This is a genomic window from Pseudomonas sp. PF05 (assembly GCF_056521845.1).
Window position 1 is genome coordinate 514556 of record NZ_JBWLPW010000002.1, and the last position, 57671, is coordinate 572226.

A 57671-nucleotide genomic window follows, 5' to 3' on the forward strand; every position below is an offset into this window, starting at 1 on the left:
GCAGGCCCCGACCGTCAATCTCAAGGTAGCCTGATCAAGCTCGCTATTCTTTTCCGTCATAGTCACTGGATTATTCCAACATGAAAAGTTGTTTCAAACTTGAAACCCAAGGGGGCAGTTTAGGTTACGATTCGTGAACTGGAAGATCAGAAGGATCTGAAGCATGACGTGCAGAGTTATTGTGGCAGATGACCATCCCTTGTTTCGTGAAGGTATGTTGAGAACCATCGAACGGCTTCTGCCGAAGGCCACCATAGAACAAGCTGGCAACCTGGATGAAGTATTGGCGCTGGCACGTTCAGGGATGGAAGTGGACTCGCTGATACTCGACTTGCGCTTTCCCGGGATCAAATCGCTGCAAGTGATCGGCCAGTTGCGCAGTGAGTTCAAACGCACCTCGATCATCGTGGTTTCAATGATGGATGATGTCGATGTTATTTCCCAGGTGATGGCGCTGGGTGCCGACGGCTTCATCGGCAAGAATATCGACCCCGCCGGTATTGCCGAGGCCATCATGGCAATACGCGAAGGCGAAGTGGTGGTGAAGTATCAAGCCGAAAACGCGATCCTGGACGATGCACTTTCCCAACTGACCGCGCGCCAACGGCAAGTGCTTGGCTTGATCGCCGCCGGCAAGACCAACAAGGAGATAGCCAGGGACCTGGGCATTTCCCCGTTCACGGTGCGCATCCATGTCTCAAGCCTGCTCAAATCCCTGGGTGTGCCCACTCGCGCCGCGGCTGCGGCGCAGTTTTCCAACTTCCCAGGCAATGGTGGATGGCCGGGAAAACAAGACAGTTAAATGCACAACAGCCACGAATATTAATTGAGTATTACCCTCCCTGCCCGCTTGCGAAGCCATAGCACACTTGTACTATAGCTTCGCCCAGCACTCTCCCCCTAAGCTGTGGACGCTCCATAAAAAGGCTGTTCAAACAGCCAAACATAAAGAAAGCCAACATGCCGTGCGCCGTGCAGTATCACTGTGCCTATTGAAACGTTATGACATGCGAAGCCTATGAATTTAATAATCGATAGGCGGCGCAATGCTGGGTCAACTTCACCGTCTGCACGGTTGAAATGGAATGGTCCTGACACTAACTCAAGGGAAGTCATCATGTCCTTCAAATATGGAAAAACGCTTAGAAATGGATTAGCGCTGTGCGTGCTGGCGGGGGTACTGAACGGTTGTGCAAACACCGGCGACTTGGGTAACTTGATGAGCACCTTGAATCAGGGCACCAAAAAATACGACGTCTCTTACCTCAAGCAAACGATCATTCCAGGCAAGACGACAAAAGGCCAGATCACTCAAATGTTCGGCGCGCCGACGAATGAAGAACTCAATTCGACGAGCTCCAGCAACGAGTCGAACTGGACTTATGAAAAGACTGATGAGGGCCTGGATAAGTACATGAAACTGGCCCATAAGTACGTATCGACCGAAACGAGCCTGAAGATGTACGAAACCGCGGCACAACTGTCCAAGGCGCAAACCGTGGCCAATGACGTCAGCAGCGTGACCGGCACGAAAACGGGCCAAAGCCAGACGCAAGGTTCGGTATTGACCATCTATTTCGTCGATGACGTCGTGAAGTACTACAGGGTCTACTGACGCAATGGCATCGTCCGTTGGGGACAGCATCGAGCCTGTTCCCAACCTTCACCGAGGCTAGCCGCTACGCTTGGAGGCATCAGAGGTCATGCGGTGCCAAAACCAGTGGAAAAGAACAGTGAACTCGAGCAGGCCACATTACGCCTGACCGTCAGCGCCTGTGCGCTGGTGTATATCGTCATCCTGGCCGGACTCTATCCAGAGAACGCCGCGCGCTACGTGCCCATCATTATCTACATCAGCACGTTCATCTTCGTCTCGGTGTTCCTGCGCATGATCATCAAGCGCTGGCCAGGACACTTCTTCTGGCGGCGCCTTTTCACGATGCTGCATGACTATGCCGGCATCGCATTTGCCATGATCGTGGGTGGAGAAGGCACGCTACCGGTCTACGCTGCATTGCTCTGGGTCACGCTGGGCAATGGCATGCGCTTCGGCTCGCGCTACCTGGCGCTGGCGACCGTTATCGCGCTGTCGTCCCTGGTACTGGTTTTCTGGCTGACCCCGTTCTGGCGTACGCAGCCCTACATGTTCCTGATGTTGATCGTCACCACCATCGTGGTGCCCGCCTATGCGCACATTTTGCTCACGCGCACACGCATTGCCTCCGAAGAAGCCATTTCGGCCAATCAGGAGAAATCGCGATTCCTCGCCCAGGCCAGTCATGACCTGCGCCAGCCAATCCACTCCATCGGTCTGTTCACCGCCTGCCTGCGTGACGCCAGGCTGGGGCTGGAAGAATTGCGGCTGGTGGACAACATCGACCGTTCGCTGCACACCGTGTCGCAGCTATTCCGCTCGATCCTCGATATCTACACCCTCGATCACGGTCAACTGATGCCGAAGGCCGACACCGTACACCTGGGCCAATTGCTGCAGGACGTCGTCAAGCAGAACACCGAGGCGGCCCGTTGGGCCGGCGTCGAGCTGCGTCTGCGCGCATGTCCTTATTGGGTCAACGTCAATCCCGGCTTGCTGACCACGATGGTCCAGAACCTGCTGTCCAACGCCCTCAAATACGCACCCGGCCAACCTGTGCTGATCGGCGTGCGGCGCCAGGGCCAGCGCCTGGCCGTGGTGATCTACGACAAGGGGCGCGGCATCGCCGCCGAACATTTGCCCGAAGTGTTCAAGGAGTTCTACCGCGTTCGCCATGCGCGCGACAAGGATGTCGAGGGTCTCGGCCTCGGCCTGTCCATCGTCAAGCGCATCAGCCAGATGCTCGACGTCGATATACACATCCGTTCCAAGGTCGGACAAGGCACCCGGGTGGCGATCAGCGGCCTGGAGCCGGCGGCACCACGCCTCATGATGCCCAAGGTGGTGCCCGTCCAGAATCGCCTGGACGGGTTGCGGGTATGCCTGGTCGAAGACGACGCCAACGTGCTGATGGCGACCTCGGCGCTGCTGGAAAAATGGGGATGCGAGGTTGAGGCCCACAGCGACGGCGAAGGGCTGATCAGCGATTGCGACATCGTCATCGCCGATTTCGACCTGGGTACGAAAGTCTCGGGCGCCGAATGCATTGCCGCGCTACGCGAGCAGCGCGGCTGGCAAGTCCCGGCGCTGGTCATCACCGGGCATGAGATCGCGCGGATACGCCAATCGCTGCAAAGCCTGAATATCTCGGTGCTGGCCAAACCCGTGCGACCGCCAGAGCTGCGAGCGGTATTGCTTGAATTGGTCAAGCGCATGGATCGCAAGGGCGAGGACCCAGCTCACCTCAACCCACCCAGCCGATAGCCGTCTTGGGAATCACCTCGGACTCGTCGAGCTTGGACGCAAACATGCTCACCGCCTCGAGCGCATCCGTGGTTCCGTTCCTGATTTGCACGATGACCGAGCCGGCCTGGTCTGCCAGGGTTACACCGCGCAATGCGCCTTCATGAGTCACGTTCATGCTGGCGACGGCGTCGCGGGTTTCTGAGAGGATCATGCCGATCATTTCGGCAATCTCCGAGGTGGAGCGACTGGTGCGCCCGGCCAGTTGCCGGACCTCGTCGGCCACCACCGCGAAGCCCCTCCCCTGGTCCCCGGCCCGCGCGGCTTCAATGGCCGCGTTGAGGGCCAGCAGGTTGGTCTGGTCGGCAATGCCGCGAATGGTGTTGACGATGGCCGTGATCTCTTCCGAACGCGCGCCCAGCTGCCCAACCAGACGCGCGGAAGAGCCAATGTTGTCGGCGATCTCGCGCATCTCCTTGGCGGTCTGGTGGATCACCTGAGCGCCCTGTTCAGCCACGCGTTCGGTCTCGGCGGAGATATGGTACGCACGGGAAGCGCCGCGCGAATCCTCTTCGAATTTCTCCACCCGCTCGCTGATGTCACTGGCGAACTTCACAACCTTGCACAACTTGCCTTCGGCGTCGAAGACCGGGTTGTAGCTGGCTTCCAGCCAGACGACTTTGCCGTTTTTGCCGAGGCGCTTGAATTGGCCGCTGAAAAACTCGCCGGCGTTGAGACGGCGCCAGAAATCACTGTATTCGGAGCTGCCGACCAGGCTCGGTTCGCAGAACATCCGGTGATGCTTGCCCTTGATCTCCGCCAACGTGTAATTCATGACATTCATGAAGTTTTCGTTGGCGGTCAGGATGTTGCCGCCCAGGTCGAACTCGATCACTGCCATGGCCCGGTCAAGTGCCGCCAGCCGGGCACGTGTTTCTGCCTCGCTGGCGACCTTGGCGGTGACATCGAGTGCGTACTTGACCACCTTCACGACGCGGCCTTGCTCATCCACTACCGGGTTATAGCTGGCTTCCAGCCACACGTTCTGGCCTTGCGCGCTGCGGCGCTGAAACGTGCCGGAAACAAATTGACCGGCGCGCAACTGGTTCCAGAATTCACGGTATTCGGCGCTGCCCACCAGCGCTGGAGTGCAGAAGTCCCGATGGGACAGGCTGGCCAATTGATCCGCACGGTAGCCCATCGTGGCGAGAAAATTCTCGTTCGCCCGCAGGACCTTGCCATCGGGACTGAACTCGATAACAGCCATCGAGCGCTCCAGGGAGCCGACGAGTCCCTTGTATGTTGCCAATTCGGCCGTCCTAGCCGTCAGTTCATTTTTTAGTGTTGTATTAAACATGACGTACCCTCGATGAACCCTGAAAGCAAGCGGACCTCGTTCTTATATCGGCTCGCTGACTGACGGCTGAACGGCACGGTGTAATCATGTTTCGGCGCCAAACCCCGCCGAATCCATCAACCAGGTTCTAAAGGCCTGCACTTTTGGGGTGTCGGCTGTTTCATGCGGGCTCACGAAATAGAAGCCGAGTTCAGATTTCAATCGCAGATCGAAGGGGGCAACCAATCGCCCGGCCTTCAGGTCGTCCTCGACATAAGTTGAACGCCCGATGCAGACCCCCAGGCCGTCAACCGCAGCCTGAACAGCCATCATGGCAAGGTCGAATGTCAACCGGCTGCCTTCGGCCAGTTTTTTCGGTTGGCCGGCGGCACTCAACCAGGCACTCCAGTCATCGTGGGTCACCCCGCTGACCTGCAACAAAGTGTGTTGGGCCAGATCGTGCGGATTCTCCAAGGCTGTCGGACCTTGCAGCAGCCTGGGGCTGCACACCGGAAAGATTTCGTCGGCCATCAGCCAGTCAGCCCGCAACCCCTTCCAGTCGCCGGAACCGTAACGAATGGCAGCGTCGACGCCGCCTTTACGAAAGTCCACCCGTTCGGTGGATGCCGTAACGCGCACATCAATGTTGGGATACGCCTGCTGGAAAGACGCCAGTCGCGGCAACAACCATTTGGAGGCAAATGAAACCAGGGTACTGATCGTCAAGACGCTGTTATTGCGGCTCTCCAGCAACGTCTGCGTGCAATAGCGCAACTCATGGAATGCCGCACGAACGCCAGGAAAATAGTCATGGCCTTCATTTGTCAGCGCCAGGCCATCCTTGAGCCGCAGGAACAAGCGCACGCCCAGTTCCTCTTCGAGCCGGCGGATTTGATGGCTGATGGCGGTTTGTGTGACGTTCAGCTCTTCTGCGGCCTTGGTAAAGCTCATGTGCCTGGCGGCTGATTCGAATGCTTTCAGGCCATTGAGGGAGGGTATTCGGGTGGCCATGGAGGTCTGACTTACTCATGAGATTTTGTCATACGCTAGCACCGAAGATGTCCTTTGAAAATGCTCCAGCCCTCGTGGATTCTGGCGGCACGTCCCCCAAGCTTGAGGAAACCATGAAACTGTACTTCGCCCCCATGACCTGCTCATTGTCCCCGCACATCGTGCTGCGGGAATTGGGCCTGCCCTTTGAATTGATTCGGGTCGACAACAAGACCAAGCGAACCGCCGATGGGCTCGACTTCCTGACCATCAACCCCAAGGGCTACGTGGCAGCCTTGGTGCTGGATAATGGTGATGTCCTGACCGAGGGTGCCGCCATCGTCCAGTACCTGGCCGATCTGGTTCCTGCAAATGCACTTGCGCCGGCCAACGGCACCTGGGAGCGGGTCCGCCTGCAGGAGTGGTTGAACTTCATCACATCCGAGATCCACAGCGGATGTGCGCCGCTGTTCAACGCCGATATTGCAGAGCCGACCAAGGCCATCTTCAGGGCAAAACTGTTCAGGCGCCTGGATTACCTCAGCCAGGCCCTTGAACAACAGGATTACCTGATGGGCACCTTTGGCCTGGCCGACGGCTACTTGTTCACCGTCTTGAACTGGCTGCCGTTGTTCAATATCCAGATCAGCGACTGGCCGGCACTGGCGGCGTTCATGGCGCGAATCGCCGCACGCCCCAGCGTCCGGGCGGCCATGGCTGCGGAAGCGGCATCCACTCTCAGTGCGATCTGACCCACCGCTATCGCGAGCAGGCTCCCACAGTTTTGGTTCGGGTGTCAGCAGATCAGATACCCACCGCTCCCACAGTTCTGCTTCGGGTGTTCACACAATTGATGCCCAGCGCCAATCCCTGTGGGAGCGAGCCTGCTCGCGATAGCGGCGGCACAGTCACGCCAGGCCCCTCCCCCCCGCGCACTTGTGCTAAAAAGCACCGTTATCGTTCTGAGTTCCGGTCATGGCCCTTGCTTCACCTCCCGATCTGACGGACACGACGCATCTTGTTCAACCGCTTTCCCGCACCTACCCACCCGGGACGTTGATCGCGCCTCATCATCATGAATGGGGCCAGCTTCTCTATGCCCAAAGTGGCCTCATGTGGGTCGATACACCCGGTGCTGCGCTGCTGGTCCCGCCGCAGCGCGCGGTGTGGCTGCCGCCGCGGGTCACACACGGGATCCGCGTGGTTTCGCCCTTGGAGATGCGCAATCTCTATTTGCGCGTCGAACTGGCCATGAGCGTGGGGCTTGAGCTGCAAGTGCTCGAGGTCAGCAAGCTGCTGCGCGAGCTGATCATCCGTCGAGTGGCGCTGGGTAATCGCCCTGATCCTGCGTTGCGTGATGCCTTGGATAACCTGCTGGTGCTGGAACTTCGCCAACTGCGCTCGGCGGTGCTCAAGGTGCCCATGCCTGCCGGCGGGGATCGACGCTTGCGCAACTTGTGCGAGACGGTGCTCGAGGTCCCCGGACTGGCCATGTCCTTTGAGCAGCACGCCGAGTCGGTGGGGGCCAGCACCCGCACTCTGGCCCGGTTGTTCCATGCCGAGCTTGGCCTGACGTTCACCGAATGGCGACGCCAAGTGCAACTGGCCCACGCCGTCGCCGCACTCCTGGAAGGCGACTCGGTGGGGACGATAGCGACGCGGTTAGGCTATACGCTGAGCAGTTTCAGCGAGATGTTCCGCCGCTCCCTGGGCGTTGCACCGTCGGCGTATAAAAACGCGATGGCATCAAGGGGTTTTGTCCGATAGACGAAACTCTCTGGCGGGTTCGCTATCGGCCCGAACGCTATCCTCGATGCACATTTCGTCGAGGAGTATTGCAGCTTGAAAGCCCTACAGTTTTCCGCCACCGGCAGCTTGGACCACCTCTGCCTCGTTGACTTGCCGACACCCGTCCCGGGCCCCGACGAGGTCCTGATCCGGGTCAAGGCGGCCGGGCTCAACCCCAGCGATGTTAAAAATGTCGAGGGCCGCTTTCCCTACACCACCTTGCCCCGCGTGCCCGGCCGTGATTTCGCCGGGGTGGTTGAGCAAGGCCCGGCACATCTGCTCGGCAAAGCGGTCTGGGGAACCGGCAAGGGCCCAGGCTTCCTGCGTGACGGCTCCCATGCGCAATACCTCACGGTTCCGGCAAGTGGCGTGGCCCTGAAGCCTGAGCGTTTGTCCTTCGTCCAAGCAGCGGCTATCGGCGTGCCTTTTACCACCGCCTACGATGCCGTTGAACGATCCCACGTGCAGCGCGACACGACGTTTTTAGTGATTGGCGCCAATGGCGCGGTAGGCAGCGCAGCGCTGGCCCTGGCGAAGGCCCGCGGTGCACGCGTGCTTGCGGCGGTACGGCGACCGGAGCGGGTCGCCGAGCTGCAAGCCAAAGGCTACGACGTCATCGTGACCAGTGCGCCCGGCAGCCTGGCAGAGCAGGTCAACGCGGTGTTTCCGGGTGGAGCGCAGGTCATCTTCGACACCACTGGCTTCTGGCTGCAAGAGGCCGTATCGGCATTGGCCAACTTCGGTCGCATTGCGTTCATTGCAGCCCCGCCCGATGGGATGGTGCACTTCCCCGCCCTGGCGCTCTATCGCAAAGGCGGCATCTTGATCGGCGTGAATTCGCTGCTTTACGACAACACCGATTGCGCCCGGATGCTTGAAGAGTTTGGCCAACACTTCGAGGCAGGCGTCATCGACGCTCCCACGGATATCCTTGAAATCCCCCTGGTGGACGGCAAGGCCCAGTACGCGCTGATCGCCCAGGGCAGCAGCGCAAAAGCCGTACTGGTGCCCTGACCCAGAATGGCTCGGTTTATTCGCTCAAGGCCTGACTGAAGGACGTATCGATAATCCCGGAAGTGGCCAGCGGCGCCGGCAGCGCCTTGGCCTTGAACAGGAAGTCCGCCGTGCTTTATCGGCATCAGCCAATCAGATTCGCATACACCGGCTGGTCGATATTCCCACCGGACAGAATCACCGCTACCCGTTTGCCCCGCATCGTTTCACGCTCCTGCATGAGCGCTGCCAAGGCGGCGGCGCCGGCACCCTCGGCGAGGTTGTGGGTGTCGGTGTAATACGCCCGCATGGCTCCGGCAATTTCAGCGTCGCTGACCGCTACGATTCGCGCCGCCGCGGCCCCGTAGATGGCAAAGGCCTCGGGAATGGGTCTGCGCACGGCCAGACCGTCGGCAAAGGTATTGGCCGAATCGGTCTCGCAGAGGGTGCCCGTTTCAAACGACAACTTCGCTGCCACGGCCTCGGTGGACACCACGCCCACCACCTGGGTCTTCAAGCCCAAGGCATCGCGGGCGGCGATGACCGCGCAGATCCCCGAGCCACAGCCTATCGGCACATAGACGGTGTCCAGGTCCGGCACCGCGTTGAACAGCTCAAGCCCGTAGGTCGCCACGCCCTTGACCAACTCGGGATGGAACGGCGGCACCAGGTACAGGCCATGCACCTGGGCCAGGCGTGCAGCCTCTTCACGGGCCTCATCGAAATCGCGGCCATACTCGACCACCTCGCCACCAAAGCCACGCATGGCGTTGTTCTTCTCTACCGAGTTACCGTGCGGCACGACGATCAACGCTTTCAAACCCAATGCGCTGGCCGCCAGCGCCAGGCTCTGGCCATGGTTGCCGCGAGTCGCCGTGACGATGCCTTTTGCCTCTGGGTGCTCACGCTTGAGCCAATGCACGAAGGTCAGGCCGCCGCGCACCTTGAAGGCCCCCGTCGGGGTGTGATTCTCGTGCTTGACCCACACCGTGCAACCCAGCCGTTCAACCAGCAAGGGCCAGGCATACTGGGCGGTGGCGGGCATGACTTGGTAGAGGTGATGGGCAGCTTGCTCGATGTCGTCGCGGGTCAGTGTGTGCATGATGGGCCTCCGGGTTTTGCCCAGTCTAATCAGGGCACCACCGCCAGGCTTTCAGAAAACTGACCTGACTTTCAGGCCCTCTCTTCACTACTATGCTGTTCATGAACCCTCGAAACCGCCAACAGCCGCCCCAGTCCGAACCGGTCCGTCGCATCGAGGCAGGGCCCTGGGCGATCGAATTGCTGCCCGGCTGCGCCTACGCCACCCGCTATGTCGCCACCCAGTCGGCGATCGGCTTTGCCTTCGACAGCCAGCGCGGCGTGCACGCCATCGGTAGCGACCGCATGCAGCCCTTCGAGGCGATCCCCAACGGCCTGGCATTCGTCCCCGCCGAATGCGACGTGTTCTCCGAATCCCCCAGGGGCGGTGAATACCTGCGGGTCGTGCGCACCGACGGTATGGCATTGCCGGGAGAGCATGCGTTCAACAACCGCATTGACCCGCAGGCCATCACCCTCGCGCTGAGAATGCGCAGCGCACTGCTGCGGCCCACCGCAGAGGATGACTGGGAGGCCTGGACGCTCGGACTGGCTGAACGGCTGAAGGCCCCCAAGACATTTTCGGTACACCCCCACGGCTCCATCACGGGCGGGCGAATGCGCCTGCTCGACGAGTTCATCGACGCCGGTCTCGACGGTCCGCTGGGGGTCAAGGAAATGGCCGGGCTGCTTGGCTTGTCCGAAGGGTATTTCATGCGGGCATTCAAGGATGCCACCGGCAAAAGCCCACACAGCTACCTGATCGACCGACGCCTGGCCAAGGCACGGGCGCTGATGCGTGACTCAGCCGCCCGACTGACCGACATTGCGCACAGCTGCGGCTTCAACTCCCAGGCGCACATGACCACGCTGTTCAAGCAACGCCTTGGCGTCAGCCCGGCGCAGCTGCGCGGGTATTCGAGGCCCTGAACGAGCGGGGACAAGCCGCCGATACAGGTCACCTGAGACGCGAAGTGGCACCCCAGATCAAATTGCCATCAGATGGCCTTGCAAAAACACTCGGGCCGTCTAGATTCAAATCTGTTGCCAACCACATCATCAACCACACCTGAGAGCCCTTCGGGCGAGAGCATCTATTGGCCTAAAACACACACTTGGCGTTGCTTTCAATTACTGACACGGAATCAGTCAATAACAACAAGAGGGATGCTTGATGAAGCATGGCCGGGGGTATCGTTCGCTCTCGCAAAAAGGCGCAGCCGGACATTTCTGGCTGTCATTGGTTTGCTTTTCAGCCCTGGTGATCGCCAGCTTCTTGCTGTTCGAACAACAGATCCAGGACTTCCTGACCCATCTCAACCTGTACCTGCCCTCGACGCCCGCGCAGAAACTCAACCTGGCGTTGCTGCTGATCGCCCTGCTGGCGCTGGACGTGGTGCTGCCCGTGCCGTCGAGCATGGTCGCGCTGCTGGCTGTGGCCATGCTCGGCAGCGTAGGGGGTTACCTGGTGATTTTCGTGGGTCTGTGCCTGGGCGCCGGGCTGGGCTATGCACTGGGGGCCGGCTACTTGCGTCTGTTGTCCGGCCGCCTCGGCCTGCATCAACGCCAGCCGGGGCAACTGGCCTACCGATTGGGCACACTGTCGTTGATCTGCCTGCGCGGGGTCCCGGTATTGGCGGAAACCTCGGTCGTCGCCGCCGGTATGCAACGCTACCCACTGCGCGCGTTCATCCTGGTCACCACCCTGGCCAACGCCGGCCTCGCATTGGCCTACAGCGCCATTGGCACCTTTCTCGTCGAGCAGAACGCACTGTTGGTGACGCTGCTCGCCAGCATGGTATTGCCCGGGCTGTTCATCGCCGGGTACAGCCTGTTCAAGAGCCTTCGCCGGCACGACGCGGAACAACCGTTGCACGGGCGCTTCAAGGTCAGCTACGACTACCCGGTGGTGTTCACCGATCATGTGTTCGATCTGCTCAATCCCTGCCTGCACCGCCAACTCATGGCCGGCCACAGGAGCCCCGTCACGGTGTTGATTTTCGCCGATGAACAACTGCTTCGCAGCGCTCCGCACCTGCAGGAACAGATCAACGCCTACTTCGCCAGCCATTTCCCAGACCTGCATCTGCAGGCGCCGCCGATCGCGGTCCCGGCCGGCGAGTCGAGCAAGGAATCACAGGTGTTGCAGCGGCTGTACACCGACATGCTGAAACATGGCTTGGACCGGCACTGCCATGTGCTGGCCCTCGGTGGCGGCGCGGTGCTGGACGCGGTGGGCTACGCCTGTGCCACCTTCCACCGCGGCATTCGCCTGATTCGCATCCCAAGCACCGTGCTCGCCCAGAACGACGCCGGTATCGGTGTGAAAAACGGCATCAACGCCTTCGGCCAGAAGAACTTGCTGGGCGCCTTTTATCCCGCCACCGCGGTCATCAACGACTTTCAATTGCTGACCAGCCTGACCCGGCGCGACCAGATCGCCGGGCTGGCCGAGGCGGTCAAAGTGGCGCTGATCAAGGACCAGGCGTTTTTCCAGTGGATGGAGCAACAGGCCGACGCCCTCGCCCGCTTCGATCATGGGGCCAGTCGCTACGCGATCCGCCGCTGCGCCGAATTGCACCTGGCCCACATCACCGGTGCCGGCGACCCCTTCGAACGCGGTAACGGGCGGCCATTGGACTACGGACACTGGGCCGCCCATAAACTGGAAAACCTCAGTCACCACCGACTGCGCCATGGTGAAGCCGTCGCGGTGGGCATGGCCCTGGATGGACTCTATGCCAATGCCTTGGGGCTGTTGAGCGACAGCGACACCGAGCGGCTGCTGAACCTGCTGCTCAAGCTCGGCTTCTGCCTGAATCCGCCGGAGCTGACCTTGAAAGATGCACGGGGACGCTCGCAGGTTTTGCTGGGGCTGGAGGAGTTCCGCCAGCATTTGGGCGGGCAACTTTCCATCCCCATGCTCAGCCGGATCGGCGAGTCGGTGGACTTGCATGAAATCGATACCGCGCGAATGGAGCAGGCGTTGCAGCGGCTGTCCTCCCAGGTCGATCTTGCGCTCACCCTGAACCAGAGCTGTGCGCAATGAACCAGACGGCACCGAACCTCAAGGCCTGGCTGACGCTCGGCCGCGTGTCCAACCTGCCCACGGTGTGGACCAACACCTTGGCCGCCGCCCTGCTCGCCAGCAGCGCCGGGGCCCTGGCTCCGCCGTCGTCCCTGGTGTGGATCCTGCTGCTGGCGGCGCTGTCGCTGCTGTACCTGGCCGGCATGCTGTTGAACGACCTGTTGGACGCCGACTGGGACCAACAACACCATAATCCTCGCCCCATTACCCTGGGCCTGGTCAGCCGCCAGCACGTGCGGCTGGCCACTGCGTTGTTGCTGGTGCTGGCCGCGGCCTCGCTGCTGGGCCTGAGCCGGCTGATCGAGCAGCCGCACTGGCTGCTGGGCAGCGCCACCCTGTTGGTGGGCTGCATCCTCGGTTACAACCTGCTGCACAAGAAATACGCCCACAGCGTCTGGCTGATGGGTGCCTGCCGCTCGGCGCTTTACCTCACCGCAGCGGCCAGTCTGGCGGTGCCACCCGAACCGATCTGGCTCTGCGCCATTTTGCTGGGCGTCTACATCAGCGGCCTGACCTACCTGGCTCGCCAGGAACACCGCAACCAACTGATCAGCCGCCTCCCCCTGCTGCTGATGCTGAGCCCGCTGGCCTTGGCGATCTACGCAGGCAGCGCCTGGTTTTGGCCGGTGCTGCTGTTATGGCTTGGCTGGTTGGGCTGGCATTACTGGCGCAACCTGGCCACCCCTCGGCAACGGCAGGTCCGCGCCTTCATCGGCGCCGGCCTGGCAGCCCTGCCGCTGTTCGATGCCTTGGTGCTGGCCGTGGCTAACCAGCCCTTGGGCAGCCTGTTGTGTGTCCTGGTGTTTTTCCTGCTTCCTCACTTCCAGCGCTGGATCAAACCCACATGAACACGGACGTTACTGCACCGGCCTCGGCGGCTCTCGACATGCGCCACGACTGCCTGAACGAACAACGGCAAAACTTCATTCGTCAGTTCGAAGAAACCGAGCGGCAATGGTGGCGCCAGGCACAGGAGCAACTTGCCCGGCGCCCGGAAGCCAACACCGCGGCGTGCTTGAGCAGTCAGTGCAAGCGCCACCTCAAGGAGCGTGCACAGCCCGGCACCGACGGCTGGAGCAACGTCCAGCTGGCGCGGGCGTTGCTGCTGGCCCAGGTGCTGGAGCTGCAGCCCCCTACCGAGCAGGTCCCGCTGCTGCACCAGTTGTTCCTGTGGGGCGACGACCAGGAAAAAGTCGCCACCTTGAAGGCCCTCGACTGGCTCGATAGCCGCGGGGCGTGCGTGGAGCTTGCACGCCAGGCCGGGCGCACCAGCAACAGCCAGGTGTTCGCCGCCCTCGCCCTGGACACCGCCTATCCGTCGCGTCACTACAACGAACAGGCCTTCAACCAGCTGGTGTTGAAAGCGCTGGGCATGGGCCTCGATGTACGACGCCTGATCGGCCTGACACAACGACAAAGCGTCACCCTCAACCAGTTGGCCCTCGACCTGCTGGACGAACAACTCGCCGCCGAACGAACGGTGTCCGCCGGACTGCCTCACGTGATTGCCTTCGACTTGTTGAGCCCGGCGCAACGTCAGCGCCTGGCCGGCCTGGGCCAGCAACAACGCTTGCCGGCGCAATGGCGCGAGCCCCTGGGCGGCGTTTCGCCGAACTGATGCCCAACCGTCCCCTGCTTTTCTGACGAGGATTCACCATGCCCAAGTACTTCGACCCGCATATCCACATGGTCAGCCGCACCACTGACGACTACCAGAACATGGCGGCCGCCGGCATCACCGGGGTGATCGAGCCGGCCTTCTGGCAGGGCCAGGCCAGGACCAGCGTCGGCAGCTTCATCGACTACTTCGACACCTTGCTGGGCTGGGAGCGTTTTCGCGCCAGCATGTTTGGCATCCATCATTTCTGCACCATCGGCCTGAACCCCAAGGAGGCCAATGACCTGTCGGTGGCCAATGAGGTGCTGGAGATTCTGCCGCGCTACCTGGTGAAAGACGGCGTGGTGGCGGTGGGTGAAATCGGTTACGACGACATCACCCCGGAGGAGGATCGTTTTCTCGCTGCCCAATTGGAGCTGGCCAAGCAATTCAATCTGCCGGTACTGGTGCACACCCCGCACCGCGACAAGATAGGTGGCACCAAACGCACGCTCGCCGTCATTCGCGAGGTCGGGATCGCCGAGCATCTGGTGATCATCGACCACCTCAACGAACTGACCCTGCCCCTGGTGCTGGACAGCGACTGCTGGCGCGGCCATTCCATCTACCCCAACACCAAGATGTCGGAACAACGCATGGTTGCGCTGCTGCAGCAGTACGGCACGGAAAAAATGGTGGTCAACAGCGCCGCCGACTGGGGCATCAGCGACCCGCTCAAGGTGCCCAAGACCGGCCAGGCAATGTTGGCCGCAGGGTTCAGTGAAGCCCAGGTCGAACAAGTGCTGTTCCACAACCCGGTGGACTTTTTTGCCCAGAGCGGCCAGTTGGACAAAGCCCTGGTCAGCACGCCCCTGCCCATCGATCAGCGGCGGCAATGGCAGGACAACTCCGCCCTGCGGGGCCAGGAACCGGTGATCAAATGAGTGCCCGCACGGGTTGGACGGCCACGCAGATCGGCTATTGCAGCAACGTGCACCCGACCCATGACCTGGGCGGACTGCGCGCATCCATCGAACGGCATTTCCAGGCCGTACGCACACTGCGCGGGCTCGACACGCAGGACAGTGGATTGTGGATCAGCGCCCTCGCCGCCGCCGAACTTCAACAAGCACCGACCCGTGCGGATTTCCTCGACCTGCTGCAACGCAGCGGGCTACGCCTGACCTCGCTCAATGGGTTTCCCTACGGCCAATTTCACCAGGGCGCGGTAAAAGCCGACGTCTACCTGCCCAGTTGGGCCGATCCGCAGCGGCTGGCGTACAGCCTGGACCTGGCCCGGTTTCTCGCCCAGGCCCTGCCAGCGGACTGTGCCCAGGGGGTGATCTCCAGCCTGCCGCTGGGCTATGCCGCCCACTGGAGCCCGACGCTACAGCAACGTGCCGAGCAGCAACTGCGCGTGCTCACCGCCGCGCTGGCCCGGATGCAGCTAGAGACGGGCAAGAAGATCGTGGTCTGCCTGGAGATGGAGCCCGATTGCGTGCTGGAAAACACCGACCAGGCCATCGCCTTCTTTCGCCACTGGCAAGCCACGGACCCGCACCATGAACACCTGGCGCTGTGCTTTGACGTCTGCCACCAGGCCGTGATGTTCGAAGACTGCTATCAAGCACTGGACCGTTTGCGTCGCGCCCAGGTACCCATCGGCAAGATCCAGTTATCCAATGCACTGATTTGTCGGCTGCCTGAGGACGAGCATCGACGCGAACAGGTGCTCAAGACATTGAGCGGTTTTGCCGAGCCCACCTACCTGCATCAGGTGAAGGCCCGCGATGGGCAGGAGCGATTATCGGCCTGGGCGGACCTTCCCGCGGCCCTGGACGATTGTGAGCAGAACCGCGTCTCTCATCCCGAACTGAGGATTCACTTCCACATTCCGCTGTTCAGCGAGCAGTTGCTGTTGCCCGAACTCAGTGGCAGCCAGGTCGCCCTGGCGCAGACCTTTGACTTTCTGGCCGACCATGAGGATTGGCGCCCCGTACTGGAAGTGGAAACCTACAGCTGGGGCGTCCTGCCCAGCCAGCTACGGCCCACGACCGAGCACGCCCAACTCCAGGGCATCGCGGCGGAGTTGCATTGGGTCGAGGACCAGTTGCAGCAGCGCCGCTTGCTGCAACCCCAAGCGCTGGAGGCCCATGCCCATGCGCTCTGATCCTGTGCGTCAACCACTGCTGCTGATCAACGTGGTCGGCCTGACCCCGGCGTTGCTGGGTGCCGCGACGCCCTGCATCAATGCCCTGTTGAAAACGGCCAGGATGGCCACGCTGCAACCGGTGTTCCCGGCGGTCACCTCGACCGTGCAGGCCTCGATCCTCACGGGACAGCCACCGTCGGAACACGGCATCGTCGGCAACGGCTGGTATTTTCGCGACCAGGCCGAAGTGCGTTTCTGGCTGCAACCCAACGCCCTGATCCAGGGGGAAAAGGTCTGGCAGACACTCAAGCGCCAGTACCCAGGGTTTCGCTGCAGCCAGTTGTTCTGGTGGTACAACATGTATGCCGACGTGGACGCCGCCATTACCCCACGGCCCCACTACCCGGCCGATGGCCGCAAGATGTTCGGCCTGTATTCGGAGCCGGCCTCGTTGCATGAGCGTATCGAACAGCAGATCGGCGAGTTTCCCTTTCCGAGCTTCTGGGGCCCGGCGGCCGGCATCGCCTCGAGTCGCTGGATCGTCGATTGCGCCATCGCCGAATTCCAGCTCAACCGCCCCGACCTGCAGTTGATCTACCTGCCGCACCTCGACTACAGCCTGCAACGCCTGGGACCCGATCACCCGTCGATTGCCGACGAGGTACGCGCCATCGACAGCGAAGTCGGGCGGCTGCTGGACTTTGCCCAAGCGCAAGGCGCGGCAGTGATGCTGCTGTCCGAATACGGGATCGAAGCCGTCACCCAATCCGTGTCCATCAACCGGTTGTTACGTGCCGAGGGCTTGTTGCAGGTACGCCAATCGCTGACCTGGGAATTGCTCGATCCCGGCGCCAGTGCGGCGTTTGCCGTGGCCGATCATCAGGTCGCGCACATCTACGTGAAGCAGGCGCGCGACATCCCCCGCGTCAAGGCGCTGTTGCAACGCCAGGCCGGCATCGAACAGGTACTGGATAAAACCGAACAACAGGCCTGGCAACTGGATCATCCCCGCAGCGGCGAGCTGGTGGCCGTCGCCGCCGCCGGTTACTGGTTCGATTACTACTACTGGTTCGACGAGGGCAAGGCTCCCGACTTTGCCCGCACCGTGGACATCCATCGCAAGCCAGGCTACGACCCGCTCGAGCTGTTCATCGACCCGGCCATTCGCTTCCCGACATTGAAAGTGGCGCGCCGCCTGCTTCAGAAAAAGCTCGGCTTTCGCTACTACATGGATCTGATTCCGCTGGACACCCGCCTGGTCCGCGGCAGCCACGGACGGCTGCCCAAGAGCAAGGAGACCGGCCCGCTGCTCATCACCAATTGTGATCTGTCGTTGCCGCAGCACCTTGAGGCGACGGCAGTGAAGCAATTGCTCCTGGAACACTTCCGGGGGCACCCTCATGCCGATACGGCGAATGCCAAGGAGCTTCCATGCGGCGAACCATTTCCATCACTGTCCTGAGTGCCTTGGCCGGTTTGGCCCAGGCCCAGGACACCAACAACTTCGATTGCGGTAATTTCCTGCAATTCGGATACAACACAGAGCAGACCCGGACCGCGTTCAACAAAAGCCCGGAGACCATGGCCTGGAACTGGTTCGTCTGTTTGAACCAGTCCGACGCCAAGGGTTACAACCGTCAGTGGGAGCTGTTCAAGCCTTCCGATCAGGTCTATCTGGCCAATGGCGCCAACCCCGGTTCGTATGACAGTCGCATGAGGCTACCGGGCGAGGTGCTCCGGCAAGCCAAAGCCCTGGGGCTGGACCCGAACCGTCTCCTGCATAACCTCAACGCGGTACAGCAGGTCGACGGCCTGAGCCTGGCCATGGGCGGCGCCGCCGTGCCTACCACACAACAAGGTCACGTCGTGCGCTTTCAACTGCTGATGGGCCAGGACACCTACGACTACATCGTAAAAACCAATGTCTACAACGTGGATGGTCAAGAGGCCCTGACCAGCGACCTGAACTTTCCGGCCACGGCCTGGGAGTTGAAAGCCGCCTGGCTATGGATCGGCACGGACCCGAACTACAAGCAGCAGCTGGAAAAAGATGGCTACTACGTGGCCCAGGCCTACTACGCCGTGGGCACCGGGTACAAGGTCGGCTATGCGGCGTTGAGCGGTTTGCACGTGGTCAACAAACTGACCCCCAACTGGGCCTGGACCACCTTCGAAAACCTCAACAACCCCAAGTACACCGTGACCAAGGACTATCCGCCCAAGCCGATGACAAACAGCACCGGGCCGACAGCGGACGCCATACCGGTCAACGCCCAGTTCCAGGCCAATAACCCGAGCCTGTCGAAGTACCAGTTGATCGGCGTGGAATTCCGGCCCATTACCCAGGTCCTGGCGAACTCGCAGTTGGAGTCGGCATTCCAGGACACATCGTCCTGCCTGGCCTGCCACAGCACCGCCGCCTACTCGAAGAACAACGGTTACTTCAGTTTCGCCATCCCGACCTCAGGCGGTCTCACCTACCCCACTACGCCGCCGCCGGAAAAGGCCTTCGTCGGCTACAAAAAACTGGATTTTGTCTGGTCGCTGAAACATGCCCAGTGGAAACGCTAAGGAGAGCACGACATGAGCGTATTGAATTTTCCCCGCATCTATCTCAACGGCGAGATGTTCTGGAACCCGCCGACGGCCAATAACAACGACGTGTACCCGTTGTATGACGCGGTGAAGATGGACATCAACTGGCCGTTCGTGAAGCACTTCGGCATCGACTCCCACAATGCCCCCGACAGGCTGATGCCATGGATCCTCTCGACGCAGCACATGGCTGACATGCCGACCTATGTGCAGCAGGTGCCAGGCAATATCAATCCCAAGCATGACCCGTACATGCCCGCCGAATGGGATCTGTTCGGTGACAACGGTTGCGGTCTGGTGAACTACGGGAAAACCACCTCGACCGTCATCGGCGGCGAGCTGCAGGCCAATACCTACATCGATAAGGATTCGCTGATCGGCGCGCAATACCAATTACTCGGCAGCCCTCTGGGCAGCTCCGCCCCGACCGCGGCGCGCTTCGTGGATATCAGTCCATGGCAGAACACGTTCACAGCATTGTATTTCGACAAACTGGTGCTGGGGGATACGTCCTGCGGCCTGACCCTCAACCGCAAGTATCGGATGATGGATCGTTTCCTGAACTTCAGTTGGGGGGCCCTGGGTAGCCTGGTGAACGTCAGCACCACCTGGCAGACCTGCTTTCCCAAGGAGAACCTGGAATGGGCGATTGGCGACTCGCGTCTGTTGGCCAACCTCAAGCAGCAGATAACGCAGCAAGGGGCCCAGGGCCTGATGTTCCGTTTTTCAACCTACCTGACCTGCTACGACAAGAACGGTGTGTTCAACGATTACACACAACGCCCCGACACCCGTTCCAACAACCCGGACATCATGGCGAAAGTGCGTGACCTCTACAGGGCAGGTTTGAACAACGTCAACCAAATTTTCTTCAACCCCGCCTACAGCCGCACCTCGGCGGTGCTGGGTCTGTGGTTCGCCAACGAATACCCCACCGCTCCCGCCGGGGTGCGCCTGGTACCCACCCAGCCAGTCTCGGTCGTTCAACCGGGCTACGATGGAAAAAGTGTCCCATTGGGGGTGATCTCGGCGCAGATCACCGGTAATACCCTGTCGCTGGACCTGAGCAACACATTCCCGTGTTATCCCGTGAACGCCACAGACGACATCCTCGTCCCTGAGAAATTCAACGCCGGAGACTACCTGTTGGGCGTGCGCCAGAGGGGACGGTTCACGCCGGCGATCGGTTTCGGCTTCGACCAATACCAGCAATCGGCTTTCGAGCAACGCTCCGGCATCCTCGATCTCACGCTCAACGCCGAAGCCAAGGCACTGCTGCAGTCCGGTCCTCTGCTGCTGCAACAGCGCAACCCGGCCCCGGTCCCTCCGAAGATGGCCGCCGGCCAGCAACTGTGGACCGCCGAAGTCATCGAGAGCGGCAGTTTCATTGATGTCGGTGACCGCAAGACGCTGAGCATCATGGTGCAGAAAAATGGTCAGCCGGCCGCCAACACCACGTTGTATGTCGCGGAGTACGGCAATCCCTACATGGTGACCAGCAGCAATTACTACCTGGCTTTCAGTAATGCGGCCGATTTCACGCTGTTCTACGACAACCCGTCGGACCGTATCAATAACACGGCCAATCTGCCGCAGTTCATCGACGCGCCTACGGTAGCCCTCTATCGCAGCACCGGCAGCGGTCGCCGGCTGACCGACCTGCAGGACGTGCCCGAACCCGCGGGCAACCCGGTCGGGTATCAAGACTTCCTCAAAGCGTCCGGTACGCCGATTGCCATCAACCTGCGCCCCTGCCTGGTCTTCGACAAGGGCTTCAATGACACCGGCACACTGCAGGACAAGAAGGCCAGCAGCGTCAGCTACTCCTACGCCGTCATCACCACCAACGCCCAAGGCATCGCCCAGATAAGCTGCCGGGCAGTGGCACCAGGCTTCCCTACCTTGCGCTTCTTCGTGCAGGAGAACGGCAAAAAACCGGCCATTCCGTTCAGCTTCCCGATCACCCAGGCCTACGTCGACTTCCTCGCACCGATACGGGTGCTGCCCGTGGACATGCAGTTGCAGCAGGACTTCATCGACACCTGGAACGCCATCTGCGAAAAAACAAACGCTCCAGAGCTGCTGTGGGACAAGTTCATTTATCCCAAGATCCTGCAGACCTTCTATTACCTGTACCCCATCATGAACAAGTTCATGCCACTCAATTCCCGGACGCGCGTGGAGGGCGCCATCGACCAATTGATTTTGCTGATCAGCAAGGATTACCAGGACCATAGCACCCTTGCGATGCCCATCACCCGGGACATGTCCCAAAGCCGCCGCGCCGTCCTGGAGCTGTGGGCCAAGCGCCTGGTGAAGCTCAACTATCCGCCCAAGAAACTCAGCATGAGTGACTACAACGGCCTTTGACGATTTCACCCAGGATCACCGGGTGGCGAGCCCGCCGCCCGGCACTGCACAGGAGTGTCGATATGAAAGCCTGCATTTTGAGCCGACTGTTGTTACTGATCCTGTTGTTCAGTCCGGGGCTTTTTGCCCAACAGGACAGCGGCGCGGTGTACTTCACCATGGGGGTGCACAACACCGAGGGCTGCAACGAACAGAATGGCAACTGCATCGCCAAGCGCGCCGCGGGCGACCCTTCCGATCCGTTTTTTCCGGCGTTCTGGATCAGCGATTGGACCATGTACCGGGTGATGCACAACTACGAAAAAAACCCGCCGCCCTACAGCAATCCCCCCTCCACCCTGACCCCGGCGGACTACACCGTCTCTCGAGGAACCAGCTACTACGACACGGCCTATATCCCGGCCGATGGCGACGGTTTCGGTGCAATGATGGAGCACTATGAGAAGTACTGCCTGCCGATCTTCCCGATCAAGAACAACAACTACACCTGCTCCTTCGTGTCCCTGGGCAACAAGGCGTACTTCTTGACCTACCCGCAGGATCGCCCCAAGGACATGCCTGCCTGCTGCATGTTCTCGCCCATGAATCATCCGCCGCGGCAAGACTTCATCCAGCACCTGCCCTACAGCGCCGAGCGCAGCCAAAACCTCAACGGTAGCGTGCAGGCCTACGCGCTGGACCTTCAATCGCCGCAGGGTCCGATCCTGTTTGGCTATGCCTTCTACAAAAAGATGTCGGGACAACCGCCTTACCGGCAGCCCCAATCGTTCTTTTTCTCTGGTGACACCAGCGTCGCCAATGCCCCGATCGTCAGCCAGAACTACACCAACTTCCGCATCGCCAAACCGGACCCCGCCCAGACCTGGGCGCAGGTGGCCGCGATGTGCCCGGCGAATCCACCGCCCTGCCAGTTGTTCGAGCCACCGGCTTCACAGAGCAACGGCCAAAAGGCGCAGTGGAACAAGCTCATGCAGCGCAAACCCTGACCAATGACGAAGGATCGCCATGAACACTTCACTCCGTTTCATCCTGGTACTACTGGGTCTGGCCAATCTTCCGGCCCTGGCCCTGGAGCAATCCCAGGAGCAATCCATGCCACGGACGCAGGCCTCGAACCTCAATTGCCAACCTCCCAGCACGGCGCCGGCGGCCACCGCCAGCCAGGACCTGTTCGATCAATACAGCTGGCAGTTGTTCATCGCCGTGAACTGGCCCGCCCAGTCGGGGCAGCGCGGCGATCCCGATTGCAGCAAACAACCAGGGGACCCTGGCTACACCGTCTGGCAGACCTACAAGACCGTGGAAGAAATTTTCCTGCCACGGGGGGCCGACCCAGGCCCCTGGAACACCCCGCAGCTGGCCAAGAGCCTGGGCATCATCAACATCGCCGCGCTGAAGAACAGCTCCCAGGTAAATGCCGTCGACCAGGCCGTCGGCGGCTGGCTGATCGACCAGGCCGGCAACCCGACCTACTACGACATCTCGGCCAACGAGACCTCCTACAACTACATCGTCGCCAACCAGTTCTATAACGCCGATGTGGTTTCCAAAGCCGACAACATCCACTTCCCCTATGGGGTCATCGAGGTCAAATCGAGCTGGCGCATCCTCACCACGAATGACAACGCCAGCCGCTACCTGACCATGCTCGCGCGCGTGGCCACGTTCGACGACCAAGGCCAGCGCAACGGTGTCACCGAGGCCTACCTGGGCCTGGTGGGGTTGCACATCATCACCAAGGTGAACGGCTATCCGCAGTGGATCTGGTCGACCTTCGAGCAGATCGACAACGTTGCGCCCAAAGCACTGGTGAACGGTGTATGGGTCGACCAGCCGGCATCCGGCACGGCCTATTCCTACTTCAACGCCAACGCCCCGGCAGCCACGCTCAACCAGTCGCCCTGTGACTGGCAGACCCAGGGCGCGCACCTGGTCTGCGTGCCCAAACCTGGCACCACCTTCCAGACCCCGAACCCGTTGAACCGGTTCACCCCGATCGCCGAGATCACCAACGAGGTCAACGCCCGTTACCGCAGCGACCCGGACCTGCAACGCAGCGTGTTGAAGTACTACCAACTCATCACCACCCAGCGCCCGCTGATGCCGGACAACCCCAGCAACCCGCTGGGCCAACCGACACCGGCCCTTTCGGCCAACGTGACCATGGAAAGCTATATCCAGCCCAACAGCAGTTGCATGAACTGCCACTCCATGGCGACACCGGTCAAGAGTCCCTATAAATCCGATTACTCCTACCTGTTCAAATTCGCCAATGCACCTGTCGGCAAAACCATCAAGGACGAGGAATAACTCATGAGCATCCTGAACGGACCACGGCTGAACTTCTGGGGCGGCATCCGCACGGACGTCAGCCTGCCGAACAACTCCCCGACCATTCCCTACGATGGCAACGATGACTGGCCGCTCTTCGACCTGACCACCTCGACCCTGGCGCCGGGCGCCGAGCCCTACACCGATGACCAGTTGAACAACATGATCAATGCCCCCACCGGCAACTACTACACCGCCGGTGGCTGGAACCACTACGGGCAGCATGTCGTCGACATGCAGAACGCCTTGATCAGCTCCCAGGGCGAACCCGGCAGCATCACCACCACCGGCGACCTGGTGGGCCAGGCTGTGTACCTGCTCGGCTCGGTGGACCCGGTGACCGGCCAGGGGCCCGTTTCCGGTCCGATGATGGTGGACCTGGACCCTACCGCCTCGACGACGACCCAAATCTTCGTCGGCGGCCTGCAAATCGGTGGCAACGACAACATCCAGTTGCTGATCCGCAGCAACACCGTGTGCAGCAGCTTCGACGTGGCGGGACGTGTGTTGCTGCCGAAAAAGATGGACGCACCGGGCTCTTTCCACGCCAGCGGCACATTTCAACTGACCTTCCCGTTGAGCAGCATTGTCAGTTGGAACCAGAACAGCAGCGGCCTGCGCTCGATCATCCAGGCACCGGGGGCAACGGGCATCGTCCTGCGTTTCGTCATGTTCGAAATGTGCCCGACGATGACCACCGAACAACTGGACGCCGACTATGCTGCCGGCAAATACACGCCCAACCCGAGCATCGGCCGGGTCATCGGCACACTGGCCCCGGCCTTCGCCGACGAGCCGCTGAACTGCCAGCCGGGCCGGCAACTGGTCAACCAGAGTACGGGCAATGCCGGCTACGCCGACCTGGACAACACCGGTTACCTGAGCATCGACATGGTGAACGTCATTCCGAAGGAAACCTTCCGGGCCGTCAGGGATGACATCACCAGCCCGATCGGGCCCAACGCCGATTACGGGACCGTGACCATCAGCGCCGGCTCCACCACCCTGACGACCCTGGAGCCGACCAGCCGTTATCTATTCGACTACTACGTGTACGGCGGTATCGTCGACCTGCCCCTGACTGCCGACCAGCTACAGGCCGTTCGGACCTCTGCCCTGGCTATCACAGCACCGGGCAAGGTCGCCGGCACCACGTTGCAAGCCACCGAGTCGACCTATCGGATCTATGCCGACCAGCGCAACGTCTACCTGGAGGACTACCCCAACGGCCTGTCGATCACCCTGCAGGTCAGGTACCTGGGCGGAGCGGTCCCCAGCGCCACCGAAATCGGCCTGCAAGCGGCGGCTCCCGCCGTCTATGACCAGCCGCAATACTGGGACTTCCTCGACTTCCCTGATTCGTTGACCGTCGGCAGTGGCGAGCTTTCTGTCAGCTTCCCGGTCACCCTCAAGCCCGGCAGTGCCGCCCAGGCCGGTTTCGTCGCCCTGACCTGCACCGCCAACGGCCTCGACAGCAGCGCTTACTTCACCAACTTTCGCAAATACGCCCAGACCGACTTCGGCATTCCCCAGGGCACCACCATCACCTGGCCGCTGATGTACCCTAACGTCCTGCGTTTTCACTACCTGGCCTTCCCCGCCATGTCGCGCTATATCCCGCTGAATCAGCCCGACGCCATCATGGGCGCCAAGAACCCCATCCTCGCCCGCACCTCGGACGCCTACAAAGGCACCACGCTGTTCATGCCCGTAGTGCGCTCGATGTCGCCCTGCCAACGGGCACTGCTGCGGGCCTATCTCACTGGTGAACCGTGGCAACCGCCGCAATGAGCGCGTCCTCCCTTCTGTTCACGGATGTTGTTCACGGAGAGAACCTATGCCCGTTCCCCTTCAGATCCCCGCACACCCCGGGGAAAACCTGCGCCCCAGCACCTTTGTCGCCGAGGACCTGCTGAACCCTCGCGGCCTTTGCCTGCAAGCCGATGGCAGCCTGCTGCTGACCGAAGCGGGCTCGGGGTTGCCCGACCACCCCTTCAGCGGCCGTATCAGTCGACTGCGACCGGATCCGCACCAGCCCGGCGCCTACCTGCCCCGCGAAACCCTGGCGCAAGGGTTTCGCGCCATGAACATGCAGGCGCGCATGCTGCGCGATGAAATCATGGGGGTGTCGGACATCGCCTGCGGTGACGGACGCTGCCTGGTCAGCCAGACCGATTATGTCGCGGGTTCCAAACTGCTGGACCTGCAATTCACACCACCCGAACCGGTCTTTCATAGCCGTGGCAACCTGAATGCGCTGTGCTACCACCCGACCCGCCGCAGTTGGCTGGCCGTCAAGCCCGATACCAATCAGCTGGTGGAGTTCGTCACAGGCCAGCAAGAACGCGTGCTGGCCCAACTGCCCGAACTGGATCAAGGCCAGGAGGCCGTTCCCGTGACCCTGGTGTACGAACCGGCGACAGACGCCGTGCTGATCAGCCTGTTCTCGGGCGAACTGCACGACGACCCGAGCCGCAAGGGCATCGACTTTGCCGAGAAGGCAGGCCAGGTGATCCGGGTCTGGCCCGCCAGCGCCAGGATCGAGATCCTGATTCGCGGCCTGCAACTGCCCACCGGGCTGGCACTGCGTCCCAACGGGAACTTGCTGGTGCTGGAGCTCTGCGAGCGCCTGCAACAACCCCTGCCCCCTGACTGGAACGGCGAACCCCTGCATGGCGGCTTTACCCGGTTCAGTGGGCGACTGCTGAGCTGCGACTTGCAAACAGCCCAGGTCACCGTACTCGCCCGCGACCTGGATACCCCTTCCAACCTGTGCCTGTTACCGGACGCAGTACTGGTCAGCGAGGGCATGGGCCTGGTTGGGCGGCCATTGCCTACGTCCGAGAACAACGTAGTCCCTTTGAAGGGCAGGCTTCGTCGGGTGCAACTCTGAACGAACGCTAAAGGCCGAAGGCAAAAAAAAACGCGCTTATCCTTCACGGGATTGGCGATGGACGAAAATCTTGCAGCCGCCCCCAAAAATGTGGGAGCGAGCTTGCTCGCGATGACGGTTGTACGGTCAATATCGATTCACGGGACGGTCGATCCAGGCAGCGGTATTCGCGAACCAGATGCTGGACACCCGTCGCTGGCCTATCAGCAAGGATAGCGGAGGACTACAGGGGCTCTGCAGTCTGGATGAGCGAGTTCAACACCAGCTTGATTTCAACAGCCGGGTCTTTATGCCCTTGCAATATCAGGCCTTCCGCCAGGGCGGTGAAGGTTTTGGCAAGTGCGGCGCAGGCCAGGGGCGGCTTCTTGCCGGCATGATTGAATATGATGGTAATCAACTTGCCCAAGGCCTCGCTGTTTTCCTCATGCAAGTCGTAGTAATGCTGCGAGAATTCTTCATCGCGCAGGGCGATCAATTGCAACTCGGCATCGAGGATCGCACAGCGGGTATTGTTCTTCAGCGTGTCGATATAGGCATTCAAGCCGTGGCTCAACTGCTCCGCCGAATAGCCCGATGCCAGGGTCGTACTCAGTCGGTCGATCTCAACTCGCTTGAAGCGTTGAGTCAACTGCAGCAGCAAGTCCGATTTACTTGAAAAATTTGAAAAAAAGGCGCCTTTGGAAAAGCCCGCCTCCTCGGCGATAACGTTGACGCTGGCGGCATGAAAGCCTTTTCGGATCATCAGCTCGGTGGCTGTGTCGAATAATTTATCTCTTGTTACTTGCTGGCTCTCTTCTCGACCTAGTCTCTTTTTAATCACGCCCTCGGCTCCTTTGGCCAAACAAGATAGCTATGTGTAACTGGATGCAACGAATTGACTACTCGCTGTACGGAACCCGTTCTCGCCATCATATCTTATACGCGCCATATCCAATCATTTACATTTTAACTTTCAAAAAGTGCCATGTATGTGCCATGTAGTTGGAACAGCCGGAAGGGCTCGCTAGATGGGCTACCCGCTACAGTTTTGCGCTGGGATATGGGTGAATCAAGATCGTCGTTTCGCCCCATTTGATGAGCCCCTATCGTCCCTTTGAGCGGCTCAAGCCGGCTATTTTCCTGCGCCTTCACCACGCGCTGGAACGTGAAAAATCGCGTATGAAGCCCGGCACAGAGGCTTCCGTTCGACAATCCGACGAAATACCACTTGATTTTCAGATACCGAATGGTTTTTACTTGCGCCGTTGGTGGAGCCCAACGCCTGATCAGCGCACCGAGTCAGTGACACCGTTCTCGATGCAATGTCAGGTCACCTCACAGGAGCGGGATTTTAATGGAATATGCCTTCGTTACAGGCGCTACTGGCCTGCTCGGAAATAATGTCGTTCGTGCGCTATTAAAACGAAACATCAAAGTCAAAGCGCTGGTTCGCTCCGTAGAGAAAGCCAGGAAACAGTTCGGCAGCCTGCCCGTGGAATTGGTCGAAGGCGACATGCTTAATGTCGAGGCCTTTGCCCATGCCCTGCAAGGGTGCGATGCCCTGTTTCATACGGCGGCTTATTTCCGCGACAGTTACAAAGGCGGGAAACATTGGCAAAAGCTGTATGACACCAATGTGACCGGCACCGAGCGCTTGTTGCAGGCTGCTTATGACGCCGGCATTCGTCGTGCAGTCCATACCTCTTCCATTGCCGTGTTGAAGGGCAATCGGGATCAAGTGATCGATGAAACCATGTCTCGCAGTGAATTGGAGGCTGACGATTATTACTTGAGCAAAATATTGTCCGAACAGAAGGTCCAGCAGTTCCTGGCGCAGCACCCGGACATGTTTATCGCCATGGTCTTGCCAGGGTGGATGTTCGGCCCCGGTGATATCGGCCCTACTTCGTCAGGACAATTCCTGCTCGACTTTGTCGGACAAAAATTGCCCGGCGTACTCCCCGGAAGCTTTTCCGTTGTCGATGCCCGGGATGTGGCCGAGCATCAAATCGCGGCCATCAGCCGCGGCAGGTCCGGAGAGCGCTACCTGGCCGCCGGCAATCACATGGACATGAAGAGCATTTTCCAGGCGCTGTCCAGCGTCAGTGGCATAAAAGCCCCAGAGCGAAAAGTGCCCCTGTTCATGCTGCGAATCATCGCGCTGATCTATGAAGGTTATTACCGGATTACCAAAACGCCGGTGCTCATCAGTACGTCCACGGTCAAGCTCATGGAGCAAGAACAAGGCCGCACACATTTCAGCCATAACAAAAGTTCAAGGGAGTTGGAGTGCAAGTTCCGCCCAGTTGCTGAAACACTGACCGATACCCTGGATTGGTATCGGAATAATAACTACACAGATGCTTAATTGAAACATTTCATATATAGCCTGCCTCTGTAGTACTTTTTTTGACTAGCCATATATCCAAGGATTGAGAGAGGTTGGTAAATGAAAAGCCTTTCATATAAAGAAGGTTTTCTGCATCGCTTTGTCGGTTTTTCGGAATCTTTCCCCGAACAAGTTGCTATTCGGCATCTGGACACGGAAGAAGATACTGTTACTTACCACGAGTTGCGCATCAAGGCTGAACAATGCAATGGCGCCCTTACGGCACTTGGTGTATTGCCTGGCGACAAAGTGGCGCTGGTGCTGCCCAATGGAGTGGCGTTCATCGCTTATTACCTGGCGATCATCGGGCGCGGTGCCATTCCGGTCATCCTCAACTACAAGTTGACCTCCTTCGAAATGGACAGTGTCGTCAGCCTCGCCAGGCCGACGCTCGTGGTCACCAGCGAAACGCTCTGGGCACAACACAGCGAGGTATTCCAGCCAGGCAACGGCGTCAGGCACTCCCTGGTGCTGGACGGTGCGAGCGAACCGTCGTCGCCCCTGCCCGCCAACGCAACGGCCCTCTCTCAACTGCCTTGCCAGATCGAACCCTTGTTGTTGCCCGAGGGCAATCCGATCGCCTCGGTGCAGTTCACCTATCGCGGCATCGGCAGGCCCCTGGCGGTTTCTCACCGTTATCTGGACCTGACGCAATCGAGCGATGGGCTGCATGAGCACTTTCATCTGCAAGGCGTCGGATCGGTTCATCTGGTGACGCTGCCGCTTTATGCCATCTTCGGCCTGTCCGTGATGATGGTGTTTCCCTTGAGCATCGGCGCCACCCTGCTGATGACCAACACCCTGCTCAACCGAGACCTCGCTGAAGTCTTGTCCGAGCATCAGGTCAGCTTTGCCTGCCTGGTGCCCGACGTCATTCGTTACTTCAATACGCGCCTGGCCAAGCGCAAGGGCGCGCTCCTGCCGTTGCACCCGCAGTTGATGATTTACTCGGGCGGCAGCCACCTGCCGGCCGACGAAGCCGAGAAGCTGGGGAAGCTGCTGGGGTGCAATCCGGTGCTGCAAGGCTATGGATTGACCGAAAGCATGCCCGTGATCGTCCAGAGCTCGATTGGCACCGTCCATCGTGGCGCCATGGGCCAACCGATCAGCGGTGTACAACTACGAATCGTCGACGCCCAGGGCCTGGACGTGGCACCTGGGCGTATCGGCGAACTGCTGATACGCGGCTCGATGGTGATCGACGGCTACAACGATGCCGAAGACACCAATGCGCGGTTCTTCCGCGATGGCTGGTTCCACAGCGGTGACCTGGTCTGGCAGGACGACGATGGGCATGTGTTTTTCTATTGCCAACGCCTGCGAATCTCGAAGATCAAGGCGCAGATGGTCGACTTGGTGGAAATCGAATCCATCGCCCTCAAGCACCCTGACGTGGTGCGCGCCAAGGCCTATATCGTCCCGGACCACAAGGAAGTCAACGTGCTGCACCTGTGCGTCGAAGGGACCGGCGAGCTGACCCAGAACGCGCTGTCCACCCTGCTTTCGCGCTACCTGTCGGGCTTCAAGCTGCCCAAGACCATCGAGATTACTTCCCTCAAGGAAGAGGCACATGCACGCTAACAGCACACAACCGGTACTGGCCGTTTTCGACTTCGACGGCACATTGACCGACCGGCACACGTTCTGGCGCTACATGCGCTTTATCGTGGGCACCCGTTCGTTCTGGCTGCGGATCATTCCCCTGCTGCCCAAGATGCTCAGCGTGATCGTCGGCATCACCCCGCTGATGCAAGCGCGCCTGGCCTTCATCGCCTGTTACCTGGGCGGCCTGTCAGTGGAGCAAGAGCGCGAACATGCCAAGTATTTCATCAGCGAGCTGCTGCCGCTCTGGCTCAGGCCCGAGGCGTTGCGACGGCTGCAATGGCATCAATCGATGGGGCACGTCACCGCGCTGGTGAGCAATTCGCCGGAAAACTACCTGATCCCCTGGGGCCAGGCCGCGGGTTTTGACTATGTGTGCGGCACCCGCCTGGCAACGGCAAAAAACAAGCTGACCGGCGGGATATCCGGCACCAACTGTGTAGAGCGAGAGAAAGTCACGCGGCTCAAAGGCTGCTTGAGCAACCTTGATGATTTTTACATTTATGCCTACGGCGATTCATCAGGCGACGATGCCCTGCTCGGCATTGCCAACTCTCCCTTCTACAGAAACTGGTACTGATCGATGAACACTCTGAGCACGTTGGCCCCCAAGCATTTCAAGCGACCTGGCAGCGCCCCGAGCGTCATGATCGTCGGCGCCGGTCCTGTTGGCCTGTCCCTGGCAATCCTGTTGAAAAAATGGGGCGTGTCGTTTCGCATCATTGAAAGAAACGCCGGCCCCTCGACGGCGACCAAGGCGATGGCCATCCATTCCCGGACCCTGGAAATCTTTCGGGACCTGGGCGTTGCCGAGCAAGCGATCAGCGACGGCTTCACGATCAACCAGTTTTCGGTGCAGTCCAATGCCAAGCGGGTGCTGAACTACAACTTCTCCTACCTGGATGCGACCTATCCGCTGCTCCTGAGCCTGCCACAGCCGCAAACAGAGAAAATTCTCCTGGAGCGGCTCAAGGAACTGGGTGCCGAGGTGGAGTGGAATACCGAACTGGTGGACATCGAAAACCAGCCAGGTTCGGTGCGCATGACGCTCAAGCATGCCGACGGCACCGACGAACACTTCACCAGTCGTTGGGTGGCCGCGTGCGACGGTGCTCGCAGCAACATCAGAAAACGCCTGGACATGACCTTCGAAGGCTCGTCCTACGACCGCTTCTTCATGCTCGCCGATGCCGATATCGAATGGTCCGGAAGCAAGGATGAGGGCGCATTCTTCCTCGGTGCGCAGGACGGTTATGTGGCCGTTGCTCCGATCAGCGCTCAATCGCGTTATCGCCTGTTCATCGAAATGCCCTACAACCTGCCGCCAGAAGGCGAACGCCCGTCCTTGAGCCTGGAGAACTTCCAGCGCTTGTGCGAAGGGCGCGGGCAAAAGATGACGCTGTCCAACATTTCATCGACCACCATCGCCTCTTTCCAGCATCGCCGCGTGCAATCGATGCAACAAGGCTCCGTGTTTCTGCTCGGGGACTCGGCGCATATCGGCAGCCCCATCGGTGGGCAGTGGATGAACCTGGGGGTTTCCGAGGCCTATAACCTGGCCTGGAAAATGGCCTATGTCGATCAGGGCCTGGCGAATCCGTCCTTGCTCGACAGCTACAACGAAGAGCGCTACCCGGTTGCCCTGGAAGTCGAGAACACCGCACACCGGCTGACGGGGCTGATTACGGTCCGGCGACGGGCCCTGGTATGGTTGCGCGACAATGTCCTGCCGCTGTTGAGCAACCGCAAAAAGGTCCAGCGCAAACTGCCGTCGATGATTTCCGGCCATCAATATCACTACGACAAGAGCGACTTCATTCAAGAATCGCTGACGACGAAGCAGCGCAAGAACTGGAACAAGAAAGGGAAAAAACCCGAGTTCCAGACCGCACCGCCCCGCGCCGGGCAACTGGCGCCCGATGTCGAGTTGTGGCAACTGCAAGGGATGCCAACCAAACGCTTGATCGACGTGTTCCACGGAACATTCACGCTGCTGATTTTCAGCGCGGCCGATCAGTTTTCCCCGTTGCTGCCAGGCTACTACGCGCTGGCCAAGTCGGTGGAAAAGGACTACCCGGGCATCAAGGCCTATTGCGTGATCGACGCCCTGAGCAGCGCCGGCCTGCCGGCTTGGCACTCGACGTTGCTGGACCCCGATTGGCGACTGCACAAGCGCTATCACGCCAAGGAAGGCACGTTGATGCTGATTCGCCCTGACGGCTATATCGCTTTCCTCGGCGCCGATGCAATAACGTTGATGACGTATCTGAATGTAAGGTCCGGATTGCTCAAGGGCGTCAGAAAAACAATAACTTGCGAGACCGACGCAGTGGAACTCCAACTTTAAGTCGCTCCATGGCTACTGCCAGTTTGATGAATTGATATAAACAAGGCCCTGCCCTGGGCCATGATTTTTGATCTTTCTTACTTACAGAAATATCGACCGACTTGGTTAGGAGAATCTTATGCGTTTGCAACTGAACGATGTTGTACAGGAATTCATCGTGTCCAACGGAAGAATAGCCCATAGCTATTTCTCTCTTTCCGAAAAGATCATTGATTCACTGTGCGAATCCAATATCGCCAAAGAATCGATATTACTGCGGCTTCTGGAACAGTCCGAAACGGTCACTGCGCATTACTTCAATGCTCATCAACAAGTCCTTGAAGGCATTTATGCCAATGGGATCGAAGCCCCTGTCAACGAGAGTGCTCCTGCCTTGGAGCCCGCTCACTCGAATCCGACAATACCGGCCCCTACGCCTGTCGCCGAAGCTGTTGAACAGACTGCTGCGCTCAGCTACGGGCAATGGTTGCGCGCCGAAATCAGCACCGTCACCGGTTTCCAGGCGCAACAGATCGACTTCGATCAGAGCTTCGAGAGCCTGGGGATCGACTCGCTGGGGCTGGTGGATATTTTCGAATCCCTGGCCCAGCACTTCCCGGAAAAGAAAGACCTGACCTCGCAGCTCTTCGATGCCCCTACCCCAACCGCCTTGCTGGCGCGCCTCGAAGCCGATCCGCAGGCGCCGGCGGTGGATGTCCAAGCGTGGGTACTCGAGCAATTGGCGACCATCACCGGCTTTACGGTTGAGCAGATCGACCCGACACAAAGCTATGAAAGCCTGGGCCTGGATTCGCTGGTGCAGTTGGACTTCCTGGAGTCGGCAGTCGCCCTGTGGCCACAGCTCAAGACCCACGGCACCGAGCTGGCCAATACCAAGTTCCCGCAGGCAACCATTGCCCTCATCCAAGCTGCCCTGGCCGATCCAAAACCGCAGGCAGCGTCTGGCGACGAGCCCTCACCGGCCACGACGGACATTCAAGAGCAGGAAGAAAACCTGCTGCTCAACGCCCTGTCTCCGTTGATCCCGGACACCGCGCAGTCGATCGACATCCAGACGCCGTTCGCCCAACTGGGCCTCAACGGCTTTGCCCGGGAAACGCTTTGCCAATCCATGGCGCAACAGTGCTCTGCCAGCGAGTTTGCCGGTGAAGCGCTGATGTCCCGTCGCACACCCCAGGACGCCTTGTCGCTGCTGGCCAGGCTGAGCTGAGCCCAGCAGCAACAGGAATGGAATCCGGGTGACCGAACAGGTCACCCCGCATTTTGGCGATCAGGGAGACAGGTATGAGTGGCGCAGTCACAACAAAGGGCGATTTTTGCTTCAGCGCAATGGCGGGCGAGTTTCCAGGAGCGCCGTCCACGGATGCGCTCTGGCAGTTGCTCTCGCAAGGGCAGATCGCACCGATCGAATCAATGCCGACACGCTGGGAATTGGACAAGGCGTCGATCTATTCAACCAAGGCCGGCGAGAAGGACCGCACGTACCTGGACAGCGCTTTTTGCCTGACCGATGACGACTCGACTCCGTCACGACACGAAGGGCGACAGGTCGCCATCGGCAAGAAAGTGCTCCAGACGCTGCTCACCCAACTGGCCGGACAAGGCTCGGCGCTGAGCAGGGAGCGCACCGCGCTGGTGGTCGCGACGTCCTGGAGTGACGAGAGCTATTTCGTCACCGGCGTCTCTGGAAGAACCGACGCACCGGCGGGCTTTACACCGGGTGAACAAGTGGCGGAACTGGCGGCGGCCTTTGCCTTGGGTGGGCCGGCGTTATCGGTTGACACCGCATGCAGTTCGTTCCCCTATGCCCTGGATATGGCCCAGGCGCTGGTCAACAGTGGCCAGGCGGACAACGCGATCGTCATGGCCCTCAACACCGTGCTGCCACCGGCGCTGTTCCTGGGGTTCTCGCAGTTGACGGCTTTTTCCGCCCGCGCCCGCATGGAAGCGTTCGGCCAGGACGCCGACGGCATCGTGCCAGGCGAATGTGCCGTGGCCTTTCTGGTCGAACCGCTCGCCCAGGCCCTGACGGCGCAGCGGCGTCCCCTGGGCGTGCTGCGCGCCTTGGGCATGTCCGCCGACGGCGCCGAAGGCTCGGTGTTTGCACCTGGCAAACAGGCCCAGTACTCGGCCTACCAACGTGCCTATCGCGGCCTTGACCCACGCGATGTGGATTACATCGAGACCCACGGCACCGGTACACCGCTGGGGGACGCAACGGAGCTGGCCTCGCTGAACAGCTTCTTCGCCCCCCATCGCCCGGACGGCAAGCCAATCACCATCGGTTCGATCAAATCGGTCATCGGCCATCCCCTGGCCGCTGCCGGCGGTGCTTCGCTCGCCAAGGCCTTGATGATACTGCGCCATAAAGGCATCCCCCCGCAGCCCGGTTACCGCCCCAGTACCAAGGTCGACGAAACCTGCCTGCGACTCGCCACCCAGCAGGTACGTGCCCTGGAGGATCATCCTTGCGCAATCCGGATTGGCATCTCCAGTTTTGGTTTCGGCGGTGCCAACGCGCACTTGGTGGTGGATGAATACATTCCCGACAACCACCCTGCCACGCCCCCGGCCACCCCGGCGAGCGCCAGCGGCGTGGTGATGCTGGACCTTGCCATTGTCGAGGCTGAAGCAGCGCTGGGCAGCCACCGTTCCTTGCAGTCATTCCAGCAGCAACTCGATCAACCCGCGGCACCTTCGGTCATGTTCCCTTATGGGCGCTTCGTTGATTACACCCCGGCGCCCGGTCAACCGTTGCTGGGGAAATTCCTCGCACAAGACCACGTCATCGATATCGATGGTTTCGGCATGGGGCCCAAGCCATTGGCTCATGTCGACCCGTTCAAGCTGTTGATCACCGATCGCGTCAATCACTTGCTGCAACGTTTGCCAGGCGTGGCCGGTTCGCCCGGCACCGCGATGGTCATGTGCTGCAACATGGGTGGCGAGCGTTTCAGCAATGCCTATAGCAGCGCCCACAACTTTTACTCCCGGGCGCAAGGTACGGCACCGGGCGTCGAGGTGACGGACGTGGCAACCATGCTGCCGAACATGTTGTCCGGCTATCCGGCGCAGATTTTTGACTTCAAGGGTTTCCATCAGACCCTGGTCGGCACGGCTGGCCTGTTCTGGCAAACCTTGCTGGCCTCGCCGCAGTGGTTCAACGACGGCATCACCACGCTGCTGCTTGGCGCAGGACGTTTTGTCAGCGGTGAAATCGAAGTCGAGCGCGCCCGATGCAGCACGATCACACAAGGTGAAGGACTGGGGCTGATCGCGCTGCGTCGTTACCAACCGGATGCCGCTGACAAACCCTTGCTGGTGATTCGCGCGGCGGTCCTCGCCCACGCCGCCGACTCGTTGGAAGAGGCGTGCCGACGACTGGGCAAAGCGCCGAGCGACTATCCGAACGTTGATGTCTGCGAGTTGCAGCCTGCTGCGACGCCGGCCAGCGGATCATTGCAGGAGATGACCGGTTTCCTGGCTGAAGCCAGTGGCATAGAGACCCTGTTGGCGGTGATGTTGAAGGGCGCGACCCACACCGTGATCGAGGTGCGCGACGCAGGCAAGACGGTGATGTGGCTGTTCACCGAGAAGTTTCGCCAATGGCGCCCGTCAGCAGCCGAGGCCAGCCCGCCCATCAAGCATCCCTTCATGTTGCGCTTTGCCCATTCGTCATCCCACGAACTGCAGCAGGTCATCACGCCTGCCCGGCCTGTCAGCCTGGCCCGTGAACCGCAGAACGATGGCGTCGACGTGCAGCAACTCAGCGACATGCTCACCAGCACCCTGCTGTCCGGGCTGCGGGTGCGGGTTCGCGCCATCGAAAGCCTGTTCGCCCTGCACCATGGCAACGCCACCCAGCGCCCGACGCACTGGCAGCGCCGGGCAGAGCATGTCGTGATCGCCAACGTCCAGCGCGGCCCACAGTCGTTGCACGCCCAGCTCGTGGTGGATGAAGCGCACCCGTACTTCTTCGATCATCCCCTGGATCACGTCCCGGGCATTCTGCTGCTCGAGGGCGTGCTGCAATTGATTGAACTGGCAATGCCCCCCCTGAGCGGACGGGTCGCCTACATCAAGAGCCTGACGATCAAGTTCCAGCACTACGTGCAGAAGCAAGGCGTGATCGATCTGCATGTCGAGCAAGGCCAGGATCCCCAGGTGTTCAATGCGAAGGTCATGCAGGCCGGGAAAGTGATGTGTACCTGCGTCCTCGGGATGGCCTACAGCTCGGCGTTCGAGACATCGCCAGCCGGCGAATTCAACGCCACGCCCTGCCGTAACAAGGCGCTGTTGCACAAGGCCAGGGAGGAGAACGTCATCGTCAGTGACATGAGCGGCGTCGCCCAGGGCCTGAGCGTGGACACCGTGAAACTGCCGCCGGAACACTTCTTCCAGGCCGGTGATCCCAAGCACTATTCGATGGTGTATTTCCTCGAAGTCGCTCGCCAGTGCTACATGCAGATCGCCCACAGCCATCTGCGGATTCCACTCAATACCCCGATGAATCTGTTGGCCTTGAGCTTCACCCTGGATCGCCCCATCCCCAGGAACAGCCCGCTGTCATTGGCGCCGCAAGCCGGCTTTGATGCGGCGCTCCAGGCATTCAAGACCAACCGCATCTATATCGACCTGTTCAACCGGGGCGAAAAAATCGGTCAAGCGAGCATTACCGCCCAGGTGCTGAGTCAATCCGCACCGGCGGCCTGAGCATTGAATGGATCTGCCCTCCAGCATGACCGTGCCCCCCACAACCAAGGTGTCGCCGTGAACGATGTCAAAGTGCAAGTCATAGTCAAATCGCCCCCTTCTGAAATCTGGAAGATCTGGAGCAATTTTGCAGAAGCGCCGCTATGGGATACCGACGTTCGCCAGTGTCAACTCGACGGCCCTTTCCAGGCGGGGACACGCGGCAAATGTGTGCTCAAGAATGGCTTGAACATGCCACTGAAACTGGAAGCCGTGAGCCTGCACGAAAGCTATCGCAACAGCGCACGGCTGCTGTGGATCGACCTCGAGTTCGACCATCAGATGCGCAGGCTTTCTGCCGATGAAACCCATGTCATCCATAGCGCGAAAATTTCCGGGCCGTTGAGTTTCCTGTATCGCGGGCTGCTGCGCAAAGCATTGACCGCAGCCATGACTACCGCACTGGACAACCTGTGCACGCTGGCTGAACAACGGGCCATCGGCGTCCCGGGGCACGCGAAAACCGCGACACCTTTGCACCTCGTGTGAATACCTCCCGCAAGCACGCGTGTTGAACGCGTCTTCCCGGACTCGCTTCGCTTACTTATCGATAACAGCACATTTCGGATCCAGCATGAATCTACAGAAAAACACCCAATATCTGCTCATGACAATCGTTGGCCTGGGGGCTATTGCCCCAGCATCGAGTTTCGCCGACAACCTCGGCCCCTATGTCAGTGGCATGGGCGGCGTGAACTGGGTCGCTAAGCAGGACCTGACCCAGAACAACGACGATTTCGTCCAGATGGAATTCAATCAACCGCTGCACTCGGGCTACGCCACCGGGCTGGCATTGGGCTGGCGGTTTCCGGTCGGGCTACGGCCCGAAGTGGAACTGAGCTACCGCCGCAACACCCTGGACCAGTTCAATAACCGGATCTACGAGGGCGGAAGCAGCATCGAGGGCAAAGGCGAAGAGCAAGCCAGCAGCCTGATGGCCAACCTCTGGTATGACATCCCGAACCTGCCTGCCCCCTTGAGCCGTTTCACGCCTTATGTGGGCGGTGGCCTGGGCTACGCGGTGCTGACCATCAAGGGCCTGGAAGCGGGTGGCGTCGAGTTCGGCGGCACCCATCGCGACACCGTCTCGGCCTGGCAACTCGGTGCCGGCGTCGCTTACGAGCTGAGCGAGCATTGGTCCATGTCCCTGGATTACCGCTACTTCAAGACCGGCGAAGCGAACTTCGGCAAAATCCAGGGCCTGCCCCAGGCCGACGTGGAAACCGAATACAACGCCCAGTCCTTGATGCTCGGCCTGCGGTACTGGCTGTAAGCGCCAGCCGGATCGGCGCCTGGCTTGGCCAGGCGTCGATTTTTCATCCCGGCTAACGCAAAGTACGTGGCGTCCTGCTTGTTCGATCATTGCCTCAGGTATCAGGCGTTCCAGTAACAGCGTCATCCCTTCTCGGAACAGCGGGTGTTCGTCTGCCACGATGATCCGACAAATCTTTTGGCCCGAAACGCGTCGTTCACCGCGCCTCATACTGCATCTTGACGACTTCACTGATTCTCTGCGCAACGCCATTGGCCGGCGGTGTGACAGATCGGATCGGCTGACCACGGTAGGGGCCGTCCGCGGGAAACCAGTTCTGGACAACGACGACGTTTTTCGGCTGTGTGGCCGAAGCCGAGCCCGTGGAAATTTCATTGGTGAACTTGCAGGTATCAAACGTACCGAGGGCCGTCTTGATCGTTTCACGACCGTTATAAGTCAGCTTCTCGACGACATCGAACTCGACCGTTGCCCCAGCGCTCACCGCTTTGTTTTTGTAGCTGACGGTGACGGTCTGCCCAGGTTGCAGATCAATCGGTGTGGAAGCGGGAGGCTGGTAGATAGTGGTCACCAACGACGCTCCGGCGCCATGGCGATCACCGTAACGAATCAGCCGACCATCCTTGATCTCGGCGAAGGTTGTCGTCAGAAAGAACGGCGCATTATTCAAGAACGATGTGTGCGCCGAAGCCACCGGATTGGCGTCGGCAAATGCCTCACGCCCCAACGTCTCGGTTTTGCCGCGACTGATGGCCGACGACAGGTTGTCGCGGCTTTCGTACTCCACCACTGTCCCGGCCTGAAAGTCCGCTTCGTTGGTGCAAGCTGCAGAAGACGTTGCACTGGCGGTCGAGGCCGACGCATCGGCGATAAAAGAACCCCAGCCACTGACGGCAAGGGTCGAGGCGGTGAACGCCGTTGCCAGGCGTTTGCGCCAAGCCGAATTGACGTTGGACTTTCTGGCAGGTGTACTTTTCAAAAAACAGATCCTTGTCCCGATGTGCTCGTTGCGATCGATCAAAAAACCGATAACGCTCATAGGTTAGGGACGAGTGCCAAGCGGCGCTATAGCGCAAGTGTGCTATAGGCTTTGCTCTTGTCTGGTTCATTCTTCAGCCTTGGAACCCTATCGGAGGCTCCCATGACCGAATCACTGGAGCGTTTTATCCAGGCGCAAGCGTCTACCTATGAGCACGCCTTGCTTGAACTGCGGCGTGGCCGCAAGGAAGGCCACTGGATGTGGTTCATCTTTCCCCAATTACGCGGCCTGGGTGTCAGTGAGAACGCCACCTACTATGGCCTGCGCGGCCTTGACGAGGCGCGTGACTATTGGCAGCACCCGCTTCTGGGACCGCGACTCGAGCGTGCGACTCGTGCGGTACTGGACTCTGGAGTCGCTTTGGAGAAACTCCTCGGGTCCATCGATGCCATGAAGTTCGCGTCCTGCATGACGCTTTTTGCAGCGGCCGCGGGCGAGCATTCCGTGTACGCCCAGGTGCTGGGTGGTGGGGTGCGTGTCGACTCAAGAACACTTGAGATACTTAAGAAGCAAGAGAGAAAACATGTCTAATTACGAAACATGGACGTTGATGGTACAGGTGGCCGCGGCCTTGGTGGCCCTACTGTCGATGTACCTTGTCGTGCGCCAATTGGTCATGGAACGACCCCCTGCTTTAGAATCACACCGTCACAAATGGTGTTAGTGCACGCAAAATTCATCTGATTAGAGTGAGCTTATGGTTTCCGTAGCTGTTCGGGAAGAAGTTCAAGATCGTCTCCGCCGTGCTGAGAATGAACATGAGGTGAAGATCCTGCTCGCCGTAGAGTCGGGCAGTCGCGCCTGGGGATTCGCATCCCCCAATAGCGACTACGACGCGCGCTTCATCTATGTCAACAAACCTGAGTGGTATCTTTCGGTTGGCCTTGAAGAACAGCGCGACGTCATCGAGTACCCTATCATCGATGACATGGACATCAATGGCTGGGATCTGCGCAAGGCCTTGAGGCTTTTCTGGAAGTCAAATCCGGGGTTTGTCGAGTGGGTGCAGTCCACCATCGTCTACGAACGTTCCGGCTCCTTCCACGAACGTGCCAAAGCGTTACTACCGCAGGTGTACTCGGTTGAAAGCGGTATCTACCATTATCGCAGCATGGCAAAAACCAATTACCGGGGGTACTTGCAGGCCGCTGAAGTACCGCTGAAAAAATACTTCTACGTACTGCGACCATTGCTATCGGTACGGTGGCTGGAGCGCTTTGATAAACCCGCCCCCATCGAGTTTGACCAACTGCGCGAAGTCATCGACGGCGAGCCCGAGTTGCACCTTGCCATCGATGACTTGCTTGCAATCAAGCGCGCCTCACCAGAAATGGGGCTTTCGCCGCAGATCATGCCGATTCAGAAATTCATTGAGCGGGAACTGAATAGACTCGAGGACATCAAGCCGACCCGTAGCGAGCGTAAGGAAGTAGAGCCGTTACTGTCGGAACTGTTTCGCTCGGTACTGAAGGAAACGTGGGGATAACCTAAGGCTTTGGCTTTATCGAAAGTCGCTTGGACGGATTTAAAACGTACAGTCGATCTGCGACTCGAACCATTCACGGTTTTGGATTTCGAAGGCCAGCAGCGCTTCGGCGTCGGTATTCCCCAGCTCGCGAATCCTGAATGGTTTCACTGATTGTTTCTCCTGGGGCTCGAAGCGCAATCGTAAGGTCGAGTGATCGTTCATGGCGAGGGTTTCTGCTTGAGCGGTCTTGTGTTGAGTCTGCTGCGCAGCCCAGCGGGGATGAATCCCCTCGCCACAAGGTTATTCATTTGACGCGGGCATAAACGAAAAATGCTCCGTACCTTTCGATACGGAGCATTTCTTCAAGACTCTCACTGATTGCCAGGTATTCACGCCTGGTTCAATCGCCTGCAGAATTCAGATGGACTCTGCAGTTCCTATCGGGGAGTCGGAACGGAACCTGCCTGGCGTCCTTCAGGCGCTTTGGTTCCAGGGACGGTCTCCATGCTCGTCCTTGATGCGCGTCGGCAAGCCCATCACATCCAACGCCTCGAGGAACGCCTCGGCAGGCAGCTCCTCGACGTTGACCATGCGCTGCACGTCCCACTCGCCACGGGCCACCAGCAAGGCTGCGGCCACCGGTGGCACGCCTGCGGTATAGGAAATGCCCTGGCTGTCGGTTTCGGCGTAGGCGTCCTCGTGGTCGGCCACGTTGTAGATGAACATCTCGCGCGGCTGGCCATCCTTGACGCCCTTGACCAGGTCGCCGATGCAGGTCTTGCCGGTATAGCCCGGCGCCAGCGAACTTGGGTCAGGCAGCACGGCCTTGACCACTTTCAGCGGCACGACTTCCAGGCCCTCGGCGGTCTTGACCGGTTGCTCGGAGAGCAGGCCGAGGTTCCTCAGTACGGTGAACACGTTGATGTAGTGCTCGCCGAAGCTCATCCAGAAACGCACGTTGGGCACGTCGAGGTTCTTGGACAGCGAGTGCACTTCGTCGTGGCCGGTCAGGTACAGGTTCTGCGAGCCTACGACCGGCAGGTCGTCGGTGCGCTTGACCTCGAACATGGTGTTGCTGGTCCACTGGCTGTCCTGCCAGCTCCACACCTGTCCGGTGAATTCGCGGAAATTGATTTCCGGGTCGAAATTGGTGGCGAAATATTTGCCATGGGAGCCGGCATTGACGTCGAGAATGTCGATCGAATCAATGCGGTCGAAATGCTGTTGCTGCGCCAGTGCCGCATAGGCATTGACCACACCCGGGTCGAAGCCCACGCCGAGAATGGCGGTGATGTTCTTGTCCTGGCACTCCTGGAGGTGGTTCCACTCGTAGTTGCCGTACCAGGGCGGCGTCTCGCAGACCTTGCCCGGTTCTTCGTGGATGGCGGTGTCCAGGTAGGCCACGTCGGTATCGATGCAGGCACGCAGCACCGACATGTTGAGAAAGGCAGAGCCGACGTTGATGACGATCTGCGACTCGGTTTCGCGAATCAGCGACTTGGTCGCTTCGACATCCAGAGCGTTCAGTGCAAAGGCCTTGATGTCGGCGGGTTGCTTGAGGCTACCCTTGGCCTTGACGCTGTCGATGATGGCCTGGCATTTGGAGATGTTGCGCGACGCGATAGCAATACGACCGAGTTCGTCGTTGTGCTGCGCGCACTTGTGGGCCACCACCTTGGCGACACCTCCTGCACCAATGATAAGTACGTTCTTCTTCAATTTCTTCATTTCTCCTTCCGCCAGCTCAAGACAGGCTGGACAGATAGTCGTCGTAAACAAACTCGCGAACCACCTCGACACTGCCGTCGAGCTGCTTCACTACGATGGACGGCATTTTCAGGCCGTTGAACCAGTTTTTCTTGACCATGGTGTAGCCTGCTGCGTCGATGAACGACAGCCGATCGCCGATGGACAGCGGACGATCGAATTGGTACTCGCCGAAAATGTCTCCGGCCAGGCAGGATTTGCCGCACACCATGTAGGTGTGTTCGCCCTCGCTTGGTGCCAGCTTGGCGTCCAGTCGATAGATCAGCAGATCGAGCATGTGCGCCTCGATGGAGCTGTCCACCACGGCCAGGTGCTTGCCGTTGTAGAGCGTGTCGAGCACGGTGACTTCCAGCGACGCGCTCTGGGTGATCGCGGCCTCGCCCGGCTCCAGGTAGACCTGCACGCCGTATTTTTGCGAGAAGGCCTTGAGCCGTGCGCAGAAGGCGTCCAGGGCATAGCCCTCGCCGGTGAAGTGAATGCCGCCACCGAGGCTGACCCACTCGACCTTATGCAACAAGTGACCAAAGCGCTCTTCGATAGTGCCCAGCATCTGGTCGAACAAACCGAAATCGCCGTTCTCGCAGTTGTTGTGGAACATGAAGCCGGAGATATGCTCGATGACTTGCTCGATTTTCACCGGATCCCATTCGCCCAGGCGGCTGAACGGCCGCGCCGGGTCGGCCAGCAGGTAATCGGAGCTGCTCACTTGCGGGTTGACCCGCAGGCCGCGGACCTTGCCGGCCGACGCTTCGGTGTAGCGCTGTAACTGGCCGATGGAGTTGAAGATGATCTTGTCGCAGTTGGCGAGCATCTCCTCGATCTCATCGTCGGCCCAGGCGACGCTGTAGGCGTGGGTTTCGCCAGCGAACTTCTGCCGGCCGAGCTTGAGCTCATAGAGCGACGACGATGTGGTGCCGTCCATGTACTGCTGCATCAGGTCGAACACCGACCAGGTGGCGAAGCACTTGAGCGCCAGCAAGGCCTTGGCCCCGGACTGCTCACGCACATAGGCGATCTTCTGCATGTTCGCCAGCAGCTTTTGTTTGTCGATGAGGTAGTACGGCGTTTTGATCATTTTCGAGGCCTCCGGGCAAGGCGAGCCAAAAAAGGATGCGCATTGTGCCTTCACTGACTGCATATCGAAAGAGCGAAAAGCCCCGTTCACGCAATCACCCTCATCCGGCCCCACGCTTTGCGATAACCGGACGTGCCTGCTGCCCAGGCGATGAAATGCCAGATGATCGGGTCAAGAAGGGGTCACCGAAGAGGCGCTGATGCTCGACATTGAGCCGTCGCTGATGAATGACGATGGGCAACAACGGTCCGTGATCAGTGCTGATGCATCAGGCCATGCAGAACGCCGAACCTCAGGCCCGGCTCGGAAGCAATCATGTGCGAGACACCGAAGACCTTGAATGCCGCCAGCATGATCGACAGGCCACCGGGCAGGATGCCCAGGCGATGGCTTTGCAAGCCGGCCAATCTGAGCTGGCCGACATGGCCGACTTCCAGCAACCGCAGCGACAAACGCAACAATCCACTATAGGTAATACCGCCTTTACCCAAGTCGTTGAGGCCGTTGGCCTTGAGCACTTTGGCCAGCATCCGTGCAGTACCGGAAGAACCGATAGCCTGCTGCCAGCCCTGGGCGCGATAACCCACCGCCACTTTTTCAAACTGCAAGACAGCCACGCGCTCAGCCTCCAGCAAGGCCTGGGCAGTGATGCATCCACCCGGAAAGTAACGCGCGCCAAAGGTACCGCTGCCGATGGCAATGCTTTGCGTCAGCAGCGGTTGAGCGCCCTGCCCCAGAATCAGCTCGGTCGAGCCGCCACCAATGTCCACCACCAATCGCGTCTGCTCGACACCGGGCACCGTATGGGCCACGCCGGCATACACCAGCCGGGCCTCTTCATGCCCGGACAGCACGTCGATCCGGAACCCCAGGTGCCGTTCGGCACTGGCCAGGAACAACTGGGCATTCGCCGCTTCGCGTACGGCGCTGGTCGCCACCGCCCGCACCCTTGCAGCTTCAAAGCCACGCAGCTTTTTACCGAATCGGGCGAGGGCCTGCCAGCCCCGATCCAGCGCCAGTTCGTCCAATGCCCCGGCCTGCAGGCCTTCGGCCAATCGAACAGGCTCACGCAGGGTTTTCACTTCCTGGATCACCAGGCGTCGATTGCGCTTGACCGACTGGCCGATCATCAAGCGGAAGGCGTTGGAGCCCAGGTCAATGGCCGCGAACAGGGGGGCGTCGCCTTTCATAGCGGTGTTCCTTGATTCATCAGCCAGCAGGCACAGGCGCTGCCGGACTTACCACGATGGTTTGCGAAGATCCTGCCATGGCTTCGATGACACCTGGATGACACGCCCTGGGCATTGCCCTGGAAACCGTTCTCGCGGGCAGGCTCGTCCCCCACAAGGGGTTTGGGTGAGTTCAAGGCCAGAAACGGTTAATATCGCTCTCCTTCGTCTACCCTCACAGAGCGGCGTACCGCCCTCCGTGTGGGCGTGATGCTTCACCCTTCCTTGCCTTCCTGTACCGGAGATCCTCCATGCTCAAGCGTTCCCTGGCATTGGCCGTCGGCGTTACCCTGTCTTTTTCCAGCTTGCTGAGCCAGGCCGCCGACACCTTGAAAGTCAGTGCGATTCCCGATGAGGCCCCGACCGAACTGCTGCGCAAGTTCAAGCCGCTGGGTGCCTACCTGGAACAGCAAACCGGCATGAAAGTCGAGTTCGTACCCGTCAGCGACTACCCCGCCGTGGTCGAGGCATTGGCCACCGACCGGATCGACATGGCCTGGCTGGGTGGCTTCACCTTCGTGCAGGCACGCCTGAAAACCGGCAACGCCATCCCCCTCGTCCAGCGTGAACAGGACGCCCAGTTCACCAGTAAATTCATCACCGCCGACCCGGCCGTCAAATCCCTCGCCGACCTCAAGGGCAAGACCTTTGCCTTCGGTTCGGTGTCGTCGACGTCCGGCAGCCTCATGCCGCGCTACTTCATGCTCAAGGACGGTATCAAGCCGGAAAGCTACTTCAGTCGCGTGGGCTACTCGGGCGCCCATGACGCCACCGTCGCCTGGGTCCAGGCCGGCAAGGTGGACGCCGGCGTGCTGAACGCCAGTGTCTGGGAAAAACTGGTCGCTGCCGGCAAGGTCGACACGACCAAGGTCAAGGTCTTCGCCACCACCCCAGCCTACTTCGACTACAACTGGACGGTGCGCGGAACGCTCGACCCAGCGCTGGCGGCCAAGATAAAGGCGGCCTTCCTGGCACTCGACCCGGCCAACCCGAAGGACAAGGAAATCCTCGATCTGCAGGCCGCCAGTCGCTTCATCGAAACCAAGCCTGAGAACTACAAGGGCATCGAGGAAGCCGCACGCGCCGCCGAACTGCTCAAATGACCCTACAACTGACCCAGGTCAGCGTTACCCATGCCAACGGTGTCCAGGCGCTGCGGGGCATCGACCTGCGCATCGGCGCCGGCGAACAGGTCGCTATCATCGGCCCCTCTGGCGCGGGCAAGTCGAGCCTGCTCAACCTGCTGGCCACTGCCCTGCGCCCGGCTCACGGCGAGCTGCAGTTGCTCGGCGAACGCGCCTGGCAACTGTCTGCCCGCCAGCGTCAGCGCCTGCGCGCGCGCATCGGCCTGATCCACCAATCGCCGCCGCTGCCGCCACGTCAACGCGTGGTCACGGCTGTCCTGGCCGGAAAGCTCGGTCAGTGGGGCATCGGCAAAAGCCTGTTGAACCTGCTGCATCCACTGGATATTCCAGGCGCCAGGGCAGCGTTGGCCCGGCTGGACCTGGGCGACAAACTCTTCGCGCAATGCCAGCAGCTGTCCGGCGGACAGCTGCAACGCGTCGGCATTGCCAGGGTGTTGTACCAGGCGCCAGAGGTACTGCTGGCCGATGAACCGGTTTCGGCCATGGACCCGGTATTGGCCCAGCACACGCTTTCGGTGCTTTGCCAGCATGCCCGGGAGCACAACGTCACCCTGGTCGCCAGCCTGCACGCGGTGGAACTGGCCTTGGCACACTTTTCCCGGGTCATCGGCCTGCGCGATGGACAGATCCTGTTCGACCTGCCAACCGACGCGGTAGACCGTCAATTGCTCGATACCCTCTATGCCAACGAACAGCTACAGTCTTCGCCAACGCCCCCTTCTTCCTTGAGCGTGCAGATCCCGCGATGCTGACACGCGATACCCGAGACCCCGCCACCCGCCCGCGCCTGCTGCTCAGCCTGCTGGCCCTTGTGCTGCTGTGGCCGGGCATCCAGTTCAGCGAACTGGACCTTAGCGTGCTGGTGGCGAGCGACAGCCAGAGTGAAATGGGCCGGTTTGTAGCGGCCTTCTGGCCTCCCGCCCATGGCGACGAATTTGTCGAACTGCTGTGGCAAGCCACCTTGCAGACGCTGGCGATCGCCACGGCCGGCATGGCCCTGGCGTTGCTGTTGGCGGTGCCCGCGAGCCTGCTGGCCAGCCGCGCCCTGTCGTTGTCGGCGGCCTCCCGTGCCGGGCACCCGGGCTATTGGGGTCAACTGCTGCGCTGGCCGGTGCGCGGCCTGCTGATCTTCCTGCGCAGCGTCCCGGAAATCGTCTGGGCCTTGCTCTTCGTCCGCGCCGTCGGGCTCGGGCCCACGGCTGGCGTACTGGCGATCGCCATTACCTACAGCGGCATGCTGGGCAAGGTCTACGCGGAAATCTACGAGTCGGTCGACCAGCGTCCGGCCCATGCCCTCTTGCAGTCCGGCAGCAGCCGGCTCACCGCTTTCTGCTATGGGATCCTGCCCAATGTCGCGGCGGAACTGTTGTCGTACACGGTGTATCGCTGGGAATGCGCCATCCGCGCCTCGGTGGTGATGGGCTTCGTCGGTGCCGGGGGCCTGGGTCAGCAAATGGACCTGTCGCTGCGAATGTTCGCCGGCGGTGAAGTGGCCAGCCTGCTGCTGACGTTCCTGGTGCTGGTGTTGCTCGCCGATCAACTCAGCCGCCTGCTGCGCTGGAGGCTGGCATGAATCGGTTGATCAACGCGGTCATTGCCCTGTGCATCGGTGCGGCAGTCGTCGCCTCGTTCGTCTACCTGGGCATCGACCTGGGCGAGCTCGGCGACAGCGGCAACCTGCACCAGATGGGCGCTTATGCGCAGCGTTTTCTCAGCCCGGACCTGAGCCCGGGCCATCTGAAGGCGATCGGCCATGGCGCCCTGGAAACCCTCGCCATGTCGGCCCTTGGCACCCTGCTCGCGGCCGTCTTCGGCCTGCTATTGGCCTTGCCTGCGGCCGGGCGCTTCGGCTGGCCCCTGCAGAGCGCTTCGCGGCTGGTGCTCAATGCCTTGCGCGCGGTTCCAGAACTGGTGTGGGCGGCGCTGATGGTCCTCGCCGCCGGGCTCGGCCCCAATGCCGGCACCCTGGCCTTGGCCCTGCACACCACCGGCGTGCTCGGCCGGCTGTTCGCCGAAGCCCTGGAAAACACCCCCTCCGAACCGGCTGACGCCATCCGCCTGCAAGGTGGCAATGCGGTATTGGCGTTCTGCTACGGCACGCTGCCCAACCTCTTGCCCCAGCTATTGGCCTATATCCTGTACCGCTGGGAAAACAACATCCGCATGGCCAGCGTGCTCGGCTTCGTCGGCGCCGGGGGCTTGGGGCAAATGCTCTACGTCAGCCTCAGCCTGTTCCAGGAAGCCCAGGGCAGCACGGTGATCCTGGCGATGCTGTTGCTGGTTTTGGCAGTCGATACGTTGAGCGGTTGGAGTCGCCAGCGTTGGGTCAAGGCTTGAGATCCTGGGCAAACACCCACCTACTGGCTCTCTGTAGGAGCTGGCGAAGCCTGCGATCTTTTGATCTTGATCTTGATCTTGATCTTGATCTTGATCTTTCGCTTGGGATTCAAGTGTCTTTGGAAAGATCGCAGCCTCGTTGCACTCGACAGCTCCTACACAGCTCCTACACAGCTCCTACGTAGCTCCTGCGTAGCTCCTACGCAGCGCCTACGCCTTCTCCATCAGCGTCCGCTGGGCGTCCGCCTCTTCCTGCAACAGCTCGATCACCCAGTCGATAAACACCCGAACCCTGGGCGACAGCTGTCGATGGGGCGGGTACACCGCTGAGATCGGCCACGTTGGCACGTTGTAATCCTCAAGTACCTGAACCAGCCGGCCCTCGGCCAACTGCTGTTGCACGTGGTAACGCGGCGCCTGGATCAAGCCGAATCCTGCTTCGCAGGCCGTCACATAGGCGTCGGCATTGTTGACGTTCAAGTCACTGGGCAGTTGCATTTCGCGAACCCGCCCCGCCACCTCGAATTCGAACGGAAAGAACCGCCCATTGCCGGACGCAAACCCGATGGCCCGATGCGCCGTCAAATCCTCCAGCCGCCCGGGCGTGCCGGCGCGGGCCAGATAACCAGGGCTGGCGCACGTCAGTTGATGCAGGCGCACGATAGGACGCGCCACCAGCGCCTGGTCGACGACGTTGCCGGCGCGGATTGCACAATCCACACCCTCGCGCTGCAGATGGACCTGGCGGTCGTGAAAGCCGATGTCCAGCTGCAATGCCGGGTAGCGGCGATAGAAATCCGCCAGGCGCGGCACGATCCAGGTGCAACCAAAGGCGATGGGCATGTCCACTTTCAAGGTGCCGCGCGGCTGGCTGCGTTGCGCCGACAACGAACTTTCCAGGTCATCGAGGTCGTCCAGCAACTGGCCACTGCGCTGGTAATACGCTTGGCCATCGAGCGTTGCGCGCACCTGCCGGGTGGTGCGTTGCAACAGTTGCACGCCCAGATGGGCTTCCAACTGCTGGATCAGCAAGCTGACGGTGGCCCGCGGCAGCCCAAGGTCATCGGCCGCCTTGCCAAAACCGCCCAGTTCAACGATGCGCCGGAACACCTGCATGGCCTGTAGTCGGTCCAATCTTGCGCCTCACTATTTAGATATCACGAATAGTTAAACCAATAATCATGGATTTATCCAGGAAACCGCTTGATAGAGACTGCACAGGTCGTTCATTTCCAGGAGCTATCAGCATGAAGACTCGCCAACTCGGCCATCGCGGCCCTCACGTTTCCTCCATCGGCCTGGGCTGCATGGGCATGTCGGATTTCTACACCACAGGCGTTGACGAGCGAGAAGCGATTGCCACGCTGCACCGCGCCGTGGAATTGGGCGTGACGCTGTTCGACACCGCCGACATGTACGGCCCGCATACCAACGAAGAACTGCTCGGACGGGCCCTGCGTGGCAAGCGCGAAAGCCTGTACCTGGCGAGCAAGTTCGGCCTGGTGCGCAGCAGCGATCCCCACGCCCGCGGCGTCAATGGCCGCCCCGACTACGTCCGGCAATCTGTCGATGGCAGCCTCAAGCGCCTCGACACCGATTACCTGGACCTCTACTACCAGCACCGCATCGACCCGCAAGTACCCGTCGAAGAAACCATCGGCGCCATGGCCGAGCTGGTCAAGGCCGGCAAGGTCCGCCACATCGGGATCTCGGAAGCCAGCGCCGAGACCATCCAGCGGGCTCACGCCGTGCATCCCCTGGCGGCGGTACAAAGCGAATACTCGCTGTGGTCCCGCGACCCCGAACACAATGGCGTGCTCGCGACCTGCCAACGCCTGGGCATTGCATTCGTCGCCTACAGCCCCTTGGGCCGGGGCTTTTTGACCGGCGAGCTGAAATCACCGGAGGACTTCGCCGCCGATGACTATCGCCGCTTCAACCCACGCTTCCAGGCCGACAACTTCACTCGCAACCTGGCGCTGGTAGAGCGGGTCAAGGCATTGGCCTTGGACAAGGGCATCAGCGCCTCACAACTGGCCCTGGGTTGGGTGTTGGCCCAGGGTGACCATGTCATCCCGATCCCCGGCACCAAGCAGCGCAAGTACCTGCAAAGCAACGTGGCAGCGGCTTCGGTGGTGGTGAGCGCTGACGACCTGGCGCAACTGGATGGGATTTTCGCAGGCGAAGGTGCAGTGGCGGGCGACCGATACCAGGCGCACACGATGACGCTGTTGAACGGTTGATATTCAAGCAGGCGCCAGCACAGCCGATAACCCTATCAATAATAGCTCCCAGACCTCCGGGTTCTGCCAGTTGCATAGGGTAATGATCGATGGGTTTGCCGCTCAATCGCCTGCTGATGTGGGGCGTCCTGATGTTCCTCGCTGCAAGCGCTTGCGCGGCAGAGGCGCAACTGCGCATCGTGACCGAGGAACTGCCGCCCTACAACATGACGCAGAACGGCCAAATGACCGGCATGAGCACCGAGGTGGTCCGGGCCGTGCTCAAGGAGGTCGGCATGGACGCGCCTATCCAGTCCATGCCGTGGGCCCGCGCCTACGAACTGGCGCTCAATGAAAGCAACGTGTTGATCTATTCGATCGTCCGCACGCCTGCACGCGAATCGCTTTTCCAGTGGGTCGGCAGCATCGGCCCGACGCAGTGGTACCTCTACTCGCTGGCCAACCGGCCGGTGAAACTCGACACGCTGGCCGATGCCCACGGTCACCAGATCGCCACCGTCAACCAGGACGTGGGCGAGCAATACCTGGTCTCGAAGGGCTTTCGCATCGGCGAAGAACTGCAGTCGAGCACCAAGTACGAACACAACTACCGCAAGCTCAAGGTCGATCATGTGGAGCTGTGGATTTCCAATGAGCTCAACGCGTTGTACCTCACGCGCCAGAATGGCGAAGACCCGGACAAGTTGCTGGTCCGCTCGCTGGCGCTGCCCGAGCTGAGCAGCGCCGACGGCTTGAGCATGGCGTTCAGCCGCAACACGCCCGCCGATACGGTGGCGAAGTTCCGTGCTGGCCTGGAGACCATCCGACGCAATGGCGTCTACGATGCCATCCTGCGCAAATGGCTATGACATGGATGCCAATTTTCGTACGGCGTCCTCCTTACAACCACAGACCAAGGCGTTCAGCTCCCTAGGACGCCGCCTGGTGCTGGCAACGCTGTTGTTCTGCCTGCTCTTTACCCTGGCGATGGTCACCTGGCGTACCTGGTTGGCCTGGGAAAACAACCTGGCGGAAATGAATTCGGAGCTGGCCCTGATCGACCAGGTGTTCCAGAACACCCTGGCCCATGCCATTTGGGAACTGGACCGTGAATCCCTCGACCAGCAAATCACCAGCGTCGCCATGGCAGCGCCCGTGGGACGCCTGGTGTTGAACATCCTGCGTCCCGGGCAAGCGCCTGAAGTCATCGAACTCAATCGATACGCCGTCGATCAATCCGGCGTGGTGCCGGTGCTGCACCGCGAGCTCATCGCACAGCCCTACGCCGGGGCCCATGAAAAAGTCGGCGAGCTGACCATCGAAGGCGACAACAACCTGCTTTGGGAACGCCTCTGGGACGAAGCACGCAGCATCGTCATCACCCAGCTCATCCAGTCCTTGCTGCTGGCCGGGTTGATCATGACCGTGTTCAACCGCCTGGTGACCGTGCATGTGGTGCACATCGCCCGGCACCTGGGCGAACTGGTGCCGCAAACCCTCAAGCATCACCTCAAGCTGCAACGGGCGGTGCAGCGCCAGGACGAGCTGAGCCTGCTCGAATTCCAGGTCAATACACTCCAGGACAATCTGCGCGCCCATTTGGAGCGCCAGCACTCGGACGAACTGGCCCTTGCCGCCAGCCGCGACCAAATGGCCGAACTGGTCGAGGCCCGCACCGCAGAATTGAAGGCGGCCAACCAGGCCCTTGAAGCACTGTCACGTCACGATGATTTGACGGGGCTGGCCAACCGTCGCTATTTCGACGAGTTGAAGGACATCGAGTTTCGCCGGGCGATCCGCCACAAGACCCCGCTGGCCGTGCTCATGTGCGATGTGGATTTCTTCAAGATCTACAACGACACCTACGGCCACATGCAAGGCGACCTGTGCTTGAAGGAGATCGCCGAGACCCTGCGCAGCGTGTTCGGCCGCTCTGGCGAACTGACTGCGCGCGTCGGCGGCGAAGAGTTCGTCGTGGTCCTGCCCAACATCGACGCCGCCCAGGCCTGCGAGGCCGCCCAACGTTTTCGTACAAGCCTGGCCGAACGTGAACTGCCCCACAGCGGTTCCAAGGTATCGCCGTTTGTCACTGTAAGCATCGGCGTTGCCGAGCTGGACCCGGAAACCATGGACCATTTCGATCAACTGCTGCAACGCGCCGACCAGGCGCTGTACCGGGCCAAACACCAGGGGCGCGACTGCGTCGCCCTGTAAACCATCGCATGCCATGAGGTCTGTCTATGCACTATCGCCTGATACTCTGCTCGTGCTTGCTCCTCACCTCGATCAGCCTGCAAAGCCACGCCGAGGCGATCGAAGTCGTGACCGAAGATTCCCTCTATGCCTACCAGCGTGATGACAAGGTCGTCGGGCCGGGTATTCGCATCGCCGAAGAAACGTTGAGAGGCGCGCATCTGACCGACTACAGCCTGTCGCTGTACCCGTGGGCCCGGGCCTACGAAAAGGCCCTGCATGAGCCTAACGTGCTGATTTTCCCGTTGGACCGTACCCCGGCCCGCGAGCATTTGTTCAAATGGGTCGGGGAAATACACCGGGTGGCGAGCCGGCTCTACAAGATGCGCGACAGTGAAGGCATCACCGTCAACAACCTCGAGGACGCCAGGCAGTACAGCATCGGCGTGGTGCGAAACGACGCCAAGCAGATCTACCTGCAACAGCGTGGGTTTACCCGGCTGGTCAGCTCGGCCAACAACCACGACAACTTTCAAAAGCTGCTGAATCGCCAGGTCCAGCTGTTGCCGATGCCAGAGAACACCGCGCGCCTGCTGAGCAAGGATGCCCAAGTCGATTTCACTTCCCTGGAAGAGGTCTATACCCTCGACGAGCAACCCCACAGGGTCCACCTGGCGTTCAGCCTGAGCACGCCTGACGAAGTCGTCGCCAAGGCCCAGCGCGCTTTCGATCAGCTCAAGGCTTCCGGTGAAGTGGCGCGGATCATGAACGAACAGCGGTAGACTCTGGGGATCACACCACAAGCAAACGATGAGGTATGTCCCGATGAGCCAAGCGTCCTACGTTCCGCCCAAGGTCTGGAAAAACGACGCCCCGTCTGGCGGCCAGTTCGCCAGCATCAACCGCCCTGTCGCCGGGCCGACCCACGACAAAGCCTTGCCGGTTGGCAAACACCCGTTGCAGCTCTATTCCCTGGCCACGCCCAATGGCGTGAAGGTGACCATCCTGCTGGAGGAACTGCTGGCACAGGGTCATACGGGCGCGGAGTACGACGCCTGGCTGATCCGCATCAGCGAGGGTGACCAGTTCTCCAGCGGTTTTGTCGAGGTCAACCCCAACTCCAAGATCCCGGCCCTGCTGGACCGCAGCGTGGAACCTGCCATCCGTGTGTTCGAGTCCGGTTCGATCCTGCTGTACCTGGCGGAAAAATTCGGCGCCTTCCTGCCCACCGACCCGGCAGGCCGCACCGAAACACTGAACTGGCTGTTCTGGCAGATGGGCTCTGCGCCGTACCTGGGCGGTGGTTTCGGGCATTTCTACGCGTATGCGCCGGAGAAATTCGAATACCCGATCAATCGCTTCACCATGGAGGCCAAGCGTCAACTCGACGTACTGGATCGCCGCCTTGGCGAAAGCCAATACCTGGCAGGCGATGACTACACCATCGCCGACATTGCAGTCTGGCCCTGGTATGGCCAACTGGTGCGTAACAACGTGTACGGCGCCGCCGAATTCCTGAGTGCTCACGAGTACACCCATGTGCAGCGCTGGGCCGAAGAGATCGCCAAGCGACCGGCCGTCCAGCGCGGGCAGCGGGTCAACCGCACGTGGGGGGATGAAGCGAGCCAGGTGCCGGAGCGGCATGAGGCTGGGGATCTGGGCTGAGGGCGAATCGCCAAACCTGGCGCGCTCAAGCCGGCAGCGTCAGGCCCCGGTCGCTGAAATACCGGCTCAACGTTGCCGCAGACGCTTGGGGATCCGCCAGGGCGACGTAGGTATCGGGACGCAGCAGATACGCGGCGTCCCGACACAACCCGGCTTTGTGATGCTCATCCTGCCAGGTGAACGTGTGCAGGGGGATCTGGTGCTGGCGGCTCCAGTCTTGCAGCTCCGCCCGGGCCTCACCGTAGACATGCACCTGCCAGCCGATGGATGCGAGCGGTTCGTAGTTGTCGGCGCCCGGCACCGGCACCCAGGGCAAACGGTCACCGCCCAGCACGTCACCCGCCTTGCCGGCACTCAACGGGCTCTGGTGATAATTCAAGGTGGTTTGGGACACTATCCGGAACAGGTACTCGCGCACGTTCTCGCTTTTATAGGCAACGCTGGCAAAAAGCGGTGCGATGCGCGTGCGCACGAAGTCGGCAAAATTGCCTTGGGCGGTTGCAAAGGTGAACAGCCGGTCCGTCGTTTCCACCAGTTTTTGCGCAAACGCCTGGCGTTCGGCCTGGTAGCTGTCGAGTAACGTGTCGGGGGCCTGTCCCTTCACGACCGACGCCAGTTTCCAGGCCAGATTGATCGCGTCCAGGATGCCGGTGTTCATGCCTTGACCACCGGCCGGGCTGTGGACGTGCGCAGCGTCTCCCAGCAAAAACGCCCTGCCCCAGCGGAACTGATCCGTGACGCGATGATGGACCCGGTAAGTGGAAAACCAATTCACATGACTGATCCTGATGTTCAGGCCGTTGATCGCGTCATGGCCAACGTCCTCGAACGTCAGCGTCTCTGGATGTTCTGCACGCTCATCACGAACCGTCCCGATCAGGCGATATTGATCCGTTTCGCCATAGAAAAACGCCAACACGAATTCGGATTTATCAAAAGCGACATGGGCCTCATCCGCAGGCTCGAAACCGCTGGCAGACACGTCCGCCACGTAGAACAACTGCTTATAGGTGCCGCCCTCGAAACCGCTTCCCACCTGATGACGCACGAGCGAATGCGCGCCATCGCATCCTGCGAGGTAAGCGGCCGTCAGCGTTTCTTCGCGACCATCGGCGTGTTTCAAGCGCGCGGCAACGTGGTCGCCACGGTCCTCGAAGGACAGCAGTTCGGTCTGCCGCTCGACTTCGACGCCCAGGGCCTGAAGCTGCTCGACCAACAGCCGCTCATGACGATCCTGGGGGTATATGAGGACAAAAGGATAAGGCGATACATCCCCGCCAGCGTCCACCAGAGGAATCCGCGCCTTGCGTTTCCCCCGGGCCCACAGGTTCATGGCTGGGGTTTTGTACCCGGCCTCGATGACCGCACCGGCCATGCCGAGCTGGCGATACAGCTCAAGTGTGCGGGCCTGGACGGCCATGGCCCGCGAGGTTTCCCCCGGCCCGCGGCTCTTGTCGACAATCCTGACAGCAAGCCCCTGCCGGGTCAGCCATAAAGCCAGGACCAATCCAGTAGGGCCGGCTCCCACAACGAGAATGTCCGTTTGCGCCATGATCGTGCCCCTGGAGGAGTGATGACTCTGGAGGCACTTAATGATGGTCGAGGAAGGCCGAATGTCAACGGACGGCCGGCGGGCAGGCAAGGCACATCGTTCTGTGGCTACTGTGGGAGCGGGCTTGCTCGCGAAGGCGGTGGATCAGCTTGCACCGATGCTGAATATGCCGACGTCAATGCGAGCAAGCTCCCACCCGTTTTTCATCAGGTGTTCAGCGGTTGGCCTGCAGCTTATATCCATCACCCGCCGACGCCGGAGTCGTTTCATTGGCCAGCGCAAAAACACACTCATCCAGATATGGCCTGACATCCGCCCATTTCCTGCGATCGGCGATAAATCCCCTCAGTTTCTTGCCCGCATCCACGACATCCGGTTCATGGCCCATCAACATGATCCTGGCCACTGAACTGGCGTCATCGTCCTTGTGCTTGGCATGATCCTGCCGGGCATAAGAATGAAACTCTTCGATCCGCCCCAGCACAGCGTCGGCACCGCCCATGCACTTGTCACCCAGTACCTCTTCACGCCGCTGCGCATGCCCCCCGGCGAAACTGTCCTGGACAAGGTGAAGCAAGCTGCCAAACGCCACCTGGTTCACATTCGCCCGCAGCCATGGACGCCCGACCGCAAAAAGATCCTGTACGGTCTGCCCGTTATTGAAATGCTGTTCCCAACCTTCGATCTTGATGTCTTTCAAATAGGTATTGATGGGATAGGTTCCATCGGCAACACCCCAGGCAAACTCGGCCCACATCATGATTTCACGCTTGGTCTGCTCCGGCGTGGCGCCCTCTTGGGAAGCCATTGCATGCAAGAACTGCAGGTCGCCGAAATGCGAACGAGAAATGTAGTTCCCCGCCCCCATGAACGCCATCGGCTCAGAAGCACTTTTGCCCTCCGCTTTCTCGAAGAGATTTACCCAGCACCGAGTCTGCGAGATAAAGCCAACCGAATAACGTCCATTGCAGCCCTTGGTCTTGGCATCTTCCGCACCCGGCATGAACACCGGATCATCGTTCCAGCGAACCCCGGCAATGATGTAGGCGCCGGCATTTTCCAGATTGGGGTTGCTGCAATCCTGCCA

General features: G+C 60.4%; 50 protein-coding genes and 4 pseudogenes (2 of these 54 running past the window's edge). 38 read left to right on the top strand and 16 right to left on the bottom strand.

Going from position 1 to position 57671, the window contains the following annotated elements; all coding sequences use genetic code 11:
- Window positions 1-60, bottom strand: partial view of an ATP-binding response regulator gene (locus tag AC09SL_RS07360; RefSeq protein ID WP_058545396.1) — the beginning only. It extends 1548 nt beyond the left edge of the window; the window shows 60 of its 1608 coding nt (coding positions 1-60); the start codon lies at window positions 58-60; its stop codon lies off the left edge, out of view.
- A gap of 103 nt (window positions 61-163) precedes the next feature.
- Here AC09SL_RS07360 and AC09SL_RS07365 point away from each other — a divergent pair, with 103 nt between their 5' ends.
- The 3 genes from AC09SL_RS07365 (at window position 164) to AC09SL_RS07375 (ending at window position 3358) form a co-directional block, all read left to right on the top strand.
- Window positions 164-802, top strand: coding sequence for a response regulator (locus AC09SL_RS07365; RefSeq protein ID WP_058545397.1), 639 nt, complete (start codon window positions 164-166; stop codon window positions 800-802).
- Window positions 803-1117: 315 nt separating this feature from the next.
- Window positions 1118-1615: a hypothetical protein gene (locus AC09SL_RS07370; RefSeq protein ID WP_081264405.1), complete on the top strand. Its 498-nt coding sequence runs from the start codon at window positions 1118-1120 to the stop codon at window positions 1613-1615.
- A gap of 105 nt (window positions 1616-1720) precedes the next feature.
- Window positions 1721-3358 carry an ATP-binding response regulator gene (locus AC09SL_RS07375; protein WP_058545398.1) on the top strand — a complete coding sequence of 546 codons (1638 nt, stop codon included), beginning with the start codon at window positions 1721-1723 and terminating at the stop codon, window positions 3356-3358.
- On the opposite strand, the gene AC09SL_RS07380 is transcribed toward AC09SL_RS07375, so the two are convergent.
- From AC09SL_RS07380 to AC09SL_RS07390, 3 genes and pseudogenes are all read right to left on the bottom strand, one after another.
- Window positions 3339-3953 carry a methyl-accepting chemotaxis protein gene (locus AC09SL_RS07380; protein ID WP_371914646.1) on the bottom strand — a complete coding sequence of 205 codons (615 nt, stop codon included), beginning with the start codon at window positions 3951-3953 and terminating at the stop codon, window positions 3339-3341. The genes AC09SL_RS07375 and AC09SL_RS07380 overlap by 20 nt on opposite strands.
- Window positions 3927-4694: pseudogene (locus AC09SL_RS07385) on the bottom strand (PAS domain-containing protein); the annotation flags it as partial. The pseudogene AC09SL_RS07385 and the gene AC09SL_RS07380, both read right to left, overlap by 27 nt.
- A gap of 84 nt (window positions 4695-4778) precedes the next feature.
- The gene (locus AC09SL_RS07390) at window positions 4779-5684 is read right to left on the bottom strand and encodes a transcriptional regulator GcvA (protein ID WP_058545400.1); all 906 of its coding nucleotides are present in this window, start codon (window positions 5682-5684) and stop codon (window positions 4779-4781) included.
- A gap of 113 nt (window positions 5685-5797) precedes the next feature.
- Here AC09SL_RS07390 and gstA point away from each other — a divergent pair, with 113 nt between their 5' ends.
- From gstA to AC09SL_RS07405, 3 genes are all read left to right on the top strand, one after another.
- The gene (gene gstA / locus AC09SL_RS07395) at window positions 5798-6415 is read left to right on the top strand and encodes a glutathione transferase GstA (protein WP_058545401.1); all 618 of its coding nucleotides are present in this window, start codon (window positions 5798-5800) and stop codon (window positions 6413-6415) included.
- Window positions 6416-6638: 223 nt separating this feature from the next.
- Window positions 6639-7430: an AraC family transcriptional regulator gene (locus AC09SL_RS07400; RefSeq protein ID WP_058545402.1), complete on the top strand. Its 792-nt coding sequence runs from the start codon at window positions 6639-6641 to the stop codon at window positions 7428-7430.
- 75 nt (window positions 7431-7505) lie between these two features.
- Window positions 7506-8465, top strand: a complete 960-nt coding sequence (locus tag AC09SL_RS07405; RefSeq protein ID WP_058545403.1) for a quinone oxidoreductase family protein — start codon at window positions 7506-7508, stop codon at window positions 8463-8465.
- Between the two features lie 16 nt (window positions 8466-8481).
- On the opposite strand, the pseudogene AC09SL_RS07410 reads toward AC09SL_RS07405, so the two are convergent.
- Both AC09SL_RS07410 and AC09SL_RS07415 read right to left on the bottom strand, forming a co-directional pair.
- Window positions 8482-8580: pseudogene (locus tag AC09SL_RS07410) on the bottom strand (ABC transporter substrate-binding protein); the annotation flags it as partial.
- A 9-nt stretch (window positions 8581-8589) separates the two neighbouring features.
- Complete coding sequence (locus tag AC09SL_RS07415) at window positions 8590-9546, bottom strand: threonine dehydratase (protein ID WP_058545404.1); 957 nt, start codon at window positions 9544-9546, stop codon at window positions 8590-8592.
- 92 nt (window positions 9547-9638) lie between these two features.
- Here AC09SL_RS07415 and AC09SL_RS07420 point away from each other — a divergent pair, with 92 nt between their 5' ends.
- The 13 genes from AC09SL_RS07420 to AC09SL_RS07480 all read left to right on the top strand — a co-directional run bounded on the left by AC09SL_RS07420 (window position 9639) and on the right by AC09SL_RS07480 (window position 26550).
- On the top strand, window positions 9639-10454 hold the full coding sequence (locus tag AC09SL_RS07420) for a helix-turn-helix transcriptional regulator (protein WP_058545405.1): 816 nt from the start codon (window positions 9639-9641) through the stop codon (window positions 10452-10454).
- Window positions 10455-10698: 244 nt separating this feature from the next.
- Window positions 10699-12573 carry a 3-dehydroquinate synthase gene (locus AC09SL_RS07425; RefSeq protein WP_058545406.1) on the top strand — a complete coding sequence of 625 codons (1875 nt, stop codon included), beginning with the start codon at window positions 10699-10701 and terminating at the stop codon, window positions 12571-12573.
- Window positions 12570-13460 carry a UbiA family prenyltransferase gene (locus tag AC09SL_RS07430; RefSeq protein ID WP_058545407.1) on the top strand — a complete coding sequence of 297 codons (891 nt, stop codon included), beginning with the start codon at window positions 12570-12572 and terminating at the stop codon, window positions 13458-13460. Before AC09SL_RS07425 ends, AC09SL_RS07430 begins: the two co-directional genes overlap by 4 nt.
- Window positions 13457-14230: an EboA domain-containing protein gene (locus AC09SL_RS07435; RefSeq protein WP_058545408.1), complete on the top strand. Its 774-nt coding sequence runs from the start codon at window positions 13457-13459 to the stop codon at window positions 14228-14230. The genes AC09SL_RS07430 and AC09SL_RS07435 overlap by 4 nt, the downstream gene beginning before the upstream one ends.
- A gap of 38 nt (window positions 14231-14268) precedes the next feature.
- Window positions 14269-15153 (top strand): TatD family hydrolase, encoded by an 885-nt coding sequence (locus AC09SL_RS07440; protein WP_058545409.1) that lies wholly within the window; start codon window positions 14269-14271, stop codon window positions 15151-15153.
- Entirely contained in the window at window positions 15150-16379 is a 1230-nt protein-coding gene (eboE, locus tag AC09SL_RS07445; RefSeq protein WP_058545410.1) for a metabolite traffic protein EboE, read from the top strand. The genes AC09SL_RS07440 and eboE overlap by 4 nt, the downstream gene beginning before the upstream one ends.
- Complete coding sequence (locus AC09SL_RS07450) at window positions 16369-17823, top strand: alkaline phosphatase family protein (RefSeq protein WP_058545411.1); 1455 nt, start codon at window positions 16369-16371, stop codon at window positions 17821-17823. Before eboE ends, AC09SL_RS07450 begins: the two co-directional genes overlap by 11 nt.
- Window positions 17793-18932, top strand: coding sequence for a hypothetical protein (locus tag AC09SL_RS07455; RefSeq protein WP_058545412.1), 1140 nt, complete (start codon window positions 17793-17795; stop codon window positions 18930-18932). The genes AC09SL_RS07450 and AC09SL_RS07455 overlap by 31 nt, the downstream gene beginning before the upstream one ends.
- A gap of 12 nt (window positions 18933-18944) precedes the next feature.
- The gene (locus tag AC09SL_RS07460; protein ID WP_058545413.1) at window positions 18945-21326 is read left to right on the top strand and encodes a hypothetical protein; all 2382 of its coding nucleotides are present in this window, start codon (window positions 18945-18947) and stop codon (window positions 21324-21326) included.
- Between the two features lie 62 nt (window positions 21327-21388).
- Window positions 21389-22312 carry a hypothetical protein gene (locus AC09SL_RS07465; protein WP_058545414.1) on the top strand — a complete coding sequence of 308 codons (924 nt, stop codon included), beginning with the start codon at window positions 21389-21391 and terminating at the stop codon, window positions 22310-22312.
- A gap of 19 nt (window positions 22313-22331) precedes the next feature.
- The gene (locus tag AC09SL_RS07470; protein ID WP_058545415.1) at window positions 22332-23636 is read left to right on the top strand and encodes a hypothetical protein; all 1305 of its coding nucleotides are present in this window, start codon (window positions 22332-22334) and stop codon (window positions 23634-23636) included.
- Window positions 23637-23639: 3 nt separating this feature from the next.
- Window positions 23640-25448 carry a hypothetical protein gene (locus AC09SL_RS07475; protein ID WP_058545416.1) on the top strand — a complete coding sequence of 603 codons (1809 nt, stop codon included), beginning with the start codon at window positions 23640-23642 and terminating at the stop codon, window positions 25446-25448.
- Between the two features lie 46 nt (window positions 25449-25494).
- Window positions 25495-26550 carry a hypothetical protein gene (locus tag AC09SL_RS07480; protein WP_058545417.1) on the top strand — a complete coding sequence of 352 codons (1056 nt, stop codon included), beginning with the start codon at window positions 25495-25497 and terminating at the stop codon, window positions 26548-26550.
- A 223-nt stretch (window positions 26551-26773) separates the two neighbouring features.
- On the opposite strand, the gene AC09SL_RS07485 is transcribed toward AC09SL_RS07480, so the two are convergent.
- Window positions 26774-27370: a TetR/AcrR family transcriptional regulator gene (locus tag AC09SL_RS07485; RefSeq protein WP_058545418.1), complete on the bottom strand. Its 597-nt coding sequence runs from the start codon at window positions 27368-27370 to the stop codon at window positions 26774-26776.
- Between the two features lie 513 nt (window positions 27371-27883).
- Here AC09SL_RS07485 and AC09SL_RS07490 point away from each other — a divergent pair.
- The 8 genes from AC09SL_RS07490 to AC09SL_RS07525 all read left to right on the top strand — a co-directional run bounded on the left by AC09SL_RS07490 (window position 27884) and on the right by AC09SL_RS07525 (window position 38892).
- On the top strand, window positions 27884-28897 hold the full coding sequence (locus AC09SL_RS07490; RefSeq protein ID WP_058545419.1) for an SDR family oxidoreductase: 1014 nt from the start codon (window positions 27884-27886) through the stop codon (window positions 28895-28897).
- An 81-nt stretch (window positions 28898-28978) separates the two neighbouring features.
- Window positions 28979-30499, top strand: a complete 1521-nt coding sequence (locus tag AC09SL_RS07495) for a class I adenylate-forming enzyme family protein (protein WP_058545420.1) — start codon at window positions 28979-28981, stop codon at window positions 30497-30499.
- Window positions 30489-31100, top strand: coding sequence for an HAD-IB family hydrolase (locus tag AC09SL_RS07500; protein WP_003201018.1), 612 nt, complete (start codon window positions 30489-30491; stop codon window positions 31098-31100). Before AC09SL_RS07495 ends, AC09SL_RS07500 begins: the two co-directional genes overlap by 11 nt.
- Before the next feature lie 3 nt (window positions 31101-31103).
- On the top strand, window positions 31104-32867 hold the full coding sequence (locus AC09SL_RS07505; protein WP_058545421.1) for an FAD-dependent monooxygenase: 1764 nt from the start codon (window positions 31104-31106) through the stop codon (window positions 32865-32867).
- A 118-nt stretch (window positions 32868-32985) separates the two neighbouring features.
- Window positions 32986-34077, top strand: coding sequence for an acyl carrier protein (locus tag AC09SL_RS07510; RefSeq protein WP_058545422.1), 1092 nt, complete (start codon window positions 32986-32988; stop codon window positions 34075-34077).
- Between the two features lie 74 nt (window positions 34078-34151).
- Complete coding sequence (locus tag AC09SL_RS07515) at window positions 34152-37580, top strand: polyketide synthase family protein (protein ID WP_058545423.1); 3429 nt, start codon at window positions 34152-34154, stop codon at window positions 37578-37580.
- Window positions 37581-37637: 57 nt separating this feature from the next.
- Window positions 37638-38108 (top strand): SRPBCC family protein, encoded by a 471-nt coding sequence (locus AC09SL_RS07520; protein ID WP_058545424.1) that lies wholly within the window; start codon window positions 37638-37640, stop codon window positions 38106-38108.
- Between the two features lie 85 nt (window positions 38109-38193).
- Entirely contained in the window at window positions 38194-38892 is a 699-nt protein-coding gene (locus AC09SL_RS07525; RefSeq protein ID WP_058545425.1) for an outer membrane protein, read from the top strand.
- A gap of 72 nt (window positions 38893-38964) precedes the next feature.
- On the opposite strand, the pseudogene AC09SL_RS07530 reads toward AC09SL_RS07525, so the two are convergent.
- Both AC09SL_RS07530 and AC09SL_RS07535 read right to left on the bottom strand, forming a co-directional pair.
- Window positions 38965-39102, bottom strand: a pseudogene (locus AC09SL_RS07530) (DNA-binding response regulator); the annotation flags it as partial.
- A complete protein-coding gene (locus AC09SL_RS07535; RefSeq protein ID WP_058545426.1) occupies window positions 39089-39931 on the bottom strand; it encodes a hypothetical protein in 843 nt (280 codons plus the stop codon). The pseudogene AC09SL_RS07530 and the gene AC09SL_RS07535, both read right to left, overlap by 14 nt.
- Window positions 39932-40033: 102 nt before the next feature.
- Here AC09SL_RS07535 and AC09SL_RS07540 point away from each other — a divergent pair, with 102 nt between their 5' ends.
- Window positions 40034-40462: a DUF1810 domain-containing protein gene (locus AC09SL_RS07540; protein WP_058545427.1), complete on the top strand. Its 429-nt coding sequence runs from the start codon at window positions 40034-40036 to the stop codon at window positions 40460-40462.
- A 166-nt stretch (window positions 40463-40628) separates the two neighbouring features.
- Window positions 40629-41417, top strand: coding sequence for a nucleotidyltransferase domain-containing protein (locus tag AC09SL_RS07545; protein WP_058545428.1), 789 nt, complete (start codon window positions 40629-40631; stop codon window positions 41415-41417).
- A 51-nt stretch (window positions 41418-41468) separates the two neighbouring features.
- Here the strand turns inward: AC09SL_RS07545 and AC09SL_RS07550 are convergent.
- The 4 genes and pseudogenes from AC09SL_RS07550 to AC09SL_RS07565 form a co-directional block, all read right to left on the bottom strand.
- Window positions 41469-41567: pseudogene (locus AC09SL_RS07550) on the bottom strand (GNAT family N-acetyltransferase); the annotation flags it as partial.
- A gap of 306 nt (window positions 41568-41873) precedes the next feature.
- Entirely contained in the window at window positions 41874-43118 is a 1245-nt protein-coding gene (locus AC09SL_RS07555) for a saccharopine dehydrogenase family protein (RefSeq protein WP_058545448.1), read from the bottom strand.
- A 25-nt stretch (window positions 43119-43143) separates the two neighbouring features.
- Window positions 43144-44241 carry a carboxynorspermidine decarboxylase gene (locus AC09SL_RS07560; protein ID WP_058545429.1) on the bottom strand — a complete coding sequence of 366 codons (1098 nt, stop codon included), beginning with the start codon at window positions 44239-44241 and terminating at the stop codon, window positions 43144-43146.
- Window positions 44242-44495: 254 nt separating this feature from the next.
- Window positions 44496-45431: a Ppx/GppA phosphatase family protein gene (locus tag AC09SL_RS07565; RefSeq protein WP_058545430.1), complete on the bottom strand. Its 936-nt coding sequence runs from the start codon at window positions 45429-45431 to the stop codon at window positions 44496-44498.
- 290 nt (window positions 45432-45721) lie between these two features.
- On the opposite strand from AC09SL_RS07565, the gene AC09SL_RS07570 reads away from it, so the two are divergent.
- Genes AC09SL_RS07570 through phnE (AC09SL_RS07585) form a run of 4 tightly spaced genes read left to right on the top strand, consistent with a single transcriptional unit; the run spans window position 45722 to window position 48952 of the window.
- Window positions 45722-46573 carry a putative selenate ABC transporter substrate-binding protein gene (locus AC09SL_RS07570; protein ID WP_058545431.1) on the top strand — a complete coding sequence of 284 codons (852 nt, stop codon included), beginning with the start codon at window positions 45722-45724 and terminating at the stop codon, window positions 46571-46573.
- Complete coding sequence (locus AC09SL_RS07575; protein WP_058545432.1) at window positions 46570-47367, top strand: phosphonate ABC transporter ATP-binding protein; 798 nt, start codon at window positions 46570-46572, stop codon at window positions 47365-47367. Before AC09SL_RS07570 ends, AC09SL_RS07575 begins: the two co-directional genes overlap by 4 nt.
- Window positions 47361-48188 (top strand): phosphonate ABC transporter, permease protein PhnE, encoded by an 828-nt coding sequence (phnE, locus tag AC09SL_RS07580; RefSeq protein WP_058545433.1) that lies wholly within the window; start codon window positions 47361-47363, stop codon window positions 48186-48188. Before AC09SL_RS07575 ends, phnE (AC09SL_RS07580) begins: the two co-directional genes overlap by 7 nt.
- Complete coding sequence (phnE, locus tag AC09SL_RS07585) at window positions 48185-48952, top strand: phosphonate ABC transporter, permease protein PhnE (protein WP_058545434.1); 768 nt, start codon at window positions 48185-48187, stop codon at window positions 48950-48952. The genes phnE (AC09SL_RS07580) and phnE (AC09SL_RS07585) overlap by 4 nt, the downstream gene beginning before the upstream one ends.
- A 210-nt stretch (window positions 48953-49162) precedes the next feature.
- On the opposite strand, the gene AC09SL_RS07590 is transcribed toward phnE (AC09SL_RS07585), so the two are convergent.
- Window positions 49163-50086 carry a LysR family transcriptional regulator gene (locus AC09SL_RS07590; protein ID WP_058545435.1) on the bottom strand — a complete coding sequence of 308 codons (924 nt, stop codon included), beginning with the start codon at window positions 50084-50086 and terminating at the stop codon, window positions 49163-49165.
- 113 nt (window positions 50087-50199) lie between these two features.
- Between AC09SL_RS07590 and AC09SL_RS07595 the strand changes: the two genes are divergently transcribed.
- The 5 genes from AC09SL_RS07595 (at window position 50200) to yghU (ending at window position 55032) form a co-directional block, all read left to right on the top strand.
- Window positions 50200-51195 (top strand): aldo/keto reductase, encoded by a 996-nt coding sequence (locus tag AC09SL_RS07595; RefSeq protein WP_058545436.1) that lies wholly within the window; start codon window positions 50200-50202, stop codon window positions 51193-51195.
- Window positions 51196-51284: 89 nt separating this feature from the next.
- Window positions 51285-52043 (top strand): substrate-binding periplasmic protein, encoded by a 759-nt coding sequence (locus tag AC09SL_RS07600; RefSeq protein ID WP_058545437.1) that lies wholly within the window; start codon window positions 51285-51287, stop codon window positions 52041-52043.
- A 1-nt stretch (window position 52044) separates the two neighbouring features.
- Window positions 52045-53388, top strand: a complete 1344-nt coding sequence (locus AC09SL_RS07605; RefSeq protein ID WP_058545438.1) for a diguanylate cyclase — start codon at window positions 52045-52047, stop codon at window positions 53386-53388.
- Window positions 53389-53414: 26 nt separating this feature from the next.
- Window positions 53415-54149 (top strand): substrate-binding periplasmic protein, encoded by a 735-nt coding sequence (locus AC09SL_RS07610; protein WP_058545439.1) that lies wholly within the window; start codon window positions 53415-53417, stop codon window positions 54147-54149.
- 43 nt (window positions 54150-54192) lie between these two features.
- The gene (gene yghU / locus AC09SL_RS07615) at window positions 54193-55032 is read left to right on the top strand and encodes a glutathione-dependent disulfide-bond oxidoreductase (RefSeq protein WP_058545440.1); all 840 of its coding nucleotides are present in this window, start codon (window positions 54193-54195) and stop codon (window positions 55030-55032) included.
- Between the two features lie 25 nt (window positions 55033-55057).
- On the opposite strand, the gene AC09SL_RS07620 is transcribed toward yghU, so the two are convergent.
- Both AC09SL_RS07620 and AC09SL_RS07625 read right to left on the bottom strand, forming a co-directional pair.
- A complete protein-coding gene (locus AC09SL_RS07620) occupies window positions 55058-56584 on the bottom strand; it encodes an FAD-dependent monooxygenase (protein ID WP_058545441.1) in 1527 nt (508 codons plus the stop codon).
- 214 nt (window positions 56585-56798) lie between these two features.
- A protein-coding gene (locus tag AC09SL_RS07625; RefSeq protein WP_226921110.1) for a hypothetical protein crosses the window boundary here: on the bottom strand, window positions 56799-57671 show its 3' portion. 381 nt of this gene lie beyond the right edge of the window; the window shows 873 of its 1254 coding nt (coding positions 382-1254); its start codon lies beyond the right edge, outside the window — the gene reads right to left on this strand; its stop codon occupies window positions 56799-56801.

Bases quoted from the DNA above. Each gene is read 5' to 3' on its own strand.
- AC09SL_RS07505 (WP_058545421.1), top strand. From the start codon at position 31,104: ATGAACACTCTGAGCACGTTGGCCCCCAAGCATTTCAAGCGACCTGGC.
- AC09SL_RS07470 (WP_058545415.1), top strand. From the start codon at position 22,332: ATGAACACTTCACTCCGTTTCATCCTGGTACTACTGGGTCTGGCCAAT.
- AC09SL_RS07435 (WP_058545408.1), top strand. From the start codon at position 13,457: ATGAACACGGACGTTACTGCACCGGCCTCGGCGGCTCTCGACATGCGC.
- AC09SL_RS07525 (WP_058545425.1), top strand. From the start codon at position 38,194: ATGAATCTACAGAAAAACACCCAATATCTGCTCATGACAATCGTTGGC.
- AC09SL_RS07560 (WP_058545429.1), bottom strand. From the start codon at position 44,241: ATGATCAAAACGCCGTACTACCTCATCGACAAACAAAAGCTGCTGGCG.
- AC09SL_RS07495 (WP_058545420.1), top strand. From the start codon at position 28,979: ATGAAAAGCCTTTCATATAAAGAAGGTTTTCTGCATCGCTTTGTCGGT.
- AC09SL_RS07500 (WP_003201018.1), top strand. From the start codon at position 30,489: ATGCACGCTAACAGCACACAACCGGTACTGGCCGTTTTCGACTTCGAC.
- AC09SL_RS07390 (WP_058545400.1), bottom strand. From the start codon at position 5,684: ATGGCCACCCGAATACCCTCCCTCAATGGCCTGAAAGCATTCGAATCA.
- AC09SL_RS07610 (WP_058545439.1), top strand. From the start codon at position 53,415: ATGCACTATCGCCTGATACTCTGCTCGTGCTTGCTCCTCACCTCGATC.
- AC09SL_RS07455 (WP_058545412.1), top strand. From the start codon at position 17,793: ATGCGGCGAACCATTTCCATCACTGTCCTGAGTGCCTTGGCCGGTTTG.
- AC09SL_RS07365 (WP_058545397.1), top strand. From the start codon at position 164: ATGACGTGCAGAGTTATTGTGGCAGATGACCATCCCTTGTTTCGTGAA.
- eboE (WP_058545410.1), top strand. From the start codon at position 15,150: ATGAGTGCCCGCACGGGTTGGACGGCCACGCAGATCGGCTATTGCAGC.
- AC09SL_RS07465 (WP_058545414.1), top strand. From the start codon at position 21,389: ATGAAAGCCTGCATTTTGAGCCGACTGTTGTTACTGATCCTGTTGTTC.
- AC09SL_RS07595 (WP_058545436.1), top strand. From the start codon at position 50,200: ATGAAGACTCGCCAACTCGGCCATCGCGGCCCTCACGTTTCCTCCATC.
- AC09SL_RS07575 (WP_058545432.1), top strand. From the start codon at position 46,570: ATGACCCTACAACTGACCCAGGTCAGCGTTACCCATGCCAACGGTGTC.
- AC09SL_RS07620 (WP_058545441.1), bottom strand. From the start codon at position 56,584: ATGGCGCAAACGGACATTCTCGTTGTGGGAGCCGGCCCTACTGGATTG.
- gstA (WP_058545401.1), top strand. From the start codon at position 5,798: ATGAAACTGTACTTCGCCCCCATGACCTGCTCATTGTCCCCGCACATC.
- AC09SL_RS07600 (WP_058545437.1), top strand. From the start codon at position 51,285: ATGGGTTTGCCGCTCAATCGCCTGCTGATGTGGGGCGTCCTGATGTTC.
- AC09SL_RS07420 (WP_058545405.1), top strand. From the start codon at position 9,639: ATGCTGTTCATGAACCCTCGAAACCGCCAACAGCCGCCCCAGTCCGAA.
- AC09SL_RS07430 (WP_058545407.1), top strand. From the start codon at position 12,570: ATGAACCAGACGGCACCGAACCTCAAGGCCTGGCTGACGCTCGGCCGC.
- AC09SL_RS07515 (WP_058545423.1), top strand. From the start codon at position 34,152: ATGAGTGGCGCAGTCACAACAAAGGGCGATTTTTGCTTCAGCGCAATG.
- AC09SL_RS07460 (WP_058545413.1), top strand. From the start codon at position 18,945: ATGAGCGTATTGAATTTTCCCCGCATCTATCTCAACGGCGAGATGTTC.
- AC09SL_RS07490 (WP_058545419.1), top strand. From the start codon at position 27,884: ATGGAATATGCCTTCGTTACAGGCGCTACTGGCCTGCTCGGAAATAAT.
- AC09SL_RS07540 (WP_058545427.1), top strand. From the start codon at position 40,034: ATGACCGAATCACTGGAGCGTTTTATCCAGGCGCAAGCGTCTACCTAT.
- AC09SL_RS07400 (WP_058545402.1), top strand. From the start codon at position 6,639: ATGGCCCTTGCTTCACCTCCCGATCTGACGGACACGACGCATCTTGTT.
- AC09SL_RS07425 (WP_058545406.1), top strand. From the start codon at position 10,699: ATGAAGCATGGCCGGGGGTATCGTTCGCTCTCGCAAAAAGGCGCAGCC.
- AC09SL_RS07480 (WP_058545417.1), top strand. From the start codon at position 25,495: ATGCCCGTTCCCCTTCAGATCCCCGCACACCCCGGGGAAAACCTGCGC.
- AC09SL_RS07545 (WP_058545428.1), top strand. From the start codon at position 40,629: ATGGTTTCCGTAGCTGTTCGGGAAGAAGTTCAAGATCGTCTCCGCCGT.
- AC09SL_RS07450 (WP_058545411.1), top strand. From the start codon at position 16,369: ATGCGCTCTGATCCTGTGCGTCAACCACTGCTGCTGATCAACGTGGTC.
- AC09SL_RS07475 (WP_058545416.1), top strand. From the start codon at position 23,640: ATGAGCATCCTGAACGGACCACGGCTGAACTTCTGGGGCGGCATCCGC.
- phnE (WP_058545434.1), top strand. From the start codon at position 48,185: ATGAATCGGTTGATCAACGCGGTCATTGCCCTGTGCATCGGTGCGGCA.
- AC09SL_RS07370 (WP_081264405.1), top strand. From the start codon at position 1,118: ATGTCCTTCAAATATGGAAAAACGCTTAGAAATGGATTAGCGCTGTGC.
- AC09SL_RS07510 (WP_058545422.1), top strand. From the start codon at position 32,986: ATGCGTTTGCAACTGAACGATGTTGTACAGGAATTCATCGTGTCCAAC.
- AC09SL_RS07535 (WP_058545426.1), bottom strand. From the start codon at position 39,931: ATGAGCGTTATCGGTTTTTTGATCGATCGCAACGAGCACATCGGGACA.
- AC09SL_RS07440 (WP_058545409.1), top strand. From the start codon at position 14,269: ATGCCCAAGTACTTCGACCCGCATATCCACATGGTCAGCCGCACCACT.
- yghU (WP_058545440.1), top strand. From the start codon at position 54,193: ATGAGCCAAGCGTCCTACGTTCCGCCCAAGGTCTGGAAAAACGACGCC.
- AC09SL_RS07570 (WP_058545431.1), top strand. From the start codon at position 45,722: ATGCTCAAGCGTTCCCTGGCATTGGCCGTCGGCGTTACCCTGTCTTTT.
- AC09SL_RS07415 (WP_058545404.1), bottom strand. From the start codon at position 9,546: ATGCACACACTGACCCGCGACGACATCGAGCAAGCTGCCCATCACCTC.
- AC09SL_RS07565 (WP_058545430.1), bottom strand. From the start codon at position 45,431: ATGAAAGGCGACGCCCCCCTGTTCGCGGCCATTGACCTGGGCTCCAAC.
- phnE (WP_058545433.1), top strand. From the start codon at position 47,361: ATGCTGACACGCGATACCCGAGACCCCGCCACCCGCCCGCGCCTGCTG.
- AC09SL_RS07605 (WP_058545438.1), top strand. From the start codon at position 52,045: ATGGATGCCAATTTTCGTACGGCGTCCTCCTTACAACCACAGACCAAG.